Here is a 49,123-nt window from a genome sequence, read left to right on the forward strand (position 1 = left end):
GCCCCGCACCCTCCCGCGCTCCCCGCCCCGGTCGGCGGGGGGGGCCCCCCGGCAAACCCTGCCGCGCGCGGCCCGCCGAACGCTAGGACGCCGCCTTACAAGGGGCCGGCGCGGCGGTCAGCCCTGCTCGGCCTCGCCGGTGACCTGCTCGGCGGCCTCCTCGGGCGACTGCTCCAGGTCCTGGTCGGCCTGGGCCTGCGCGGAGGCCTTGTCCAGCCGGACCCAGCTCGTGACGCTCTCGACCGCGAACAGCACGAGCAGGTACGCCGTGAGGACGGCCGCCACGGGGGTCAGCCAGCCGGCGGCGGCGGCCACGCCCAGGATCAGCAGGCGGACCTCCCAGCCCAGTCCGGCCTGGTACAGCCAGGCGGGGGGCCAGATGCCCTGCCGGGTGCGGTAGACGGTGTCGTACGTGTGGTAGCCGACCACGTAGAGGAGCACGAACAGCAGCCACTTGGGCGTGTCCTCGGCGAGCCCGAGCAGGATGATCGTCGCGAACTCGGCCGCCCGCAGCAGCGGGGGAGTGAGCCAGTCGAAGCGGCCCAGGTGGTCGCGGCCCGCGGTGGGCAGGACCAGCACGAGCAGCACGGCGACGGGCACGAGCAGGATCGGGCCGTCGGTGAGGACACCGGCGACGGCCAGCGCCACGATGGCGAGCAGCGCCACCGCGGTCGCGGGCACGGGCGGCAGCAGCCGGCCCAGGGCGCCCTTCAGCGCGGTGGCGAGCGGGCCGTCGTCGCGGTAGGCGAGCAGGCGCGCGGTCTGGACGCGGCGGCGCTCCTCGTCCGGGTCCGGGAGCGGCGTGGTGGCCTGCGGCTGAGTGATCATGCGAGCGACCTCAGGAGACGTCCGGTGAGGGTGTAGGTGGCCGCGACGCCGCCCCAGACGATCAGCGTGAGGAACGTCACCCGGGGGTCGAAGAACGCGGCGGTGATCGCGATCGCGGCGAAGCGCTCGCCGATGGGGAACACGATCATCTTGCGGGCCCAGTGGACCGGGCGGAACTTGCCGGCCTTGGTCCAGAGCTTCAGCAGCCCGCGCACGCCGGTGCTCCGGCTCGCCCTGCGCTGCTCCAGCGCCTCGCGCAGCGGACGGTCGTCGGCGACCGTCAGATCCAGCGTGGGCAGCGGCACGGGCGCCTTGCGCCGGTTGGCCGCGCCGAACGAGAAGTCGAGCAGGTGCTTGACCGACTGGAGGGCCAGCGCGACCAGCGCCAGCGTCCACACGCCCTCGCCGTCGCCGAACTGCCCGGACACCGTCGCGCCGACCGCGAGGCCGACGAAGACGGCGTACTCCTTGAACCGGTCGAACGTCGCGTCCAGCCAGGCGCCGAGCACGCCGAACTTGCGCGCGTAGCGGGCGACCTGGCCGTCCACGCAGTCGAAGACGAACGCGAAGTAGATGAGCACCCCGCCGGCCACCGCCCCCCAGCGGGTGCCGGTGGCGAACGCGCCGGCCGACAGCAGGCCGAGGGCGATCGAGATCAGCGTCACCTGGTTGGGGGTGAGCCCCCGGCGGGCCGCCCAGCGGGCGATGAAGCGCGAGTAGGTGCTGACGAAGAACGTGGTGAAGAAGCCGTCCGCGCCCTTCACGGCGTTGTCCAGCCGGGCCCGGTCCTCGTCGTACCCCGCCATCTCCGTCAGCGCCTCGTCGGCCTCGGCCTGGCTGCGGATTCGGCGGAAGAACAGGTCGCGCCGGCCGCGCCGGCCCACCGACACGCCGCGCCGGACGAGGCCGAGCACGAGGAGCTCGGTCACGTCGTCCTCGGGGCCGAACAGGTGGGCCATGTCCGCGAGCTCGCGGGCGACCTCGGCGAGGGCCTGGAGGTGACGCTGGTGGAGGTGGAGCGGTCCGAGCAGCACGGCGTTCGGCCGGGTCACCGCGTGGTAGGCGGTGCCGACCGAGACGATCCGGCTGCGGCCGATGCGGGTGCGCAGGGGCAGTCCCTCGACGACCTCCTGGCCGATCTCGGGCTCCGCCTCCTCGATGGGCACGAGTTCGGTCCCGGCCGCGTTCTCGTCCTGCTCGTCGCCCTCCTCGCGCTGTCTCCGGGCGACCAGCGCGATCGCGCCCCGCTTGGCCTTGGTGATCTGGTAGATCAGCTCGTCGTGGACCAGCGAGTCGGCCGGCAGGATCAGCAGGTTGTCCTCGCCGCCCTCGACCGCGTCGGCCAGGGCGCGCAGGTCACCGGCGACGTCAGGGCTCTCCACCACACGGCCGTACGGCCTGCGGTAGGCGGCGGCGTCCCCCGGCCGGGCGATCGTCGTCGGCTCGGGGTCCATGACGGCGGCCTGTGCGAGCAGCCTGTCGTACGCGGAGGGGGCCCCGGGCAGCGATTTGAGCGTGATGTCCGCAGGCAGGGCGGGCTGACCGCCGGGCGGCGGGGGACTGATCGGGCCGGGCGGGGCGCCCAGCAGGACCACGCGGGTCATGGCAACCTTTCACGCATCGGGGGGAGATCAGGCCCTCAGGCTTGACCGGCGCGGGGAGATCCGCCGGATGCCAAAGCTTAGTGACCTTTCGTATGAGCCGATGCACCCCAGGTTTACCGTACGTGCCCTCGATGTACAGCTTGGGAAGGGTTCGTCGCTGGGCATCGTCGCCGGATCATTACCGAATTTTCACCATTCGTGCGCCTCGGTGGGGCGAATGCCCACTCAGGCGGGGCGGGCGGCCGCGAGCGCCCCTACGATGGCGGGGTGAGTCTCTACCGGGACGAGGGCGTCGTGCTGCGCACCCAGAAGCTGGGTGAGGCCGACCGCATCATCACCATCCTCACCCGGCGCACCGGCAAGGTCCGCGGCGTGGCCAAGGGCGTGCGCAGGACCATGTCGCGCTTCGGGGCGCGGCTGGAGCCGTTCTCCCACGTCGACCTGCAACTTCACAGCGGCAGGTCGCTCGACGTGATCACGCAGGTCGAGACCCTGCACCCGTACGGCGAGGCGATCGTGGCCGACTACGCCAGGTACACCGCGGGGACCGCGATGCTGGAGACGGCCGATCGGCTGACGGTGGGGGAGAAGGAGCCGGCACTGCGCCAGTTCCTGCTGCTGGTCGGCGGCCTGCGCACGCTGGCCGAGGGCGGCCACGAGGCCCGGCTGGTGCTCGACGCGTTCTTCCTGCGCTCGCTGGCCGTGGCGGGTTACGCCCCCGCGCTGTCGGAGTGCGCGCGGTGCGGAGCGGAGGCCGTGCGCGCCTTCGCGATCGTCGCCGGCGGTGTGGTGTGCGGCGCCTGCCGCCCGGCCGGCGCCGCGGTGCCCGCCGCGGAGACGATCGCGCTCATGATCGCCCTGCTGCGCGGCGACTGGGCGGCCGCCGACGCCTCCGAGTCCCGGCACCGCGCCGAGTGCAGCGGCCTGGTCGCCGCGTACCTGCAGTGGCACCTGGAGCACGGCATCCGCTCGCTGCGGCACGTCGAACGCGAGTGGCCGGGCCAGGCGGAACCTGCACGCGATCCAGCGGAACCTGCACGCGATCCTCACGTCTTCCGCGTCTGAGGACGGGTCCGGACGCAATACCCTCGGAACATGGTCCGTCCTCCTACTCCGCACCCGTCCGGGGCCACCGCGCCCGCCATCCCGCGCGCCCTGCTGCCGCGACATGTGGCGATCGTCATGGACGGCAACGGCCGCTGGGCCAAGGCGCGCGGGCTGCCCAGGACCGAGGGACACAAGATGGGCGAGGCGTCGCTGTTCGACGTCATCGAGGGCGCCATCGAGCTCGGCATCCCTTATCTGTCGGCGTACGCGTTCTCCACGGAGAACTGGAAGCGCTCGCCCGACGAGGTGCGCTTCCTCATGGGGTTCAACCGCGACGTGATCCGCAGGCGGCGCGACCAGCTCCACGCGATGGGCGTGCGGGTGCGCTGGGCCGGGCGTCCCGGGCGGCTGTGGAAGAGCGTCATCAAGGAGCTCGAGGACGCCGAGCGGATGACGGTCGGCAACAGCACGCTGACCCTGCAGTTCTGTGTGAACTACGGCGGCCGCGCGGAGATCGTGGACGCGGCGGTGAAGCTCGCCCGCGACATCGCCGCCGGCCGGGTCAAGGCCGACAAGGTCTCGGAGAAGACCTTCGCCCGCTACCTGGACGAGCCGGAGATCCCCGACGTGGACCTGTTCCTGCGCTCCTCCGGCGAGCAGCGCACCTCCAACTTCCTGCTCTGGCAGTCCGCGTACGCCGAGATGGTCTTCCTCAACCAGCTGTGGCCCGACTTCGACCGCCGGGACCTGTGGCATGCGTGCGAGATCTACGCCAAGCGCGACCGCAGGTACGGCGGCGCGTTGCCCAACGCCGTCCCCGGCGAGGCGGTCTGACTCAGGAGGCGTCGCGGCGGCGGGCCCGGTACGCCGCGACGTGCATGCGGTTTCCGCAGGTGCGGCTGTCGCAGTAGACCCGGGAGCGGTTCCGCGACTCGTCCACGAAGACGTGCGAGCAGTCGGGCGCGGCGCACGTGCGCAGGCGGTCCCGCTCGTTCTCCACCAGCACGTGGGCGAGCGCGACGCCGCAGTCGGCGGCCAGGTGCTCGGCGACCGACGCGTCCGGCGCGAAGTAGTGGACGTGGAGGGAGTGGCCGTCGTGCTCGGTCAGGCTCGGCGTGATGCTGGTGCGCCGCAGCAGCGTGTTGAGCAGGCCGACCGCCGTCGGCTGGTCCGGCGCGGTGAACACGGCGTGGAACTCCTCGCGCAGGTCCCGGACCTCGGCGAGGTCGCGCCGGGTCAGCGCCCCGACTCCGCTGACCTCCCGCCTGCGGACGAACTCCTCCAGGTCGCCGACCTCGGCCAGCCCGTCGCGTTCGCCGGCGCCGGTGTTGATGAGGTCCACCACCGTCGCCAGCGAATACACCATGTCATGGCTGAACGGCACGCCATCTCCCTCATGTCGCGGCGCAGGCAGCGTACCTCTCGACGGGCCCGCGCGGGGCGGGGTCAGCCCTTTCGGGCCGCCTCTCCCGACGGCTCCCCGCAGGACTCCGCGCACGAGGAGCAGGTGCCGAAGATCTCGACGGTGTGCGTGACGTCGATGAAGCCGTGCTCGGCCCCGACGACCTCGGCCCAGCGCTCCACGTCCGGCCCGGCGACCTCGATCGTACGACCGCACACCCGGCACACGAGGTGGTGGTGATGGGTGTCGGTCTGGCAGGCCCGGTAGACCGACTCGCCCTCGTCGGTGCGCAGCACGTCGACCCGGCCGGCGTCGGAGAGGGACTGGAGCGCCCGGTACACGGTCGTCAGGCCGATCTTCGAGCCGACCGCGCGCATCTCGGCGAACACGTCCTGCGCGCTGCGGAACCCCCGGCTCTGCCGGAGGATCTCGTGGACGGCGTCGCGGCTCTTCGTCATCAGGACTCCTGTGTACGGCTTCGCCCTACGACCTATCAGGTTAGGCCGGTTCGCGTCAGATCAGTCCGAAACGGGTGGCAACGAGGAGAACCAGGAACGTCCCGACCGCCACCCGCAGCAACCGGCCCACCGGACGCAGCGACGGCCACGACAGGTAGGCAAGCCAGGCGATGAACGCGAGCACCGGCAGCACGGCCACGCCGCCCCGCCAGTCGGGCACCACCAGTCCGGCGATCAGCAGGGCCACCAGCACCAGCGGGGCCAGCCAGCGGGGCTGCTGGAACAGGAAGACCAGCGGCGCGGCGCTCCTGCGCTCGACCGCCGCGCGCCGCCCGGTCGCGCCGGGCGTGAAGAACTGCTCGCCCGGCGGCAGCGGCCGCCGCGCCCGCGGGGACGCCGCGTTCGCCCGGGCGGGGGACTTCCTCGCCAGAGGATGCGCCGGCACCTGACGGTGCGGCGGTTCGGTTTCGCTTCCCACGCGTTCGAGCCTAGTGCCGATCCCCTGGGACAGCGCCCCCCGTCGCGTCGTTCGCGGTGCCCCTGCGCCCGCGCCGCCCCCTCCCGGCGGGGCGTACGGGAGGGGTGGCATGCTGGGCGGCATGCTCGCCGTGATCCGTTACTCGGTGCCGGGCGCCCGCGCCGACGAGTTCGCCGCCCAGGCGCGCGCCATCCTCGACCTGCTGGCCGCGCAGCCGGGATACCTGCGCGGGCAGATCGGCAGGTCGGTGGACGAGCCGGCCCTGTGGGCCGTGGTCACCGAGTGGGATGGCGCGGGGTACTACCGCCGCGCCCTGTCGGCGGCGCGAATGGTCATGTATCCGCTGATGACCCTTATGATCAACGAGCCCAGCGCCTTCGAAGGCGTCTACGCGCTCCCGGGCGAGGGGGCGAACGCGGGCACCCCGGGCAAGGCTTGAGCGCGGGGGCGCCGGATTCCCCTAAGCTTGAGCCCAGATCCGGGCAGGTGGCCGGACATCCCGCCGCCGCCGGCAGGCGGCCCGCCGGTCCGCCCGCCTCAGCGATCAGCGCACCGCTGACCCCGATCTCAACGCCGACACCCAGCCGGATGGAGTTCCACTGATGGCACGTCGCACCGACGTCTTGGAAACGATCGTCAGCCTCGCCAAACGCCGCGGGCTCGTCTTCCCGTCGAGCGAGATCTACGGAGGCCTGCGGGCGTCCTGGGACTACGGCCCCCTCGGTGTCGAGCTCAAGAACAACGTGAAGCGCGAATGGTGGAAGGCCATGGTGCAGGGCCGCGACGACGTCGTCGGCCTCGACTCCTGTGTCATCCTCGCCCGCGAGGTCTGGCAGGCCAGCGGCCACGTCGACACCTTCACCGACCCGCTCACCGAGTGCCAGTCGTGTCACAAGCGCTACCGCGCCGACCACCTCATCGAGGCGTACGAGGCCAAGCACGGCAGCGAGCCGGCGGGCGGCCTGGCCGACATCACCTGCCCCAACTGCGGCAACAAGGGCGGCTTCACCCAGCCGAAGCAGTTCAGCGGCCTGCTGAAGACCTTCCTGGGCCCGGTGGAGGACGAGTCCGGCCTGGCGTACCTGCGGCCGGAGACCGCCCAGGGCATCTTCATCAACTACCTGAACGTCCAGCAGTCGGCCCGCAGGAAGATCCCGTTCGGCATCGGCCAGGTCGGCAAGTCGTTCCGCAACGAGATCACCCCGGGCAACTTCATCTTCCGCACCCGCGAGTTCGAGCAGATGGAGATGGAGTTCTTCGTCAAGCCGGGCACCGACGAGGAGTGGCACCAGTACTGGATCGACGAGCGCCTGCGCTGGTACGTCGACCTCGGCATCAACAAGGACAACCTCCGGCTCTACGAGCACCCGAAGGAGAAGCTGTCCCACTACTCGAAGCGGACCGTGGACATCGAGTATCGCTTCAACTTCGCCGGCGGCGAGTGGGGTGAGCTGGAGGGCATCGCCAACCGCACCGACTTCGACCTCACCGCGCACGGCAAGGCGTCCGGCACCGACCTGTCGTTCTTCGAGCAGGAGTCGGGCGAGCGCTACGTGCCGTACGTCATCGAGCCGGCGGCCGGTGTGGACCGCGCGACGCTGACCTTCCTCATCGACGCCTACACCGTCGACCAGGCGCCCAACGCCAAGGGCGTCATGGAGGAGCGGACCGTGATGCGCCTCGACCACCGCCTGGCCCCGGTCAAGGTCGCGGTGCTGCCGCTGTCGCGCAACGCCGACCTGTCGCCGAAGGCCCGCGACCTCGCGGCGCGGCTGCGCCGCCGGTGGAACGTGGACTTCGACGACGCGGGCGCCATCGGCCGCCGCTACCGCCGTCAGGACGAGATCGGCACGCCGTTCGCGATCACGGTCGACTTCGACACCCTGGAGGACCAGGCCGTGACGATCCGCGAGCGGGACTCCATGGCGCAGCAGCGGGTCGCGCTCGACCAGGTCGAGTCGTACCTGCGCCAGCACCTCAACGACTAGATCACCACGACAAGGCGCCTGTCCGGAAATTTCCGGACAGGCGCTTTTGCGTCGGCGTTCAGGGTCTGACTACGTCGACGACCTGCGTGCGCCGCTCAAACGGAGTGCGTCTCGATTCCGGAGATGCCGGGTGGGCTGCTGGCCGTCGCGGCGGCGGACACGTTCACTCGCGGATCGTGGCTCCGAAGATGCGGGCGAGCTGATGATCGATCAAGCTCACGGCTTCTTCGGGGGTCCGCTGTCCGAGCAGAACGGTGGTCTGGATCCCGTCGGCACCTGTCACCAGGAACGCGGCCTCGGCCGCGGCGTCGAGGTCGCGGGGCACCTGGCCGAGTTCCTGGCCTTGCGAGATCAGACCGGCGACGAGGTCCTCAAGTGCACGCGGCGCGTCCCGGGCAGCCTTGGCCATGACGGGGTCGGTGAGGAAAGGGATGAAGTAGGCGGCGTACACCAGATGCCGATTGCGTCGTTCCTCGTCCAGCGGGAGCAGTTCGAGCAGCACTCCCCGCACGAGTGCGTGTACGGCGGGTGCTTCGCCGAGTCCTGCGAGGCGTTCGCGGGCTCGTCGCTCGGCGTCGTCGTTGAGGATCTCCAGCGCACCGAGCAGCAACTGGTCGCGGGTGCCGAAGTAGTACTGCAGCAGCCGGGCGGAGACCTTGGCCTCGGCCGCGACCTGCCTCAAGGTGACGCCTTCCAGGCCACCACGGGTGGCCAGGCGCCACACGGCCTCGGCGATCTGGCGGCGGCGCTGGTCGTGGTCCGCCTGTCGTGGCATACCCGTCCGTCCTCCGTGCTCGTTGTGGTGCGATCGTACCAAGACACTGTTATGGTGCGATCGAACCACAAAACTGCCGGCAGGCACGCGAGTGCGCCTGCCGTCACCGCCCTGCGGAGCGATGGGAGACAGAGCGCAGATGAGGCACGTAACCGTGTTGGTCATCGGCATCCTGCTGCTGGTCCTGGGAGCACAAGGTGCCATCCGGCTGCTGGCCGACCACGACAACGCCGGGCTGCTCGCATGGTTGCCCGGCGGATTCGCGGTGCGGGTGGCGTGCTACACGGTGGCCGCGGTCCTCGGAGCATCGCTGGCCGGCTGGGGCAGCAGAAAGGCCAAGTAGGGCCAAGTAAAGCCACCTACGCGGGCGCTCGGGGCCGCGAACACCTCAACACCGTGACGTTCTCGCCGGTCACCACCACGCGGATCCGGCTCGACTTCACCTCGCGCAGCGTCTACTCCACGGGCTGCTGGAGGTCGAGGCCCTGTAGGGCCGCGCGCGGACGACCCGGCCGGGGGCGCGCTCAGTCGCAGCGCGTCCCATTGGCCGGGACCTTCCCCTCCAGCAGGAACGCGTCGACCTTGTCGTCGATGCACCTGCTCTGGCCGTACGCGCCGTGTCCCTCGCCGTTCAGCGTCAGCAGCACGCCGGTGCGCAGCTGTTCGGCCAGCCGCGGCGCCCACTGGTACGGCGTGGCCGGGTCGTTCGTCACGCCGACCACCAGGATTGGATCGGACCCGGTGGCGTCGACGTGCCTGGCGGCGTCGTCCCCGCGCACCGGCCAGACGCTGCACGACCCCGCGCTGATCGCGGTCGAGGCGAAGATCGGGGTCCGCTTCTCCAGCCGCCGGGCCAGCTCCTCGGCCTGGGCGACCGAGGGCCGGTCGGTGCTGTCGACGCACAGCACCGACGGCAGCGAGAACTGCAGGGTCGAGTAGGTGCCGTCCGGCTGCCGCCCGGCGTACTGGTCGGCCAGCGCGAGCAGGCCGTCGAGCTTGCCCTTCCGGGCCTCGTCCAGGGCCTCGGTCAGCAGCGGCCAGGTGAGCTTGCTGTAGAGCGCCTGGGTGATGCCCGCCCGGGCCACGTCCTCGGTGACCGTGCGCGAGCCCACCTTCCCCGGCGTGCGGGACAGGGTGTCGAGGAGTTGCAGCACGGTGGCGTTGGCGGCGGCGGGGTCGGCGCCCAGCGGGCAGCTTGTCCGCGTCTTGGCGCAGTCGGCCAGATAGTCCTCGTACGCCTTCTGGAAGCCGAGGGCCTGCGTCTTGGCCATCTCGAGCATGCCGATCGAGGGGTCGACGGCGGAGTCGAGCACCATCCGCCCCACCTTCTTCGGGAACTGCGTGGCGTACACCGCGCCGAGGTGGGTGCCGTAGGAGAAGCCGAAGTAGTTGAGGCGCGGGTCGCCGAGGGCCGCCCGCAGCGTCTCCATGTCGCGTGCCGCGTTGACGGTGCCGACGTAGGGCAGGATCCAGCCCGCGTTCCGCTCGCACCCCTGCGCGAATCCGGTGACGAGCTTGGTCTCGGCCGCGGCGTTCTCGCTGGGCTCCCTGCTCATGTACTGGTCCATCTGCGGGCCGCTCAGGCAGCGGATGCCGCTGCTGCGTTCCACGCCGCGCGGATCGAAGCTGACGAGGTCGTAGCGGGTGTTCAACGTGGAGAACGCGTGCGCCGCGTTCATGAGCGTCGTGACGCCCGAGCCGCCGGGACCCCCGAAGTTGAAGACCAGGGAGCCGATCCGCCGGCTCTTGTCGGTGGCCCGCAGCCGGATCATGGCGAGATCGATCTCCTTGCCCTCGGGCTTGGCGTAGTCGAGCGGCACCTGGAGCGTGGCGCACTCGAAGCCGGAGGAGGAGGCGGTCTCCTCGCACGCCTTCCAGGACGGTGACGGCGTGGCCGAGGCGTACTCCCCGGGGGCGACCCGCGCACCGCCGCAGCCGGCGGTCGCCGCCATCGCGCCGAGCCCGGCAATCGTCGCCGCCACGACCGGCCAGATCCTCCGCGCCGACACCCCTCGCGACACTGAAACCCCTCTGTTCGACTGCGTTCGGAGGGTGCCTCGTTTATATCGCAGACCGTCGCGCCCGTATCGCCGACGCACCGGAACTCCGCCTTACCGGACAATGGTCTAAACCAATTCCCTCCGGCGGTGCGGGGTCTGCGCGACGCACATGACGTCGAATTGGTTTATACCAGTGTGCGCTCTCCGGAAAAACGACAGATCTTTGATTGGATTAGACCTCTGAGAGCCAATCTACCTGCTTAGACGTCATATGCGGTGAAGGGTGATGTTTGGTGCTGCTTTTCCTAGGTACAGTCCGGTTGCGGGCCGCGTCCGCGGTTTCTTTGAAGTCGGCGAAGGAGCGTCACATGCCCAAGTACGTTTACGACTTCACCGAGGGCAACAAGGACCTCAAAGACCTCCTCGGTGGTAAGGGCGCCAATCTGGCAGAAATGACCAACATCGGCCTGCCCGTGCCTCCCGGCTTCACGATCACCACCGAGGCGTGCCGCCACTACCTCCGGCACGGCGGCACGCCGGACGGTCTGGCGGGGGAGATCGGCGAGCACCTCGCCGCCCTGGAGGCGCGCATGGGCAAGCGCCTCGGCCAGGCCGACGACCCGCTGCTGGTCAGCGTGAGGTCCGGGGCCAGGTTCTCGATGCCCGGCATGATGGACACCGTCCTCAACATCGGCCTCAACGACGACTCGGTCCTCGGGCTGGCAAAGCAGTCGGGCAACGACCGCTTCGCGTGGGACTCCTACCGCCGGCTCATCCAGATGTTCGGCAAGACCGTCCTGGGCATCGACGACGAGCTGTTCGAGGACGCGATGGACGACCTCAAGGGCGAGCGGGAGGACACCGACCTCGACACCGCCGACCTCCAGCGGCTGGTCGAGACCTTCAAGGGCATCGTCCGCGAGCGGACGGGCCGCGACTTCCCCGCCGACCCCCGTACGCAGATGGACCTCGCCGTCAGGGCGGTCTTCGACTCCTGGAACGCCCCCCGCGCGATCCTCTACCGCCGCCAGGAGCGCATCCCCGCCGACCTCGGCACGGCCGTCAACGTCGTCGCCATGGTTTTCGGCAACATGGGCCCGGACTCCGGCACCGGGGTCGCCTTCACCCGGGACCCCGGCTCGGGACGCCAGGGCGTCTACGGCGACTACCTGCGCAACGCCCAGGGTGAGGACGTCGTCGCCGGCATCCGCAACACCGTCCCTCTGCAGGAGCTGGAGACCATCAACCCCCCGGCCTACCGCGAGCTTCTCGGCATCATGGCGACGCTGGAGCGGCACTACCGCGACCTGTGCGACATCGAGTTCACGATCGAGCGCGGCAAGCTGTGGATGCTGCAGACCCGCGTCGGCAAGCGCACTGCCGAGGCCGCCTTCTGCATCGCCACCCAGCTCGTGGACGAGGGCCTCATCGACATGGACGAGGCGGTCATCCGGGTCACGGGCGATCAGCTCGCCCAGCTCATGTTCCCCCGCTTCGCCGCGACGGCGGGCAACCGCAGGCTGACCACCGGAATGAACGCCTCACCCGGCGCCGCCGCGGGCAAGGCCGTCTTCAGCTCCGAGCGGGCCGTCGAGCTGGCCGGGCGAGGCGAGGCGGTCATCCTCGTGCGGCGGGAGACCAACCCCGACGACCTCGCCGGGATGATCGCGGCCCAGGGCGTGCTCACCTCCAGGGGCGGCAAGACCTCCCACGCCGCCGTGGTGGCCCGCGGCATGGGCAAGACCTGCGTGTGCGGGGCCGAGGAGCTGGACGTCGACACGCATGCCCGCCGCTTCACCGCGCCCGGCGGGATCGTCGTGAACGAGGGCGAGGTGATCTCCATCGACGGCGGCACCGGCGCCGTCTACCTCGGCGAGGTCCCCGTCACCGCCTCACCGGTCGCCGAGTACTTCGAGGGCGAGCCGGCCGGGGACGAGCTGGTCCGGGCCGTCGACCGCATCATGACGCACGCCGACTCCGTCCGACGGCTCGCCGTACGGGCCAACGCCGACACCGCCGAGGACGCCGCCCGTGCCCGCCGCTACGGCGCCCAGGGCATCGGGCTGTGCCGTACGGAGCACATGTTCCTGGGGGAGCGGCGGCGGCTCGTGGAGGACCTGATCCTGGCCGCGACGCCCAAGGAGCGGCAGGTCGCTCTGGACGCGCTGGAACCGCTGCAGACCGGCGACTTCACCGGCATCTTCACGGCCATGCGCGGGCTGCCGGTGACGATCCGGCTGATCGACCCGCCGCTGCACGAGTTCCTGCCCGACCTCACCGACCTGGCCGTGAAGGTGGCCGTCGCCGAAGAACGGGCGGGGGAGGGGGCGGACGACCGGGACCGCAGGCTCCTGGCGGCGGTCAAGCGGCTGCACGAGCAGAACCCGATGCTGGGCCTGCGCGGCGTACGGCTCGGCCTGACGATCCCCGGCCTGTTCGCGATGCAGGTGCGGGCCATCGCCGCGGCGGCCCGGCGGGTCGAGGGCGCCCGGGCGGAGATCATGATCCCGCTGGTCGGCGCGGTGCAGGAGCTGGAGATCGTGCGGGAGGAGGCGGAGCGCATCCTCGCCGAGGCGGGCGTGGAGGCGGCGATCGGCACGATGATCGAGGTGCCGAGGGCGGCGCTGACGGCCGGGCAGATCGCCGAGTCCGCCGAGTTCTTCTCGTTCGGCACCAACGACCTCACTCAGATGACCTGGGGATTCTCCCGCGACGACGTGGAGAGCGGCTTCTTCGGCAGATACCTCGACCTGGGCGTCTTCGGGGTCTCGCCGTTCGAGTCGATCGACCGTGAGGGCGTCGGCCGCCTGATGCGGATCGCGGCCGAGGAGGGCAGACGGACCCGGCCGGGTCTCAAGATCGGCATCTGCGGCGAGCACGGCGGCGACCCCGACTCGGTCCACTTCTGCCACGGGATCGGCCTCGACTACGTCTCCTGCTCGCCGTTCCGCATCCCGGTGGCGCGGCTCGAAGCGGGCCGGGCCGCGCTGACCTGCGCGGAGTCCGACACAAGATGAGTTGAAATTCCACAGAACATCCGGATTCGTTGTGGAATGACCAGGTCGGAGTGGGGGTGGTTCACCGGGTCGCGCGACACGGCCCGGTGACCGTTGAAGCGGCCCGCCTGAGTGATCACTCTACGTACCTACCGCAAGGAAGGACGTGGAGTGAGAAGACGTCGCCGCCCGCCGGCGCTCGCGATCGCCGCGGCGCTGCTGTGCACCCTCCCCACGCTGCTCGGAGCCGCCCCCGTGTCGTCGGCCGTCCCGCCGGCGGCCCTGCTGACGGGCCCGCTGACGGCCGCCGGGGACGCCCCGGCGGGGCGGGCGGACCAGGAGCCGTCGCCGTCGAGGCAGTACCAGGTGGACGGCCCGGCCACCGTCGCGCAGCGCAGCGCGGTGGCCCGCACGGGGGCGGCGATCGACGAGGTGCACGGCCGGAGCATGGTCGTCACCGCGACGCTCCAGGAGGCCGACGCCATCCGACGGCTCGGGTTCAGGGTCACCGACCTGACGCCCCCGGCCGAGGCCGCCGGCCCGCAGACCTTCGACTTCCCCGCGGGGGACTCCGGCTACCACAACTACGCCGAGCTCAGCGCGCTGGTGGACCAGGTCGTCGCCGCCCATCCCACGATCGCCCGCCGGTTCAGTTACGGCCGCTCCTACGAGGGCCGCGACCTCATGGGCGTCAAGATCAGCGACAACGTGGCCGCCGACGAGAACGAGCCGGAGGTGCTGTTCACCGCCCACCAGCACGCGCGCGAGCACCTGACCGTCGAGATGGCGATCTACCTGCTGCGCCTGTTCACCGACGGCTACGGCGGCGACGCCCAGATCACCGACCTGGTGAACACGCGGGAGATCTGGATCCTGCCCGACCTCAACCCCGACGGCGGCGAGTACGACGTCGCCACCGGTTCCTACCGGTCCTGGCGCAAGAACCGTCAGCCCAACTCCGGCACCTCCAGCGTCGGCACCGACCTCAACCGCAACTGGGGCTACAGGTGGGGCTGCTGCGGCGGCTCCTCGGGCACCCCGTCGAGCGAGACCTACCGCGGAGCGGTCGCCGAGTCGGCCCCGGAGGTGAGGGCGGCGGCCGACTTCGTCCGCGGCCGGGTGGTCGGCGGCGTCCAGCAGATCAAGGCCGCCATCGACTGGCACACCTACAGCGAACTCGTCCTGTGGCCGTACGGGTACACAACGGCCGACACCGGCCCGGGGATGACGCAGGACGACCGGGACGCGCACGCCGCCCTCGGCCGCAGCATGGCGGCCACCAACGGGTACACGGCCGAGCAGGCGAGCGACCTCTACATCACCGACGGCTCGATCGACGACTGGATGTGGGGCACCTACAAGATCTTCACGTACACGTTCGAGATGTATCCCGAGGGGAGCAACCCCGGCTTCTACCCGCCGGACGAGACGATCGACCGGGAGACCTCCCGCAATCGGGCGGCCGCGCTCCTGCTCGTGCAGAACGCCGACTGCGTCTACAGGGTCATCGGCAAGGAGTCCGCGTACTGCGGCACGGGCACGCCGCCCGCCGTCGTCTACTCCGACACCTTCGAGACCGCGACCGGCTGGACGGCGAACGCGGCGGGCACCGACACGGCCACCTCGGGCGCGTGGGAGCGCGCCGACCCCGCCGCGACGTCCTCCAGCGGGGCCAAGCAGCTCGGCACCACGGTCAGCGGGAGCTACGACCTGGTGACCGGCGCCGCCGCCGGGACGAGCGCGGGGGACGGCGACGTCGACGGGGGAGTGACCACGATCACGTCGCCGCCGATCACGCTGCCGGCCTCGGGGACGCTCACGCTGTCGCTGTCCTGGTATCTCGCCCACGGGTCGAACTCGTCCGCGGCCGACTACTTCCGGGTGAAGGTGATCGGCGGCACGACGAGCACGGTCTTCGAGCAGCTCGGCGCGGCCACCGACAGGGACGGCGCGTGGAGCGTCGCCACCGCGTCGCTGACCGGGTTCGCCGGCCAGACCGTGCGCATCCAGTTCGAGGCGGGCGACCTGGCGACCGCCAGCCTCGTGGAGGCCGGCGTCGACGACGTCCGGATCACCAGGAGCTAGTGCCCCCTCCCGGCACTAGACCCATTCCCAGCGGATGCCGCGTACGCCGGGCCGGGCGGCGGTGTCCACCAGGTGGGCGGTGCCGAACGCGTCGACGCGCAGCTCGCCGGCGTCGCGGGGCGGCGCCGACGCGTCCGGCGACCAGGTGTGGAAACACCGCACCGGCAGCCGCCCGCCCGTGAACCGCACCTGCACCAGATGCTGCTCGACCGGGTCCCGCAGGCGCCGGTCGTACCGGTCGGCAGGGGCGACGGCGGTGACGTACTCCACGACGTGGGTCTCTCCGGGGGCGAGCGGGTGCGGGAAGATCAGCTCGGTCAGGAGTCCCGTGCCGTCGTCGCCGCCGCGGCCGGGCCGGCACCACTCGGTGCGCAGCAGCCGGGTGCCCGGCGGATGGGCGACCACGTACCGGTCCACGCCCGGCGCGGCCGCCCGCAGCACGACGCGGGCGCTCACCCGGTGCCGCCGGCCGGTGCTCACCACCACCTGCTCGTGGTGGCTGAGCACGGTGAGCGTCTCCGGCCGCCGCCCCCGCGGGCGGGGCGGCCCGAGCAGGCCGATCAGGGCGTATTCGGGCAGGGACAAGATGACCTCGAGCTCCCGGACCGCCGCCAGGGAGGCGGCGCGCTCGGGCCGGGACCGGCCGCGCTGCCAGTAGCTGAGGCTGGACAGACTGACTTCGAAGCCCCGCTCCCGCAGCCGCGAGTGCAGGCGGTCGAGGCTCAGGCCCCGTGTGCGGATGGCGGCCCGCAGGGCACGCTCGAAGGGCCCGGACCGGAGGACCTCCGCGAGCTCGTCGTCCACCACCAGGGCTCCTCCCCGGAAGCGCCAGGGCGGGAAAAGCCGAGTATCACTCCCGACGGCTTACCGGGCAAGAGGGCAATCTCCCATCGGACTACCGGATCTGTCGTGAAACCCGACCTTCGCGGGTACGCTCCATTCCCCGCCGCCACGGGGCTTGCCACAGGGAAGGAGGACGCATGGCCCGCTATGACGAGCACGACCAGGCGCGGTGGGTGCCGGAGCCGCCGGGCAATCCTGAGCGGAGCGCGTTCGAGCGGGACCGGGCACGTGTGCTCCACAGCGCCTCGCTGCGCAGGCTCGCCGCCAAGACGCAGGTGGTGGCCCCCGCCGACTGCACCGGCCTGCACAGCCCCCGTACGCGGCTGACCCACTCGCTGGAGTGCGCGCAGATCGGCCGGGAGATGGGCAAGGTCCTCGGCTGCGACCCCGACCTGGTGGAGACCGCCTGTCTCGCCCACGACCTCGGCCACCCCCCGTTCGGCCACAACGGGGAGGCCGCCCTCGACGAGCTGGCGGCGCCGTGCGGCGGGTTCCAGGGCAACGCGCAGAACCTGCGCCTGCTGACCCGGCTGGAGGCCAAGGTCATCACCGAGGACGGCCGCAGCGCCGGCCTCAACCTCACCCGGGCGGCGCTCGACTCGGTGTGCAAGTATCCCTGGGCCGGGTCCTCCTGCCGGATTCCCGGCGTCCCGCTCGCGGGGGAGGGCCAGCCGTACTGCGTCTACCCCGACGACCTGGCGGTCTTCCGGTGGGTGCGGGAGGGCGCGCCCGACTACGCGGTCGGTTTCGAGGCGCAGGTCATGGACTGGGCCGACGACGTGGCGTACTCGGTGCACGACCTGGAAGACGGGCTGACGTGCGGCCACGTCACGATGGCGGCGCTACGCGACCCGGAGGAGCGGCTGGAGGTGTGCCGCCTGACGAGGGAGTGGTACGCGCCCGACGCCGGCCTGGAGGAGCTGTCGGAGACCTTCGCGCGGCTGATCACCGAGCCGCTGTGGCCCGCCGCCTTCGACGCCGGGCTCGCCGACCTCGCCGCGCTCAAGCGGCTCACCAGCGCGCTCATCGGCCGGTTGTGCCGCTCCGCGCAGGACGCCACGCGCGAGGCGTACGGCCGCCGACCGGCGCCCGCCGGCCGCAGCGCCCCGGGACGGTACGACGCGGACCTGGTGGTGCCGAGGACCACCCGGCTGGAGTGCGCGCTGCTCAAGGGCGTGACGGCGCACTACGTGATGTCGCGGGAGGACCACCACGCCGTGCAGGCCCGGCAGCGGGAGATCATCGCCGAGCTGGGCGACCTCATCCTCCGGGGCGCCCCGGCGACCCTGGAGCCCGCCCTGCGGCCGCAGTTCGAGCAGGCCGCCGACGACGCGGGACGGCTGCGCGCGGTGGTCGACCAGATCGCCTCGCTCACCGACGCCTCCGCCATGGGCTGGCACCGGCGCCTGTCCGCGGCCACGCACCGCCGCCTCAGGGCCGGCTGACCGCGCCCGCGCCGTCTCAAAGCGGAATGACCACCGTGTCGTTGTCGTTGTCGTTCTTCTTCTTGGGCGGCTTGGTCTCGTCCGGGGTGGGCGTCGTGGGCTGCGGCTTGGAGGAGTTGGACGAGCTGGACGAGCACAGCTGCGTACAGGGCGGGGTGGCGCCCAGCCGCTTGCGCAGCGTCAGCATCGCCTTGCGCGGGGAGACGGTGCGGTTGCCGTCGTCCCAGGCGTCCAGGTACGGCCAGGGCGGCACGACGCCGCGGCGGACCCACCAGTACTGCGACTCGACCGGCCAGGAGATGGCGAAGCAGAGGTTGCTCGCGGTGTCGCGGGCGTTGCCCGTGTTGCCCACCCGGCCGAGCAGCTGCCCCGCCTTGACCTTGGTGCCCGGTGTGACGCCCTCCTCGACGGAGTCGAGGTGGCCGCCGAGGTACAGCACGCCGTCCTCGCCCTTGATCGTGACGAACCGGCCCTCCCGGTCGGGTCCGCGGTCGGTGGAGGGCGCCCAGGCGTTGTTGACGTTGACCTCCTGCACGACGCCGTCCACCGGCGACACGAACGCGCAGCCCTTCTTCGCCCAGATCGTGGTCTTGGGGAGCACGAGCAGCTTGCGGGAGTAGGACACCTTGCAGCCCTTGATGGGGAAGGCGTACGTGTAGGGGGACATCTTCGGCGGCGGGACCCGCACCGGCTCGTCCCCGGCCGGGGGCACGACGTGGCCGGGCTGGGAGTCGTCGGTGGCGGCCGTGATGCCGTTTCCGGGCGGCGGCGCGGGCGGCAGCGTGCTCACTCCCGCGACCCCGGCGGGCGCGCCGCAGGACGCCGCGACGAACGCGGCGCCGGCGAGGGCGGCCAGTCTCCCCGATCGCATGATCTCCACCTGGTCGACGTTATCGAACCTTTCCTTTGTAACGGACCAAGCGGAACATCACGACCTGTTCCGGAAAGTCGTGACATGTCCTCGACGTCGGCGGCGAGGCGTCCGGGCTGTCGGGGGCAGGCTCTAGACTCGCCAGCGTGGCAGGGCGAAGCGGTCGGATCAGTGACGAGGACATCGCGCTCGTGCGGGAGCGCTCGCCGATCGCCGACGTCGTCGGGGAGCACATCCAGCTCCGCAACGCGGGCGGGGGCAACCTTAAGGGGCTGTGCCCCTTCCACGACGAGAAGTCGCCCTCCTTCAACGTCACCCCGGCCCGGGGCTACTACTACTGCTTCGGCTGCGCCGAGGGCGGCGACGTCATCACGTTCGTCCGCAAGATCGAGAACCTGACGTTCACCGAGGCGGTCGAGCGGCTCGCCCAGCGCGCCGGCATCCAGCTCCGCTACGAGCAGGGCGGCTACGTGCCGGGGCGCGAGCAGGGCGAGCGGCTGCGGCTGATCGAGGCGCACCGCGCCGCCGCCGAGTTCTACGCCGAGCGGCTGTCCGGCCCCGAGGCGGCGCCCGGGCGGCGCTTCCTGTCGGAGCGCGGCTTCGAGCGGGCCGACGCCGAGCACTTCGGGGTCGGCTACGCGCCCAACGAGTGGGAGGCGCTGTCGCGGCACCTGATGGCCCGCGGGTTCACCTCCCAGGAGCTCATCAAGGGCGGTCTGGCCCGCGAGGGCAGGCGCGGCCCCGTCGACCGGTTCCGCGGGCGGCTCGTCTGGCCGATCCGCGACATCACCGGAGACGTCATCGGGTTCGGCGCGCGCAAGCTGCTCGACTCCGACGACGGCCCCAAATACCTGAACACCCCCGAGAGCCCGATCTACCACAAGAGCTCGGTGCTGTACGGCGTGGACCTCGCCAAGCGGGAGATCGCCAAGCGGTCCCAGGCCGTGATCGTGGAGGGCTACACCGACGTCATGGCCTGCCATCTGGCCGGGGTGCCGACCGCGGTGGCCACCTGCGGCACCTCCTTCGGCGAGGACCACATCAAGGTGCTGCGCCGGCTGCTGCTCGACCAGGCCGAGTTCCGGGGTGAGGTGATCTTCACCTTCGACGGCGACTCGGCGGGTCAGAAGGCCGCCCTGCGCGCGTTCGCCGACGAGCAGAAGTTCGTCACGCAGACCTTCGTCGCCGTGCAGCCCGACGGCCTCGACCCCTGCGACCTGCGGGTAAAGCAGGGCGACGCCGCTGTGCGCGACCTGATCGCCGGCCGCGAGCCGCTGTTCGCCTTCGCGATCCGCAGCACCCTGTCCCGCTACGACCTGAACACCAACGAGGGCCGCCTGGCCGCGCTCGACGCGGCCGCGCCCGTCGTGGCCTCGATCAAGGACCCGGGGCTGCGCAAGACCTACGTGGTGGACCTCGACCGCTGGCTCGGCTTCATGGACGAGGGCTTCGTCATCCAGCGCGTCCAGCAGGTCGTGGGGCGGACGCAGGACGGCGCGCACGCTCCCGGGCGCAGGCAGGCGGGCCGTACGGCGGCGCAGGAACGGCCCGCGCCCGTGCGGCAGGAGCCCCTGGACCCCGCCGTCCGCCTGGAGGCGGAGGCGCTCAAGCTCGCCGTGCAGCGGCCCGCGCTGCTCGGGCCGGAGTTCGACGCGCTCGGCGCGGCGACCTTCACCCTGCCCGAGCATGTGGCCCTGTACGAGCTGGTCATGGCGGCGGGGGGGACCGTCGCCGGAGGACCGGGCGGGCGCGAGTGGGTCGACCGGCTGCTGGAGCAGGCCGACGCCGGGGCGCCGGACGCCGCCGGCCTCGACCTGAGGTCGCTCGTCACCCGGTTCGCGGTCGAGGCCGTGCGCGCCGACGTCAACGTCGAGGATCGGTACGGCGCGGCCGTCCTGGCGAAGATCCAGGAGGTCGCGGTGGGCCGGGCCGTCGCCCAGGTGAAGTCGCGGCTGCAACGGCTCAACCCGGTCGAGGAGCAGCAGGAGTACAACCGGCTGTTCGGCGAACTCGTCGCGCTGGAACAGCAGCGACGGGTGTTGCGAGAACGCGCGAGTGGGGCCTGAATAAACGTCCCTTTCCAGTTCTCACAGCCGTCAAACACAAATTTTGATCTCGATTCGGTATTGACTTCCGCCTTACCTTGGGTGACAAAAATAGGCCTGCCATTTAGTGGTGCCTTTCCTGCACACTGTGTTGCGTGGGTGCATCGGTGCTGCCAAGCAGGCCGCCATCGGTAGACCAGGTGGCGGACCTCGTCGCGAAGGGAAGGGAACGCGGGAGCGTCACGGTTGACGACGTGGCCGCCGCGCTCGACCGATCCGAGTTGCCCGCCGACGCGCTGGAACGCGTCGTGCGGATGCTCGCCGAGAACGGAGTTGAGGTCCTCGAGCCGCAGAGCGACGAGGAACCCGGCAAGCCGGACGAGGAGGATATCGGCAAACGCGCTCCGACCAGCGACCTGGTCCGGATCTACCTCCGGGAGATCGGCAGGGTTCCGCTGCTCACCGCCGAAGAGGAGGTGGAGCTGGCCAAGGCCATCGAAGCGGGCCTGTTCGCGGAGGACAAGCTCTGCGAGAGTCACGCCGCCAGGTTCGCCCAGCCGGAGCTGGAGGACCTGGTCTGGGAGGGCGTCCGCGCCAAGCAGCGGCTCATCGAGGCCAACCTCAGGCTCGTGGTCTCCATCGCCAAGCGCTATGTGGGCCGCGGAATGCTGTTCCTGGATCTCATTCAGGAGGGCAATCTCGGTCTCATCCGCGCGGTCGAGAAATTCGACTACACCAAGGGATACAAGTTCTCGACCTACGCCACGTGGTGGATTCGCCAGGCGATCACCCGGGCGATCGCCGACCAGGCGAGAACGATCCGGATTCCCGTGCACATGGTCGAGACGATCAATAAATTGGTCCGGGTGCAGCGGCAGCTCCACCAGGATCTCGGCCGGGAGCCTGCGCCCGAGGAGATCGCCGCCGAGATGGACCTGCCCATCGACCGTGTGGTGGAGATCCAGCGCATCGCGCAGGAGCCGGTCTCGCTCCAGGCGCCGATCGGCGAGGAGGACTCCGACCTCGGCGACTTCATCGAGGACGCCGACGCGGTGGTGCCGATGGAGGCCGCGGCCTTCATCATGCTGCAGGACCAGCTCGACGACATCCTGGCCACGCTGTCGGAGCGCGAGCAGCGGATCATCCAGCTCCGGTTCGGCCTCTCCGACGGTCACCCCCGCACGCTGGAGGAGGTCGGCAGGGAGTTCGGCGTGACGCGTGAGCGCATCCGCCAGATCGAGTCCAAGACGCTGGCCAAGCTGCGCCACCCCACCCGGGCCCAGATGCTCCGGGACTACCTGGACTGACGCTTCTCGGACGCGGACGAGCGCCTTCCGGCTCACGGGAGGCGCTCGTCGCGTTCCGGGCCGCCGGCGTGAAGCGAGGACTTTGGAGCGATCCATATGCGAGCCGCGCCGAGGGCTGCGACCATCGCCGGGCGATCGGAAAGGTGGATGACATGAGTGAGCCCGCGGTCCGGCCGAACGAGACGACGGTGCCGTTGCTGCCGTGCGCGTCGCCGGAGGAGACCCTGGCGTTCTACGAGGCGCTGGGATTCGAGGCGACCTACAAACAGACCAAGCCCTATGTCTATCTGGCGCTGCGATGGAGCGGATTCCAGCTGCACTTCGGCCCGGCGCCCAAGGACCTGGATCCGGCCCGGGAGCATTCCGGAGGCTGCCTGGTCATGGTCGACGCCGTGGCGCCGTACCACGCGGAGTTCGTCGCGGCGATGCGCCGCGTCTACGGGAAGGTGCTGAGCTCCGGCCTGCCGCGGATCACCCGCTACCGGCCCGGCGCGTCCCGGTTCACCCTGATGGATCCGTCCGGGAACTCGATCATCTTCATCCAGCGCGACGAGCCGGCCGAGCTGGAGTACGGCGGTTCGAAGAAGCTGACGGGCCTGGCCAAGGCGCTCGACAACGCCCGGATACTGCGCGAGTTCAAGAACGACGACCTGCAGGCCTTCCGCGCGCTCAAGTCCGCGGTGCGCAGGCACGGCGCGGACGCCTCGCCGGTCGAGCGGGCCATCGCCCTGTGCCACCTCGTCGACCTGGCCACGGTCCTCGGTGAGCCCGCCGATCCCTGGCTCGCCGATCTGCGTGGCCTGGAGCTCACCGCCGGCGACAGGCGGCGTGTCGAGTCGGAACTCGGGCATCTCGCCGGAGTTCAGGAGTGGCTCCCCTGAGCGCGGAGCGGCTCCTCGCCCGGGTCCCACGGCTCCCGGGCTCGGAGCCGCACGGCAGGAGGGACGGGACCGCCGGATAGCCTCGGGGGTGTTAACGGTCGTCGTACGCTGGCGGTGCCTCTTGACTCCTCCCAAGCCCTCGCTGTCCCGCCTGTTCGGCTCCCGGCTTCCCCGTGAGGTCCGTACGGCTCTCGCGCTGGAGAGCGGCGAGCACCCGATCAGCCACGCGCGTACGCCGGAGGGTGGCCACGTCGTCGCCACCACGCGGGCGCTGCACCTGCCGGACGGGCCGCGCCTGCCGTGGCACCTCATGGACAAGGCCGTGTGGGACGAGGAGGGCGTGACGGTCACGATGACGGACGGAACCGTCCACCGGACCCTGCTGCCCGAACCGGGCAGGCTGCCGGAGACGATCCGCGAGCGGGTGACCTCGACGATCGTCGCGAGCCGTCATGTGACCATCGACGGCCGCGGGGGAGTGCGCCTCGTCGCCCGCCGGATCCCCGGCTACGACACCCCGCGCTGGGAGTTCATCTTCGACCCCGGCCTCGACGCGAAGGACCCGGGCCTGCGCGCGCACGCCGAGCAGGCGCTCGAAGAGGTACGGCGCAGCCTCGGCGTGTGAAGCCGGCGAGCCCGGGCAGGGGACTCGGCGGGGACGTCCGGCTCTGCTCCGGTGGCCTGGACAGGACACCGGAGCAGAGCGGAGCCGGCGGCGACCGGAAGAGGATCCCCACTCCGCGCTGTCCTCGACCGCCCCCGTCCGGGCCGGACGGCCGCGCACGGAACCTGCCGCGTCGCCGAGCAGGGGGTGCGTCACGTGCGATTGAGGCCCCCGACGCGCAGGGCGCCGTGGCCCAGCCGGCGTTCCTGGCACAGGAACAGATAGACGACCCCCGCCGCGACGGCGGTGGCCGCCATCATCAGCGCGAATCCGGCCAGCAGCGCCGCCGTGGGCAGGCGCGGCCCGACAAGGCCGCCGCCGTACGCTCCGGCCATCCCGGCCAGGCCGAAGGCAGCCCGGTCCGCCACCGAATGCGGCCGGCGCGGGGTGGGCGACGGCGCTGACCACGCTGGTCACGCCGACGACGAACAGGGACATGGCGATCGCGGACTTGGCCGGGACGCCCGCGACCCGCGCCGCGGTTGTACGGCAGGCGGGACAGCAGCATGCCCATGGCGCGAGTGTCGGTCAGCCCGGCGAAGACCAGCCCGCGCCGACGAAGGCGCCGGCGAAGCGCGCCCCCGGCAGCCACAGGTCGGCCACGACCGAGGCGAGCACGATGCCGCCCGCGACCATGCGGACCTGACGTTCCAGGCTCCACCGCTGTCTGCCGCGCACCACGGGGGCGCCGGAGGCGATCCAGGCGTTCATCCCGCCGGTGAGCACGACCGTGTCGGACAGTCCCGCCTCGCAGAGCTTCTTGTGCGCCTGGGTGGCCCGGCCGCCGGACTGGCAGATGAGCAGCATCCGCCCGCCGGCGTCGGCGACGATCCGCCGCAGGTGGGCGTCGACCTGGTCGAGCGGCAGGTTGATCGCGCCGCCGATGTGCGCGGTCTCGAACTCGGCGGGGGTCCGCACGTCCACGACCAGCACGTCGGGGTTTGCGGTGATCAGCGCACGGGCGGTCGCGGTGTCGATGTTCGGGGAATGCCGCCTTGGGCGCGTACGCCGGCGCGGGGATCGCCACCCGGGAACATACCCCTGGGGGTATCCATCGAATATGCGAAGGCCGGCCTTCCTCCGGGGGAGTCCATGGCGAAGGCCTGCCTGTGCGTGTGGCGGGGCTTTGTCGGTTGGGGCAGAAGGACCTAGGCGAGGGCCAAGAACAGCTTCTCCAGCTCGGCCACGCTCATCGGAGCCTCCTCGCCCCGCTCATGTGCGGCGTGACAGTGCCGCAGGCCGCTGGCGACGAGCTTGAATCCGGCCCGGTCGATCGCCTTGGAGACCGCGGCCAGCTGGGTCAGCACCTTGGTGCAGTCCTCGCCCGCCTCGATCATCGCGATCACTCCGGCGAGCTGGCCGTGCGCCCGGCGCAAACGTGTCACCGCGTCGCCGGCCATCGCCTCGTTCATCTGCGTGCCCTATTTATGCCCCCGGGGGTACCTGGGGCCAAATGGGCTTCACCCGTGGCCCCCGGCATCGTGCCGGGGGCCCGCCGCCTGCCCTCCGGGTCGTGGGCTGCTCCGGCGGCGGTCGAGGGTGTAGATCGGCCGGGGGCGGCTCAGGGGATCTGGTCGGCGCCGGCCGGCCAGCCGGTGGCCGTGCCGACCCGGTCGGTCCTGTCGGACTCCCAGGACTCCGTCTTCCTGAGGAACGGCACCTTGTCGCCCGCGAGGTCCTTGGCCTTGCCCGCCACCTTCGAGGCCTGGGCGCCGACCAGCCCCGCAGCCTCCTGCACCGTGGGGCTGTCCGCGAGCCGCTGCGCGAAGCGCTTGATCTGCTCGTAGCGCTCACGCCCGGCCCGCGTGCCGAGGACGTAGCCGACGGCCAGCCCGGTGGCGAACATCGCCTTGTATCGCATCTTCCACCTCCGCGCTCGTGTTCCCCGCCCCCCTACCCCGAGGGCCTGTCTCTATCCAACAGCAGCCGTCCCGGCCCCGCCCGGGGGCTCCCGGGGCCGTTCGGGCGCTCTTTGCCGTAGGCCGATCAAGACCCGGCGACTCGCGGACGGAATCGATGTGACAGACACCCCCCGGAGTGCGCTAATCTAGTTCCGCGCCGCAAGGAAAGCCGAAAGGCCGGAACGAGCGGAGCAGGAAGTAACAGCAGTACAGCACGATCCCGTGTAGCTCAATCGGCAGAGCAGCCGGCTGTTAACCGGCAGGTTATAGGTTCGAGTCCTATCGCGGGAGCTCATCACTCCGGAGGCCGGTGATCTCAGATCACCGGCCTCGGTCGTTTTCCAGGTCCGCACGCTGCGGCCACGGTTTGACCACAGTGCGGCCGGTGCCCCCGGAACGCCGGGGGCAGGACTCATCGGAACGTCACCCGCTCGCTCGGAGATCTCGCGGCGGCGTTCCCCGGGATCGCCCGGGGCCCGCGCCCGCCGTACGCACCGGCGGAGACCTCGCGGGTAGGCGGTTACGGCAGGAGCTCGGGCTCGTGCGCCTCGACCAGGTCCTTCGGCGCGGTCAGCAGCCACGCCTCGGTGACGAGTTCGAAGAGCTCGTCTGCCTCGATCTTGTCGAGCCGCACCACGACCCAGCCGAAGCGTCCCGCGGTGAACTGCACCTCGAAGACCTCGGGACGCTCGGACACCAGCGCGATCTGCTCCTCGATCGGCTGTTTGAGCCCGACGGTCCGGGTCTTCTCCCACAGATATCCGAAGCCCTTGCCGTCCACCTTCAGCGAGACCCACTCGCCGCCGTAGCCCTGCTCGACTTCGGGCAGCCTGGCCAGCAAGGCCAGGAACTCATCCACGCTCACGCCCATGGCTCACCTTCTACCAGTCGCCTCCGACATTCGCGCCAGCAGTCCTCCTGAAAGCCCGCGGGGAGTCGTGGCCGGCTCGGCTCATCGGCCGCGTGAGGCGCCGCCTCACGCGGCCGCGGTTGTGGGCCGGCCGGGAGCGGCCGTTCCCGTCGCCGCCGAGGAGGCGGGCGCGCGCCGTGGGTCGATGTCCATCCGCCGGACTGACCGTAGGGAGAAGGTGCCGGAGGTCCATGAGGGCGAGCGGTGGACCGAGCGCTCTGCAATCGCGCTCCAGGCGATGAGTGGCCGTATCTGGTCGAACCGCTGGTGCCGGCCGCGAGCACCGGTGGCCGGCACCATGCTGCTCCTCGCGGTAGCTGCCGCCCTGCTCGACGCCGGGCAGGAGTGTCATCACCCGTGCGTGATGAAATGGTCCGCCGCATCATGGACGGGTGATGACGAAGAGCTTTTGGCCGTGCTTCGTTCGGTCGCCTGGTTGGTTCTCAATCGTTCCTGAATGCTCTGCCGCGACCGGATGAGCTTGTGGTCGGCTCAGATTCTTTGATATCCGACCGATATCGGCCACGAGCTGCTGCTGCATTGGGCATTTGATTTGACGGAATTGGCGACCCAAGGACCGTAAACCGTGGTGTAGCTACCGCTGCTATTCTGGCAGAAGAGGACGACCCGTGTCTGAGTCACTCCTGTACCGCTGCACAGCGCCCAGCCAGTGCCGCCGACAGTGCCGATCTGCGCGCTAGTGCTGCAGGTCGGTGCCGCCTGGGCGGGAGCGGCCGGTGACATCAGAGTCGTCCCGGCGGCGATCGCGGCCACCGCGGCCGCCGAAACGCCGAACTTCTTGATACGACCCATTGATTATCCCCTTCGGTGCCGATGGTGACTTCTCGATGGTAGTCACAGCTTTGGTGGATATCCATAGGGGATTGTCTGCGATTTGCGTGAGCGGTTTACGGGCCGGCCGCAGGATCCGGATTGAAAGTCCGGAATGGGAAACAGCCTGTCGGTGCGTGTTTGAAAAGATGAATTGGAAGGCGGCGCGAGGGCTGTCGCCTGCCGGCGGGTGGTGGTGTGGGAGGACTGCCGGGAGCGTCCGCGCCGTCTCGGCCCCGGCTTGTGGCTGCCCGATGAAGGGCGTCGACGATGCGGAGCACGGCCAAAGGGGCAACCCAAGCGACAGGGACCATCGCTGCCGAAAACCGCTTGAGCCCTTCTTCCGCGTGCCCGTAGGGTGCCTGCGATCCCGACGCAGTGAGGACAGAGGACAAAACCGCGTGACCCCGCCTGCTCTTTGACCTGACACCTTCTTCCGCTCATCTTCAAGCCGGCCCTGTCGTCGGCTCTGCCGGGCTGCCCGTAGGCGCCCGGTCATGCGGCGTCTGAGGCCGCGCGCAATCGGCCTCGTGTCAGGTCTAGAGAGATCATGTCTTCACAACCTCATACCGTGCTGCCCTGGGTCGTCCGCCGGACCAGGCTGCCTCTGCTGTCGTCGCGGTGCCCGGACTGCCGGTCGGAGTCGGCCACCACCGGCGAGGGCAGGTTCCGGGTCAACGCCAACGGCAAGCTGCTGGACGTGTGGCTGCTGGTCTGCTGCGTGTCCTGCGGCCGGACGAGCAAGCTCAGCGTGTACGAGCGGGCGCCGGTCAGGTCCTTCGATCCGGCCGAGCTCGACGGCTACCACGCCAACGATCCGGAACTGGTGGCGTCCACGCTGCTGGATCCGCTGTTCGCCCGGCGCAACCGCTTCGGTCTGGACTGGACGGGGGCCTGGAGACTGGACACTCCGCCGGCATGGCTCGACGAGCCGTGGCCGGTCCGGGTGGAGGTCGTCTTCGACGATCCCGTGCCGGTGCGCCCGGAGCGGCTCATCGCGCAAGGGCTCGGTTTCAGCAGGAACGAGGTGCTGCGGCGAGTCAAGTGCGACATTCCGCTGCGCCGTACGACGAGGGCCGGGTTCACCTTCACCGTCATGGCCGGGGACTGACGGGGAGGTGGCGGCAGTGCGATCCCCGCAGGAATCCGTGTGAGACACGCCTCGCCCCAGGGGTGGCTCCAGATCTCCGGCGCCCCGAGCGGGCCCCCTCAATGGAGTGGGCCGGGCTCGGGCGCTGGAGATCCGGAACCGTCGGTGTATGGATTTGGCGGACAAATCCGGGGACTTCGCGGAAAATGTGGAGCGCTGCGGCCGTACCGGTCGCGGCTGCCGCGGACCACGGACGGCGCAGTGGGGTGAGGGCCACTGCGGGAGGGTGTCACCGCCGGCCCGGAACCGGCGCGGGGCGCCCGTGAGCGCGAAGTGTGTGGCGGTCGTGCTGACTTGGCGTAAATCGAGGAAGAGCCCCGCGCCCGTACGGGAACGCGGGGAGGAGGTCGACAGACGGGAGGCGGAGGACTTCATCCGGCTCCACCACGCGGAGAACCCGGTGGCGGGCACTGTGACGGGCACTGTGGCGGGCACGGTGGAGCAGCGGCTCCGGGAGGTCTTCGCGGAGATCGAGCAGACGGGGACCTACACGCACACCACGAGCGAGCTGACCTTCGGCGCGCGGGTGGCGTGGCGCAACAGCAACAGATGCATCGGGCGCCTCTACTGGCGGTCGCTGCAGGTCCGTGACCGGCGGCACGTGGACACCGCGGACGGCGTGGCCGAGGAGTGCGTCGAGCACCTCAGGGCGGCCACGGGGAAGGGCAGGATCCGTCCCACCATCACGGTGTGCGCCCCCGACCGGCCGGGGGAGCGGGCGCCGCGGATTCTCAACGACCAGCTCATCCGTTACGCCGGATACGTCCGCGAGGACGGCTCGGTGCTCGGCGATCCGGCCAACGCGGGGATCACCATGCGGGCCCTGCGCATGGGCTGGCGCGGGGACGGCACGAGGTTCGACGTCCTGCCGCTGGTGGTGGAGGCCAAGGGCGCCCTGGTCCTGCGGGAGGTGCCGCGGGACGCGGTCCTGGAGGTGCCGCTCCGGCATCCCGCCTTCCCGTGGTTCGCCGATCTGGGGCTCAGGTGGCACGCCGTGCCGGCGATCGCGAACATGTCGCTGGAGATCGGCGGCGTCTCCTACCCGTGCGCGCCGTTCAACGGCTGGTACATGGGCACCGAGATCGGCGCGCGCAACCTGGCCGACCGGGACCGCTACGACCAGCTCCCGGTGGTCGCCGAGCAGCTGGGCCTCGACACCTCCCACGACCGGACGCTCTGGCGCGACCAGGCCCTGGTGGAGCTCAACGTCGCCGTGCTGCACTCCTTCACGGAGGACGGTGTCACGATCACCGACCACCACACCGAGGCGCGGCGGTTCATGACCCATCTGGAGCGGGAGGAGCGCAGCGGGCGCGTCTGCCCCGCCGACTGGTCCTGGATCGTGCCGCCCCTGTCCGGCGCCGCGACGCCGGTCTTCCACCGCTACTACGACGACGTACGGCTCACGCCGGCATACGTCCACCGCCCTCCGCTGGTGTAGAACCGTGTAGAACTATGTTCGGGCGAAGGAGGGGTGTGGCGATGGTGGTGCTGTCCGAGGACGACGGCGGTGTGCGGATCCTGACGTTCAACCGGCCCGAACGGCTGAACGCCTGGACCGCCGAGATGGGACGGCGCTACTTCGATCTGCTGGAGGAGGCCGACCGCGACCCGTCCGTACGGGCGGTCGTGGTGACCGGCGCGGGGAAGGGCTTCTGCGCCGGGGCCGACTTCGCCGACCTGACGGCCCTGCAGGCGGGGACCTACGCCGACGAGCAGGACCCCCGGCCGAACACGTTTCCCACCACCCTGCGGACGCCGGTCGTCGCCGCGGTCAACGGCGCGTGCGCCGGTCTGGGGATGGTCCACGCGCTCGTGTGCGACGTGGTCGTCACCGCCGAGGACGCCAAGTGGACGACCGCGTTCTCCCGGCGCGGGCTCGTCGCCGAGTACGGCCTGGGCTGGATCCTGCCCCGGCTGGCCGGCCAGGCGCGGGCGATGGACCTGCTGCTGTCCGGCCGGGTCTTCACCGGCGGGGAGGCGTGCGCCATGGGCCTGGCCGTGCGGGCGGTGCCGGGGGAGCGGCTGCTCGCCGAGGCCGTGGCGTACGCCAAGGAGCTGGCCACCCAGTGCTCGCCCGCGTCGATGGCCGTGATCAAGCGGCAGATCTGGGGCGGCTGGCAGTCGGGGCTCGGCGAGGCCAGGGACGAGGCCGTACGGCTGATGATGGAGTCGTTCCGGCGGCCGGACTTCGCCGAGGGAGTGGCGAGCTTCCTCGAACGCCGGCCGCCGGACTTCCCGCCTCTTGGGTGATACCTCAGCGGACTTCTAGTGGAGGCGGTGCGCGCCCGCGGCGGGGGTGGCCGGCAGGAATGTGGGCGCAGCCCAGCCGCGCTCGGCGTAGGCCTGCTCCACGGTGGTGCGGACCCGGTCCACCCGGTCGTCGGCGACGAGCGCGATGGCCGAGCCGCCGAAGCCGCCGCCGGTCATCCGCGCTCCCCGCGCGCCGCCCTTGACCGCGGCCTCGACGGCCACGTCCAGTTCCGGGCAGGAGACCTGGTACTGGTCCCGCAGAGACAGGTGCGAGGCGTTCAGCAGGGCGCCGATCTCCGGTACGGCTTTCGCCCGCAGCAGCCCGATGACGGCCTCGACCCGGTGGTTCTCGGTGACGACGTGCTGGGTGCGCGCCCGCTCGTCGCCGCTGAGCCTCGACAGGGCCGCGGCGAGGTCGGTGACGTCCCGCAGCGACGGGACGCCGAGGCGCTTGGCCGCGTTCTCGCAGTCCTGGCGCCGCCTGGCGTACTGCCCGTCGGCCAGCTCGTGGTGGACGCCGGTGTTGATGATGAGGATCTGCAACCCGTACGCCGACAGGTCGAACGGCACGGCGCGACCGGCCAGCGAGCGGCAGTCGAGGAACAGCGCGTGCCCCTCTCGGCTCAGTGCCGAGGCCGCCTGGTCCATGATCCCGCAGGGCATGCCGACGAACTCGTTCTCGGCCTTCTGGCACAGCCTGGCCAGCTCCATCGGCTCCAGGCCCAGGCCGTACAGGTCGTTCAGGGCGAGCCCGACCGAGACCTCCAGCGCGGCGCTGGAGGACAGCCCGGCGCCCTTGGGCACGTCGCCGTCGATCACGATGTCGGCGCCGCGCACCGGGAGCCCGGCGCCGCGCATCACCGCGACGACGCCGGTGGGGTAGCGGGCCCAGCCCTCGGCCCGGTCGAGGTCCTCCAGCACCTGCTCCTCGCCGGGCGCCTGGAGGGAGGCGATCCGCACCGTGCGGTCGTCGCGCGGGCTGACGGCGGCCGTCACGCCCCACGGCACCGCGAACGGCAGGACGAAGCCGTCGTTGTAGTCGGTGTGCTCGCCGATCAGGTTGACCCTGCCGGGCGCGTGCCAGACTCCGGCGGGTTCGCCGCCGTACGCCTGCCGGAAAGCATCAACAACGCGCATAGTCGCACACTCCTCAACATCGCAGCCTCCCCGTAGGGTAGCGGCCCCGCGCCGCGGACGTGCCGGGGCCCGGCCCGGGTAGCCCGGGCCGGGCCCTGGTCCGACCACGCCGATCTCACATGGCGGGTACGGTGGCGCGCTCGTCAGGGACGCAGTGCGTCATCTTCAGGCCCGAGACGTCGCGCGGGCCGTTCTTGCCGAGGTTGGCCAGGCGCTCCTTGTCCTCCTCCGTCAGGTCCTGGCTCGCCAGCGGCTCCAGGTGCTTGACGTCGTCGGGCGTGATGCCGAGCCCCTCGCCGACGCGCAGCCCGAGGTCGTCCTCGACCAGCAGCAGGTGCCAGACCATGCGCTCCTGGATGGGCCGGTCGCACTGCGACAGCATGGTGGTCATGTTCTCCACCAGGTCGTCGCGCTCCCACTGCTCCATGAGCAGGTAGCGCTGGCCGGCCTGCTTGTAGTCGTTGGTCCGCGGAATCCGCTTGCGGGTGAGCCTGCCGACGATCTCCGGGCCCTGCTCGTCGTGCGTCGGGAACTGCCCCTCCCGCAGCCCGCCGTTGATCGACGGCTCGTAGTTGACGTGCGGGTTCTCGCCTCCCCGGTCCTGGTGGTAGGTCATGAGGCCGTCGCGCTGGTTGGTGCGCACGTTGGCGTTCTTGGCCTGGTTGACCGGCAGCTGCAGGTAGTTCGGCCCGACGCGGTAGCGCTGGGTGTCGCTGTAGGAGAACGTCCTGCCCACCAGCATCTTGTCGTCGGAGAAGTCCAGCCCGTCGACGAGGACGCCGGTGCCGAAGGAGATCTGCTCGTTCTCCGCGAAGTTGTTGCGTACGGTCCGGTCGAGGACCATCCGCCCGACCGGCTTGGCCGGGAAGAGCTCCTCGGGCCAGACCTTCGTGTCGTCCAGCGGATCGAAGTCCAGCTCGGGGTGGTCGTCGTCGCTCATCATCTGGACGAGCAGCTCCCACTCCGGGTAGTCGCCGCGCTGGATGGCCTCGTACAGGTCCTTGGTCGCGTGCCCGAGCTCGTGGGCCTGGATGCGGGCGGCGTCCTCGGCCGTCATGCTCCTGACCCCCTGCTTGGGCATCCAGTGGTACTTCACCAGCACGGTGTCGCCCTGCGCGTTCACCCACTTGTAGGTGTTGACCCCGAAGCCCTGCATGTGCCGGTAGTCCGCCGGGATGCCGCGCGGGCTGAACAGGTTGACGAGCATGTGCATGCTCTCGGGCGACTGCGACATGAAGTCGAAGATCCGGTTCGGCTCCTGCCGGAACGTCACCGGGTCCGGCTTGAGGGCGTGGATCACGTCCGGGAACTTGATGGCATCGCGGATGAAGAACACCGCGAGGTTGTTGCCGACGAGGTCCCAGTTGCCGTCCTCGGTGTAGAACTTCACGGCGAAGCCGCGCGGGTCGCGGGCGCACTCGGACGAGTCGCGCCCTCCGATCACGGTCGAGAACCGGATTGCCAGATCGGTGCGCTTGCCGGCCTCCTGGAAGAGCTTCGCCCTGGTGAACCGGGCGATCGGCTCGTCCCCCCATTTGCCGTACGCCTCGAAGAAGCCGTAGGCGGTCGTGCCGCGAGCGTGGACCACCCGCTCGGGAATGCGCTCCCGGTCGAAGTGACTGATCTTCTCCAGGAACTGGTAGTTCTCGAGAGTGGCCGGGCCGCGCGCGCCGACCGTTCGCTGGTTCTGGTTGTCGTAGACCGGGTGCCCTTGACGGTTGGTCAGCACCGGACGCTCGTCTCCGGGCTCCGGTCCCCTGCTCGACACGTCCGTCATGGGACGGCTCCTCTCGTTATTTGATCGCGTTTGAACTGTTAGTCCACTTAAAGACCCCCTATCCGGTTTCTGCCGGGGTATGCGTCCCGGCGCCCTCAGCTGAGGAGATCCTGGAACGTCCGGAGCACGCGGGGGAGGGACCGCAGGGCGCCGTGCACGTCGTGAACTCGTTGGTCAGCAGCTCGGCCGGGCTCGCCGGGAGCGCGGCGGCGATCTGCTCCTCGGTGTGCCGCCCGTCGAAGAGCCCCTCGACGGTCCGGTCGTACGGCGGGCAGTTCGGCCCGCTCCACGGCGTACGGCCCGCTGATCGCGGCGGAGGCGGTCGCGGGAACGGAGAGCACCAGCGCGGCGCAGGGCACGGTGGCCGGCAGACGTTTGGGGAGGCAATTCGTCATGGCCGTGAACGTAGGTTCCGGCGGTGGTCGTGGCCCATCCCGCGCGCCGCCGGAACCGTGGCGAGGAGTCCCCTACCTCACCCTGTGGGGGCCGCCTTCCGCGGTTCGCCGCGGTAGGTGCCGAACGACCAGAGGTTGCCCTCCGGATCGCGGACGACGAAGTCGCGGGAGCCGTAGTCGGTGTCGTACGGCTCCTGGACGACGCGCGCCCCCGCGGCGGTCGCCCGGGCGAACAGCGCGTCCGGGTCGTCGGTCACGGCATAGGCGCCGAAGGAGCCCGGGGTGAGGGTCCACTTGTCGTCCGGGGTGTCGCGGACGCTGCCCAGCATGATCCCGCCGCCTGCCGGCCAGGAGAGCTGGGCGTGGTCGACGCGGTCGCCCTCGCCGTACACGGCGGTCTCCTCGAAGCCGAACGCCTCGACGAGGAAGGCGATCAGGGCGCGTGCGTCCCCGGCCCGCAGCGTGGGCCATACCTGAGGTGCTGGTGTGGTGTCGTTCATGCCACCGAGTCTGGCGAGCCGTCCTCGGTCCCGGCTTGGACGTTTCGGAACAGCTCGCCTCCGTGGCCGCCCTCCTCGGCCAGCCACCGGCTGGGTGGGCACCCGGCGAAGGCGCCGAACTCGCGGGCGAGATGCGCCTGGTCGTAGAACCCGCACTCGGCCGCCGCGTCGGCCAGCGTGAGCCGCCGCCCGGACACCGCCGCGTGCTGCAGCAGGCGGCGGGCCCGGTCGAACCGCACGACCCGCGCCGCCTCCTTGGGGGACAGGCCGATCTCCTCCCGGAACCGGCCGTTGAGGTGCCTGGTGCTCCAGCCCACCTCGCGGGCGAGGCCGGACACGGTGACCTGCCCGCCGGCGGCCAGCGTCCGCCGCCACGCCCGCGCCACCTCCGCCGGCTGCGCCCGCGTGGGGCGAGCGCGCCGGGACAGGACCGCGTCGAGGACCGCGAAGCGCTCGTCCCAGCCGGGCGCCTCCAGCAGGCGCTCGCGGAGCTCGGCCGCCAGCCGGCCGAGCACCTCGGCGCCGTCCAGGTCGAGCCCGGACAGCTCCCCGGCGGGCAGCCCGAGCAGGGCCCGCGCGCCGAGCGGCGTCAGCGCGAGCTGCACGCCCGACTGCCGGCCGTCGTGCGTGATCAGCGCGGGGGCGGTGTGCAGCCCGCCGACCAGGGTGTCGTACGACCCGGGCGGGGTGCGCGGGTCGGGGTGCGCCGCGACGACGAGGGGATCGTCGAGTGTGACGATCATCGTCAGGTACGGCGAGGGCAGGCCGCGATGCGTGGCCGGCGGGACTCCGGCCTCCCGGTAGGCGCTGTACCACGCGACCAGTGGACGCAGCGCCGGAGCGGGCGGCCGATGGAAGAACGTGTTCTCTTCGTGCTCACCGGCTTCCGCCGCCCGCCGATCCCGAGCCGCCATCACCTGCTCCTCCTTCCCGCGTTCCAGTCTCCATCACGGAGAGCCGCCGCGGCCCGGATGCCCTCAGCCGCCGGTCATACGGCTCCCCTCGGCTCCCTCGGCTCCCTCGGCGCCTTCGGCGTCGAGGTCGCGGGACAGCAGGTCCGCGAGGGTGGTCAGGGCCTCCTCCGCCCCCGGCCCGTCGGCCTCCAGGGTGACCTCGGCGCCGTGCCCGGCCCCGAGGGTCAGCACGCCCAGCATGCTGTTGGCGGGGACGGCCTTGCCGTCGCCCACGCGGATGCGGACGGGCACGGCCTGCCGCGCCGCCGCCTCGACGAAGATCTTGGCGGGGCGGGCGTGCAGGCCGGAGCGCGAGGCGACCGGCACTGTCCTTTCCGGCATCGCTTACCTCTCAGACGTCAGGGCTCGATGGTGACCTTGATGGCGGCGCCGCGGGCGACGACGTCGATGGCGTCCATTACCTCGTCCAGGCCGAGGCGGTGGGTGATCAGGTCGGCGACCGGCACCGCCCCCTCGGCGATGAGCCGCAGGGCGCGGGCGTTGTGGGCCGGGCTCGACCCGTTGGCGCCGACGATGGTCAGCTCCCGGTAGTGCACGAGGTTGGAGTCGCAGGCGATGATCGGGTCGTCCTTCGGCAGCCCGCCGAAGAAGCTGATCCGGCCCTGCCGCGCGGCCATCTGCAGCGCCTGCTGCTGGGCCGCACCGGAGGCCGCCGCCGTGATCACCACGTCGGCGCCCCGGCCTCCGGTCAGCTTGAGCACCTCGTCCACGAGGTCGGTCTCGCCCGAGCAGATCGCCGCGTCCGGCCGTACGAGGTCGGCGGCCATGGTGAGGCGCTCGGCGTTCAGGTCGGCGAGGAACACCCGGGCCGCGCCGCGCGAACGGGCGAGCCGCACGTGCAGGCAGCCGATCGGGCCCGAGCCGACGACGACCACGTCGTCGCCGGCGCCGACGCGGGCCAGCTCCTGTCCGTTGAGCACGCAGGCGAGCGGCTCGGCGAGGGACGCCTCGGCGAACCCGACCCCGTCGGGGATCCGGTTGAGGCCGTCCACGGCGAGCACCTTGGCCGGCACGACCATGTACTGCGCGAAGCCGCCGTCGTAGTGGTAGCCCATCGACTCCTGGTTGGGGCAGACCGTGAGGTGGCCCCGCCGGCACTCCTCGCACTCGCCGCAGGGGATCGCGGCGATCACCTGCACCCGGTCGCCCGGGCTCCAGCCGGTGACGCCCTCGCCGACCTCCACGATCTCCCCGGCGATCTCGTGGCCCATCACCCGGGGCGGCCTGATGTGGTGGTGCCCGAACCGGTAGATCTTCACGTCCGTGCCGCACGTCGAGCAGTTGCGTACGCGGATCTTGACCTCGCCGGGGCGGGCGACGGGCTCGGGCACCTCCTCCAGGCGGATGTCCCCGGGAGTGTGGAAACGGGCGACTTTCACTCGGAGTCTTCCTCTCCGTCCGGTTGCAGCAGGTGGATGACCTCATCGACCTCGGTGGCCGCCCGCAGGGCCGCGGCGCGGTCCGGGTCGAGCAGGATCTGGGCGAGCCGTGACAGCAATCGCATGTGGCCGTCGCCGCGCGCCGCGATGCCGACGCACACCGTCACCCGGTCACCGTGCCAGTCGACGCCCTCGGGGAAGCGCAGCACGCAGATGGCGTCGTGACGGACCGCCTCCTTCGACGTCAGCGTGCCGTGCGGGATGGCGACGCCCTCTCCGACGTACGTGGAGATCGACCGTTCGCGTTCGAGCATGGCCTCGGCGTAGGTGCCGTCCACCGCGCCGACCTCCTGGAGGACCGCGCCGCACTGCCGGATGGCGTCCGCGATGTCCGAGGCGGTCGCGGCCGTCCGTACGGCGCGGGGGTCGAGGGGGAGCGGGGCCGTGCCGGCCCGGTCAGCCATCGATCGTGCCCCCGTTCTTGATGGCGGCGACGACTCGGGTCACGGCCGGGTCGCCGATGAAGACCTGGAACGGCACGAGCACGACGCCGGGGGCGCTGGCCCTGGCGCGGTCGGCCAGCCCGGTGTGGCAGACGATCACGTCGGCGTCGGCGGGGATCGAGTTGACCGGGGTGTGCTCCACGCTGACCGCGGTGCCCTTGAGCTGCTTGCGCAGCGTGCTCGCCAGCATGACGCTGCTGCCCATGCCCGCGTCGCAGGCCACGATGAGCTTGCGGACGTCCTTGCCCTCGATGGTGGACACGGTTCTACGCCTCCTTGGTGGCGGGCACGCTCTCGGCCGCCGTCTCGCCGGTTGTGTCGCGCTTCTCGTCATCGGTGTCGTTCGTGCCTGTGATGTCGTTCGTGCCGGTGTCCTGCGCCGGTTCGTCCGGCTGGTCGCCGTTGGCGCGGCCGAAGCCCAGCAGCGCCGCGGCCACGGCGAAGGACACGGCCGTGGCGATCACGATTCCGGCGATCACCCCGAACCAGCCGCCCTTCGGGGTCACCGCCATGTAGGCGAAGATGCTGCCCGGCGACGGCGTCGCGACCAGGCCCGCCCCGGTGACCAGGAAGGTGAGCACGCCGGAGGCGCCGCCGGCGATGACCGCGAGGATCAGGCGCGGCTTCATCAGCACGTACGGGAAGTAGATCTCGTGGATGCCGCCGAAGAAATGAATGATCATGGCGGCGGGGGTGCTGGGGCGCAGGGATCTCGGGCCGAACAGCAGGTAGGCGATCAGCAGGCCGAGGCCCGGGCCGGGGTTGGACTCCAGCATGAACAGGATCGACTTGCCGTGCTTGACCGACTCGGCGACGCCCAGCGGCCCGAGCACCCCGTGGTTGATCGCGTTGTTGAGGAACAGCACCTTGGCGGGCTCGATGATGACCGACGCGATCGGCAGGAGCGAGTGGGAGACGAGCCAGGCGACGCCGTCGCCCGCGACCTCGGTGACCTTCTCCACGACCGGGCCGATGGCGAGGACGCCGGCGATCGCCGTCGCGGCGCCGACGATGCCGGCGGTGAAGTTGTCGACCAGCATCTCGAAGCCGGCCCTGGTCCGCTCGGCGGTGAACCGGTCGACGTACCTGAGGATCAGCGCGGCCAGCGGGCCGATGATCATCGCGCCGAGGAACATCGGGACGTCGGCCCCGACGACCACGCCCATCGTGGCGACGGCGCCGACCACCGCGCCGCGCTGGGCGTGGACCATCCGGCCGCCGGTGTAGCCGATGAGCACCGGGAGCAGGACATTGATGATCGGGCCGACCAGTTCGGCGAGCGTCTTGTTCGGCACCCACCCGGTCGGGATGAACAGGGCCGTGATGAGGCCCCAGGCGATGAAGGCGCCGATGTTGGGCATGATCATCCCGGCGAGATGGCCGCCGAAGCGCTGGATCGTGGCCCGCACACCGGTGCCGTGCACGGTGGGGGTGTAGGGCGTGGCCATTGACGTGCTCCTTCCGGGGCGACCGGCCTGGCTGGCCGGCTGGGGGGTTCTCGGGTCGCTGCCATCCCCCGGGCATGAGCGAGCGAAGCGAGTGAATCAGGGGTGCGAAGCGGGCGAAGCGAGGTGGATCGGGGGGTGTGGAGCGGGCGGGCGGCTGAGCCGGCGGGGCGGGGAGTCCGACGAGGGTGTGGGGTCGTGCTCACGCTTCCCCGGGCGCGGGGCGAGGGGGCGGCGTGAGCGGCCGGGCCGGGTCGGGGGGACCGATCCGGACGTGTGTGCGGTCGATGTCGGCGGGGCAGGGCATCCGGCTGCCGGGCAGCCGTACGGCCGCGCCGGCCCAGGCCAGGCCCTCGGCGAGGGCGGTCCCGCCGCGGGCTCCGGCGGCGAGGAAGCCCGCCAGCAGGGCGTCGCCCGCGCCCACGCTGCTGCGCGGCTCCTCGACCGCGCATTCGCCGTACCAGACCTGCCCGTCGTCCTCGGCCAGCAGCGCGCCGTCGGCGCCGAGGCTGGTCAGGACCGACCGCGCGCCCATGGCGCGCAGCTTGCCGACCGCGTCGAGCGCGTCGCCGACACAGGCGATCGACGTGCCGGTGGCCTCGGCGAGCTCGTCGCGGTTGGGCTTGATCAGGGCGGGGCCGGCGTTCACGGCGGACACGAGGGCGGGGCCGCTCGTGTCGACGGCGAGGTTGATGCCGGCGTCGGCGAAGCGGCGGCACAGGCCGGCGTAGACGTCCACCGGGACGCCGGGCGGAAGGCTGCCCGAGGCGACCACCCAGTCGGCCGACCGGGCGGCGTCGAGCACGGCGCCCGCCAGTGTGTCCAGCTCGGCGGGGGTCAGCGCGGTGCCCGGCTCGTTCACCTTGGTGACCGTGCCGTCCGGCTCGGCGATCGCGACGTTCGACCTGGTCGGACCCGCGACCGGCACGGGGATCATGTCGATGCCCTCCACCGAGAGCAGGTCGAGGAGCCGGCGCCCCTCGCTGCCGCCGTACGGGATGACGGCGCACGACCTGACGTCGTTGGCCAGCAGGGCGCGTGAGACGTTGACGCCCTTGCCGCCGGGGTCGAGGTGCGTGGCGGCCGCGCGGATGACGGCGCCGCGGGTGAGCGCGCCGACCTCGATGGTGCGGTCGAGGCTGGGGTTGAGGGTCAGCGTGAGGATCATGCGCGGACCACCTCCGGTCCCGCGGCGGCCAGCGCGGCCGCCTGGTCGGCGTCTAGCCCGGTGTCGGTGATTACGACGTCGATCTCGCCGAGCGTCGCGAAGCGCGCCAGATAGGTGCCGGAGAACTTCGTGTGGTCGGCCAGCAGGACGGCGCGATCGGCGCAGGCGATCATCGCCCGCTTGATCGCCGCCTCGGCCGGGTCGGGGGTCGTCAGGCCCTTGGCGACCGAGCAGCCGTTGGTGGCCATGAAGGCCACGTCCACGTTGAGCTGCGACAGCTGCTGGATGGCCCAGTCCTCCACGGTCGCCAGCGTCCGGCCGCGCACCCGGCCGCCCAGCATGAGCACGGTCAGGTTGGGGCGGGTCGCCAGCGTCGTGGCCAGCGGAGGTGAGTTCACGACGACGGTGAGCTCGCGGTCCGGCGGCAGCGCCTGCACGAGCCGGCTGGTCGTGGAGCCCGCGTCGATGACCACGGCGCCGTCCTGCGGGAGCTCGGCCAGGGCGGCCTTGGCGATGCGCTCCTTCTCGGCCGTCATCACCTCGTCCCTGGCGGCCAGGGCGGGTTCGAATCCCAGGCGCTCGACCGGGATGGCACCGCCGTGCACGCGCCGCAGGACGCCCGCGCGCTCCAGGGCGGTGAGGTCGCGGCGGATGGTCTCGGTGGTGACCCCGAACCGCTCGGCGAGCCGCACCACGTCGACCCGTCCGGCGTCACGGGCCATCCGCAGGATCTCCTGCTGCCGCTCCTCGGCGTACATCGTGTTGGTTCACCGCCGTTTCGATGTTGTTTCGTATGTGTTTATACCCGTCTCTGTTGCAGGGTCAAGAGCGGCGGACATCACGAAACGAAAGCCGGGCCGTTCTTCTGCTTCTCCCGCATCACGCCCGAGGGAAAAGAGGGCGTGGCGGTCCGGACGTCGTGCTCGGCCTCGCCGACGTTACGTCGGCGAGGCCGAGCCGGACCCCTGCCAGGCGGGCGGGATCGCCGATGACGTCGATGGACGTGACGCGGTCGCCGGTGACGGCGAGTTCGAGGACGAACAGCAGACGTCCGCGCGGGGCGACCACCGCCCCCACGGCGCCGTTGACGAGCGCGAGCCGGGCGAAGCGGGCCCTGCGGATGTTGGCGCGCGTCTCCTCCGCGACGGCCCGCGCGCCCCGCACCTGCGCCGGAGCCATGGCCTGCCCGCGCAGCGCGAAGGGATCGGCCCGGCGTACGACGTCGGGGGCGAGCACCGCCAGCAGGCCGCCCAGGTCGCCGGCCCGGGAGGCGGCCAGGAAGGCGGCCACCACCGCACGCTGCCTGGCCAGGTCGGGGGAGGGGACGCCGGCCGCGCCGTGCACCCGGCGACGGGCACGGCTCGCCAGCTTCTTGGCGGCCGCGGGCGAACGTTCCACGATCACGGCGATCTCGTCGAACGGCACGGCGAACAGGTCGTGCAGCACGAAGGCGGCGCGCTCGGCGGGACCGAGCGTGTCGAGGAGCACGAGCAGGGCGAGACCCACGGAGTCGGCGAGCACCGCCTCGTCCGCCGGGTCGGAGGTCTCCTCGTGCTGAGCCAGCATGTCGAGTTCGGTCAGGTCCGTGAAGTCCTCACGCCGCCGGTTGCGCGAGCGCAGCATGTCGAGACAGACCCGGCCGGTGATGGTCGTCAGCCAGGCGGTCAGGTTCTGGACGGAGCCGGAGTCGGCGCGGCAGGCGCGCAGCCATGTCTCCTGCACCGCGTCGTCCGCCTCGTCCGCGCTGCCCAGCATGCGGAACGCGACCCCTCGCAGATGCCCGCGGGATCGGGCGAACTGCTCGGCCAATCGAGCCTGGTCGTTCATCGGTCACCTTTCACCGTCGCGTTCGTTATTGAGACGTATCGCGCGGTGTGAAGGTGACGTGCCGCGGCGGCGAGCGGTGCCCGGACACCGCCTCGGGGCCCGCTCATCGCGTACGGGGGGCCGTTTCGCCGCGCGCCGCCGGTAGGCGGGCCAGCTCGGACACGGCGGTCCGCGCCGCGGCCAGGGAGTCCGCCGCCAAGGGCGTGAAGTGGGCCAGGGCGGGCACGTCCGCGGCCCGGGTCATCTCGGCGTGGACGAAGTGCAGGTTCTCCGGGGCCACGCCGAGATCGGTGAAGTACGCCCGCAGGTAGGGCGTCTGGAAGTCGAAGTCCTCGCGGGGCGTGCCCGGCGCGTAGCAGCCGCCGCGCGCGGTGACCACCACCACCGTCGTCCGCCGGAGCAGGCGGTCTCCGGTGCCGTCGTCGAGGAACGCCCCGGGGAAGGTCACCCGGTCGATCCACGCCTTGAGGGACGCGGGCACGGAGAAGTTGTACATAGGGACGCCGATCAGCACCGTTCCCGCGGCGCGCACCTCCGTGATCAACGGCAGGGTCAGCGCCCACTCGCGCTCCTCGGCGGGCCCCTCGGCCAACTCCGCCACCTTCGGCAGCGGCACCGAGCCGTGCCTCTCCACCCGTACGCCGAGGGAGACGAAGGCAGGGGACACCAGCGGGACCGGTTCGGCGGCGAGGTCGCGGTACCGGTATCCGGCGGGCCCGTGGAGACCCCGCCAGATATCCGCGTAGCGCGCAGTCAGCCGCCTGGTGACCGAGTCGCCGTGGTCACCGGCGCTTGAGTCCAGGTGCAGCAGTGACGTCCCCTGTCGATGCGAGTGCATCGTGAGCTCCTCTCCGGATGCTTCTGTCACCGGATATGACGTCGCGCGGGTGCCGGAGGTGACCGAGGCGCACCGCGCGGGGCCGTCGCGCCGGCGCCCGGGAGTAGGGTGCTGAGCCCGTGACATCGCATTCGAAGGCGCGCGGGCGTCCGACGGCACCCGAATGGACCGAGGTGCGCGATCGCCTGAACGGGGCCCGGCACGAGCTGGCGCGCGTCGCCGACGAGCTCTATCCCGGGGTGGCGAGGGCCGGATCGACCCGCCTGCTCGTCCGGGACGACTGGATCCCGGTCACGCCCCTCGACCTGCGCGAGGTGCGGCTCGGCTGGGTGGAGGACGCTCCCGCCCCTGCCGTCACGGGCCGCGAGCCGGAGGCGGCGGCCCTGCTGCCGGAAGGCGCCGGCGCCTACCCCGACGCGCTGGGGAGCCTCGCCCGCCCCCGGCTCTTCGAGGACCGCACCTGCTACCGGCTGCTGGAGGTCGCCTGGCCGGAGCTCGCCTTCACCCGGGCGCGCTACTTCGACGGCGTGAGCGTGGGCGAGGCGGCCGCGCACGAGCTCGCCGCGCACAAGTTGGCCGCCCATGAGCTCGCCGCGCGTGAGTTCGCCGGGGACGGCGGCGAGCGGCCGCTGCCGTTCCGCACGCTCGTGGGCGACCCCACCGACCTGCGCCGAAGGCCCGCGCTCTGCGCGGTCTCGACGCTGACGCTGCGTCACGACCGCCGTACGGGGGAGACGTCGTTCGTCCTGCACTGGCGCGATCCGGCCCGGGTGGCGCACGGCGGCGGGCTCTTCCAGGTCATGCCGGTCGGCGTGTTCCAGCCCGCGCACGAGTCCGCGGGCGCGGAGAGGTCCGACCTCGACCTGTGGAAGTGCGTGGTCCGCGAGTACGCCGAGGAGTTCCTCGGGCGGGGGGAGGAGTACGGCGACGGCTTCGACTACGAGAGCTGGCCGCTCTACCGGTCGCTGACCGACGCCCGCGAGGACGGGCGGGTGCGCTCCCTCGTGCTGGGCGTGGGAGTCGACCCGCTGACCTTCGCGACCGACTTCCTCACGGTGACCGTGCTGGAGGCGGAGACGTTCGACGCCGTCTTCGGCGAGGTCGCCGCCGCCAACAGCGAGGGCAGGGTCGTCGGCCGCGTGCCGTTCGAGGCGGAGACCGTGCGGCGCCATGTCCGCGACGAGCCGATGCAGGCGGCGGGCGCGGCGGTGCTGGAGCTGGCCTGGCGGCACCGCGCGGCTCTGCTGTAGCCGTTCCGCACGTCGCCTCGGCCGCCCCCGGCCCGGCCGCTTCTCGCCGTTCCCGCCGTCCGGGCCGTTCTCGCCGCCCGGGCCGTCTCCGCAGTCCGGGCCGTCCCCGCCGGTAGAGGCGACCGGCGGGGACGGGTCCGGATGTATCGCGAGGAGAGCGGTCAGCTCGCGGGGGTGAGCGCGCCGGCGCCGCCCACGATCGGCAGCGTCACCGTGCTCTTCGTCGTGTCGAGGTGCAGCCGCGCGCCGGGGGTGGGCCGGATGGTGTACTCGTAGTCGCTCGACAGCAGCACGATCCCGATCCGGTGCCCGGCCGGGAAGACGTAGTCGTGCGGCTGCAGGTCGAAGTCGAGGCGGTAGGGCGTGCCCGGCTTGACCGGCTCGGTCCGCGAGAGCGACTTGCGGTTCTGCGGGTCCGTCCAGCCCCGTGTGATGATCTTCGCCTTGCCGTTCTGGTCGTAGTCGACGAGCAGCGCCGTGACGTTCGCGGCCGGCTGGCCGAAGGACATCCGCAGCGACACCCGGGGGGTGCCGCTGAGCCTGGCCGGCGCGGTCAGCGACTCCGACATGTACGCCAGGCGGTTGGGCGAGGTGGCGGCGTCGGCGAGGGTCTGCGCCCGCTTGGTGGCGTCGTCCACGATCGTCTCGGTCACCGGCTTGCCCACCCGGGTCCTGTCGAGGGTGAGCGCTCCGGCCGCGCCGCCGGCGCCGGGGGCCAAATTGAGCTCGGTGTCCGCGGCGGCGGGGTCGGGCCACTCGGCGTACTGCGCCAGGGTCCGGTCCTCGCGCTGCACCAGGGCGCGGGGGTCGCTCTCCACGCCGTTCTGGTAGTCCCACAGATAGCGGGTGAACCAGCGGTTGAGCACGTCGACACTGGGGGAGCCGCCGTGCCCGCCCTGGTGCAGATAGATCTTGTGCGGCACCCCGCGCGTCCTGAGCGCCTCGTACCACTGCGCCGCGTGCTTGGTCTTGACGTTCCAGTCGTTGAGGCCGTGCGCGACCAGGACCGCCGCGTGGACCTTCCCGACGTCGTTCATGTAGTTGCGCTCGTCCCAGAAGGCGTTGTAGTCGCCGGTGACGCGGTCCTGGGCATTCGCGAGCTCCTCGATGACGCTCCGGCAGACCTGCTTGTCCGCGCGCGTGTAGACGTACTCCGCGAGCACGTCGGTGTCCTCGCCCTGGTAGCCGCCGGGGGCCACGACGGCGCCGTTCGCGCGGTAGTAGTCGTACCAGCTGGAGATCGCCGAGATCGGCACGATGGCCTCCAGGCCCTCGACCCCGGTGCTCGCGACCGCGTTGGGCAGGGTGCCGTTGTACGAGGTGCCGATCATGCCGACCTTGCCGGTCGTCCACGTCGCCCTGACCTCCCGGCCGGAGGCGTCGTACGCCTTCGCACGGCCGTTCAGCCAGTCGACGACCGACCTGGCGCCGATGGTCTCGTTGCGCCCGCCGGTGGTCGGGCAGCCGTCGGACTTGCCGCTGCCCAGCGACTCGGCGTGGACGACCGCGAAGCCGCGGGGCAGCCAGTTGGACTCGTGGCTGGTGCTGATGACCGGCTGCGGGCCGCTCTGCGCGCTCGCGGCGGACGCGTCCGCGCCGCCGGCATCGTCCGCGGCCGCCGCGGCCCGGCGTTCGTCGGCCGCCGGGTCGAGCAGCCTGCCGCCGCGGTTCTGCCAGCCCTTGCCCGGGCGCAGCGCCTCGTGGAGCTCGTGGTCCACGTTGTGGTTGGTGATGGGGTTGCCGCCGGCGTAGTAGGGGCTGACCTCGTAGACCACGGGTGACTTGAGGCCGGCCGTCTCGGTCTCCCGCAGGCGGGTGACCTCGGCGTGCACCCGGTCGCCCCGTCCGTCGCCGTCGCTGTCGACCGGGGTCTCGACCCACACCTCCTCGCGGATCCAGTCGCTGCGGTTCGCCGAGAACACCGGCTGGGCCATGCCGTCCTGGAACACCGGTCCGGCGGGGACGGCCGCGCCCGCGGAGGCCGTGTTCACGGCGACCCCCGTGACGGTCGTGGCGACGGCGAGGCCCAGCGCCGCCGCGCCCCGTCGTGCGGCTTGCGTACGGCGTGACGTGGCCGGCGGGACGAGAGCAGGCGTCACCCGGCGCGATGAGGACATCAGCGGATACTCCAAACGATCGGGGGGAACTCGGGCCGGGGGAATCGGCCCGCAGGCGGCGATGCTAGGGGCAGGTCGTGTGGAATGTCTTCGGACGTCCGTTCTGTCTTGATCGCGACGGTTTTCGACAGATGTCGAAGTCCGGCTAGCCGGGTGCGCGCGTCAGTAGCCGTAGCGGCTCTTCAGATGCCGCCAGACGTCGCGCAGCATCCACGCGTCGAATTCGGTGATCGAGGTGGCCGAGCCCGCCTTCATGAGGAAGCAGCACTGACCGGACGGGGTCCAGTCGTAGAAGTCGTTCAGGCCGAAACTGTGACCGATCTCGTGCAGGAGGATGTGGATGTCGTCGCTGCCGAGGTTGCCGACCAGGTATTCGCTGCCGACGCGCTGCCCCCAGTCGCCTCCCATGCCGCCCTGCATGCCCTCGGTGAGCCACAGCGACATGTCGTAGTGGTGGGAGGCGCCGCCGGGGCAGTCGGGGTAGGCGCCCGACTGGTTGTACAGGCGCGCGCACGGCTCGGCGCACTGCGGCGCGTCCTCGCGCATGTCGCCGACGTACACGTCCACCGAGTCGTCGCTCCACTGCAGCAGGGCGCGGTCGCGTACGGCCCAGCCGACCACCTTCACGGGCACCTCGGCGTACGGCCAGCCGTTGTGACCGGCCATGACGTCCATCCACTTCTTGAACGAGCGGGCCAGCGCGGCGTGGATCCGGTCGCGCAGCTCCGCCGACACCGGGGCGGTGGAGTCCCAGCGGACGCAGTAGTTGACGCTGCCCCCGTTGGAGATGATCTGGTCCCAGCCGTAGTTGCGGAAGCCGTACGGGTCGCCCGTGGACTCGACGTGCCGCCAGACCTCGTCGAGCGGTGCGGCCAGGGCCGCGGGCGGGCTCCAGCCGCTCTGCCGGCCCGCGCTGTCGGCGAGTGCTCTGATCTCCAGCAGGCCGACCGAGGCCTCACCGCTGCGCAGGACGACGCGCAGGCGGGTGGTGGTGACGGCGGGGAACGTGACGGTGTTGTAGGTGTCGGCCGCGATGGCATAGGTGGCGGGGATGTCCACGTAGGCGTCTCCGTCCCAGCGCTGGAGCCGCCACGAGGCCGGCAGCCGTACGCCGCCCCCGTCGTCGAAGAAGTAGACCTGCACCGAGGAGATCGTCTGGGCGGACGGCCAGGTCAGCAGGGCCCACTGCTCCCCGGCGTGGGGCCAGGTGCCCCAGCGGCGGTTCCGCGTGTCGCCGGACCGATCCGGGTCGATGCCGTCGTTGATCGCGGCCACGCTCTCCCAGGGAGAGGTGTAGGAGGCGGAGGCGGTGGCCGAGGGGGCCACGTTCGCGACGGTGGCGTCGGCACCCACGGGCGTCAGCAGGAAGCCCGCGACCAGCGCGAAAACGGCGAACAGTCGCCTCATTCTGTCTCCTTCGCGGCGCAGTGAGCGCTCACGGGCCGCAGTCCGGGGGGTGTCGTGCTGTGAAGCGAGTTTTTTCGGTCACAAAAGGGGTGTCAAGCCCCCATTTAGGACGATGTGCCGGATGAGACGCCAGTGTGAGACGAGCTGCGGCTTCTGAGGCGATGCAGGTGGAATGACCGGATCATCCTAGGATGACCCGGTGGTTGTGAGGATGAAGTCGCAGGGCCGCACCCGGTCCACCTCGTGGACGCACCGTCTGGCGGTCGCCGCCCTGGTGCTGGCCGCGCTCAACCTCCGGCCCGCGGTCACGAGTCTCGGGCCCGTGCTCGAAGAGGCCCGCGCCGCCCTCGGGATGAGCCCCACCCTCGCCGGACTGCTCACGTCCGTGCCGGCCGTGTGCTTCGCGCTGGTCGGCTCGGCCGCCCCCCGCCTGGCGCGCCGGCACGGACCGGACGGCGTCGTCCTCGCCGGGATGGCGGCGGTCACGGCCGGGCTCGCGCTGCGCCCGTTCGTCGCGAACACGCCTGCCTTCCTCACGCTGAGCGGTCTCGCGCTGGCCGGGATCGCGGTCGCCAACGTGCTGCTGCCGGTCGTGGTGAAACAGCGCTTCCCGGACAGGGTCGGCATGATGACCGGCCTGTATTCCATGGCTCTCAACCTCGGCGCTTCGACCGCCGCGGCCGTCACCGTCCCGCTCGCCGGCGCGTTCGGCGGTGACTGGCGTGCCGGCCTCGGCGCCTGGGCCGTCCTCGCCGCCGTCGCCGTCCCGCCGTGGCTCGCACTCGCCCGTGACAGCCGGAGGCCGGCCGCGCGGGAGCCCGCGCAGCAGGTCGGGCAGCCCGGGCAGCAGGTCGGGCAGCCGGTGGGTGGGGGCGCCGCCGCGGAGGGCGTGGCGCACGTACGGGTCGCCCGCAATCCGACAGCCTGGGCGCTCGCCCTGTATTTCGGTCTGCAGGCCACCTCCGCCTACGTCATCATGGGCTGGCTGCCCCAGATCTTCCGCGACTCCGGGCTGTCCGCGGAGACCGCCGGCCTGCTGTTCGCCCTCACCTCGGTGCTCGGCGTGCCGCTGTCCTTCGTGCTGGCCGCCGTCGCCGGACGGCTGCGGGACCAGCGCGGCGTCGCCGTCCTGCTCGGTCTGTTCGGCCTGGCCGGGTACGCAGGACTGTGGGCCGCCCCCGCCGCCGCGCCCTGGCTGTGGGCGGTGCTGCTCGGCGTCGCCAACTGCTCCTTCCCGCTGGCTCTCACGATGATCGCGATGCGCGGCCGGGACGGCGCGACGGTGATCCGGCTGTCCGCCTTCGCGCAAAGCGTCGGCTACCTGCTGTCGATTCCCGGTCCCATCCTGGTCGGGGCGCTCTACCAGCACACCGGCGGCTGGCGGGCGCCGCTGGCCTTCGTGGTGTGTCTCATGCTGCCGCAGATCGTCGCCGGGTTCTTCGCGGGCCGCGACCGGCAGATCTGATCTCCTCACGCTCGGGTCGCCGGCCCCGCCGGGGGTGCTCCTCCCATGCCGGGGCCCGTCGGGGGGCCCCCCCCTGTGGCGCGCCGGGGGGGGGGGGGTCCCGGTGGAGCGGTGCGGTTTTTCCGCGGGGGGCCGCGCGGGGGGCGGCGGGGGGGGCCCCGCCGGCCGGCCGAGGGACA

45 protein-coding genes, 1 tRNA gene and 2 pseudogenes are annotated in these 49,123 nt (G+C 71.5%); 19 read left to right on the top strand and 29 right to left on the bottom strand.

The features are described 5' to 3' along the window. Positions 1-117 precede the first annotated feature (117 nt). Complete coding sequence (locus AB0J39_RS13475) at positions 118-828, bottom strand: DUF5941 domain-containing protein (protein ID WP_363463995.1); 711 nt, start codon at positions 826-828, stop codon at positions 118-120. Further along, on the bottom strand, positions 825-2,432 hold the full coding sequence (locus AB0J39_RS13480; RefSeq protein ID WP_363463997.1) for a CDP-alcohol phosphatidyltransferase family protein: 1,608 nt from the start codon (positions 2,430-2,432) through the stop codon (positions 825-827). The genes AB0J39_RS13475 and AB0J39_RS13480 overlap by 4 nt, the downstream gene beginning before the upstream one ends. A 267-nt stretch (positions 2,433-2,699) precedes the next feature. On the opposite strand from AB0J39_RS13480, the gene recO reads away from it, so the two are divergent. Next, positions 2,700-3,497: a DNA repair protein RecO gene (gene recO / locus AB0J39_RS13485; protein ID WP_363463999.1), complete on the top strand. Its 798-nt coding sequence runs from the start codon at positions 2,700-2,702 to the stop codon at positions 3,495-3,497. A gap of 30 nt (positions 3,498-3,527) precedes the next feature. Next, on the top strand, positions 3,528-4,313 hold the full coding sequence (locus AB0J39_RS13490) for an isoprenyl transferase (RefSeq protein ID WP_363464000.1): 786 nt from the start codon (positions 3,528-3,530) through the stop codon (positions 4,311-4,313). 1 nt (position 4,314) lies between these two features. Here AB0J39_RS13490 and AB0J39_RS13495 read toward each other — a convergent pair whose 3' ends face one another. The 3 genes from AB0J39_RS13495 to AB0J39_RS13505 all read right to left on the bottom strand — a co-directional run bounded on the left by AB0J39_RS13495 (position 4,315) and on the right by AB0J39_RS13505 (position 5,817). Next, a complete protein-coding gene (locus AB0J39_RS13495; RefSeq protein ID WP_363464002.1) occupies positions 4,315-4,863 on the bottom strand; it encodes a CGNR zinc finger domain-containing protein in 549 nt (182 codons plus the stop codon). Between the two features lie 62 nt (positions 4,864-4,925). Continuing rightward, on the bottom strand, positions 4,926-5,339 hold the full coding sequence (locus AB0J39_RS13500) for a transcriptional repressor (protein WP_363464004.1): 414 nt from the start codon (positions 5,337-5,339) through the stop codon (positions 4,926-4,928). Between the two features lie 55 nt (positions 5,340-5,394). Then, entirely contained in the window at positions 5,395-5,817 is a 423-nt protein-coding gene (locus AB0J39_RS13505) for a DUF6703 family protein (RefSeq protein WP_363464005.1), read from the bottom strand. Positions 5,818-5,926: 109 nt separating this feature from the next. Here AB0J39_RS13505 and AB0J39_RS13510 point away from each other — a divergent pair, with 109 nt between their 5' ends. Both AB0J39_RS13510 and AB0J39_RS13515 read left to right on the top strand, forming a co-directional pair. Next, a complete protein-coding gene (locus AB0J39_RS13510) occupies positions 5,927-6,256 on the top strand; it encodes an antibiotic biosynthesis monooxygenase family protein (RefSeq protein WP_363464007.1) in 330 nt (109 codons plus the stop codon). A gap of 163 nt (positions 6,257-6,419) precedes the next feature. Next, positions 6,420-7,805: a glycine--tRNA ligase gene (locus AB0J39_RS13515; RefSeq protein WP_363464009.1), complete on the top strand. Its 1,386-nt coding sequence runs from the start codon at positions 6,420-6,422 to the stop codon at positions 7,803-7,805. Between the two features lie 163 nt (positions 7,806-7,968). Here AB0J39_RS13515 and AB0J39_RS13520 read toward each other — a convergent pair whose 3' ends face one another. Then, positions 7,969-8,580, bottom strand: coding sequence for a TetR/AcrR family transcriptional regulator (locus tag AB0J39_RS13520; protein WP_363464010.1), 612 nt, complete (start codon positions 8,578-8,580; stop codon positions 7,969-7,971). 139 nt (positions 8,581-8,719) lie between these two features. Here AB0J39_RS13520 and AB0J39_RS13525 point away from each other — a divergent pair, with 139 nt between their 5' ends. After that, positions 8,720-8,923, top strand: a complete 204-nt coding sequence (locus tag AB0J39_RS13525; protein WP_363464012.1) for a hypothetical protein — start codon at positions 8,720-8,722, stop codon at positions 8,921-8,923. Between the two features lie 181 nt (positions 8,924-9,104). Here AB0J39_RS13525 and AB0J39_RS13530 read toward each other — a convergent pair whose 3' ends face one another. After that, the gene (locus AB0J39_RS13530; RefSeq protein ID WP_363464014.1) at positions 9,105-10,562 is read right to left on the bottom strand and encodes an alpha/beta hydrolase; all 1,458 of its coding nucleotides are present in this window, start codon (positions 10,560-10,562) and stop codon (positions 9,105-9,107) included. A gap of 386 nt (positions 10,563-10,948) precedes the next feature. Between AB0J39_RS13530 and ppdK the strand changes: the two genes are divergently transcribed. Then, the gene (gene ppdK, locus AB0J39_RS13535) at positions 10,949-13,597 is read left to right on the top strand and encodes a pyruvate, phosphate dikinase (RefSeq protein WP_363464015.1); all 2,649 of its coding nucleotides are present in this window, start codon (positions 10,949-10,951) and stop codon (positions 13,595-13,597) included. Positions 13,598-13,747: 150 nt separating this feature from the next. Next, positions 13,748-15,661: a M14 family zinc carboxypeptidase gene (locus AB0J39_RS13540; protein ID WP_363464016.1), complete on the top strand. Its 1,914-nt coding sequence runs from the start codon at positions 13,748-13,750 to the stop codon at positions 15,659-15,661. Positions 15,662-15,676: 15 nt separating this feature from the next. On the opposite strand, the gene AB0J39_RS13545 is transcribed toward AB0J39_RS13540, so the two are convergent. Then, on the bottom strand, positions 15,677-16,468 hold the full coding sequence (locus AB0J39_RS13545) for a hypothetical protein (protein ID WP_363464017.1): 792 nt from the start codon (positions 16,466-16,468) through the stop codon (positions 15,677-15,679). Between the two features lie 173 nt (positions 16,469-16,641). On the opposite strand from AB0J39_RS13545, the gene AB0J39_RS13550 reads away from it, so the two are divergent. Continuing rightward, complete coding sequence (locus AB0J39_RS13550) at positions 16,642-17,949, top strand: deoxyguanosinetriphosphate triphosphohydrolase (RefSeq protein ID WP_363464019.1); 1,308 nt, start codon at positions 16,642-16,644, stop codon at positions 17,947-17,949. Between the two features lie 16 nt (positions 17,950-17,965). On the opposite strand, the gene AB0J39_RS13555 is transcribed toward AB0J39_RS13550, so the two are convergent. After that, the gene (locus AB0J39_RS13555) at positions 17,966-18,820 is read right to left on the bottom strand and encodes a M23 family metallopeptidase (RefSeq protein ID WP_363464020.1); all 855 of its coding nucleotides are present in this window, start codon (positions 18,818-18,820) and stop codon (positions 17,966-17,968) included. A 146-nt stretch (positions 18,821-18,966) separates the two neighbouring features. Here AB0J39_RS13555 and dnaG point away from each other — a divergent pair, with 146 nt between their 5' ends. The 4 genes from dnaG (at position 18,967) to AB0J39_RS13575 (ending at position 23,678) form a co-directional block, all read left to right on the top strand. Next, a complete protein-coding gene (gene dnaG, locus AB0J39_RS13560; RefSeq protein ID WP_363464021.1) occupies positions 18,967-20,886 on the top strand; it encodes a DNA primase in 1,920 nt (639 codons plus the stop codon). A gap of 146 nt (positions 20,887-21,032) precedes the next feature. Further along, complete coding sequence (rpoD, locus tag AB0J39_RS13565; protein WP_363464063.1) at positions 21,033-22,172, top strand: RNA polymerase sigma factor RpoD; 1,140 nt, start codon at positions 21,033-21,035, stop codon at positions 22,170-22,172. Between the two features lie 152 nt (positions 22,173-22,324). Then, positions 22,325-23,053, top strand: coding sequence for a glyoxalase (locus tag AB0J39_RS13570; RefSeq protein WP_363464022.1), 729 nt, complete (start codon positions 22,325-22,327; stop codon positions 23,051-23,053). Positions 23,054-23,174: 121 nt separating this feature from the next. After that, positions 23,175-23,678 carry a hypothetical protein gene (locus AB0J39_RS13575; protein WP_363464023.1) on the top strand — a complete coding sequence of 168 codons (504 nt, stop codon included), beginning with the start codon at positions 23,175-23,177 and terminating at the stop codon, positions 23,676-23,678. Between the two features lie 275 nt (positions 23,679-23,953). On the opposite strand, the pseudogene AB0J39_RS13580 reads toward AB0J39_RS13575, so the two are convergent. From AB0J39_RS13580 to AB0J39_RS13595, 4 genes and pseudogenes are all read right to left on the bottom strand, one after another. Next, positions 23,954-24,188 (bottom strand): annotated as a pseudogene (locus AB0J39_RS13580) (TSUP family transporter); the annotation flags it as partial. 7 nt (positions 24,189-24,195) lie between these two features. Continuing rightward, positions 24,196-24,671, bottom strand: a pseudogene (locus AB0J39_RS13585) (rhodanese-like domain-containing protein); the annotation flags it as partial. A gap of 194 nt (positions 24,672-24,865) precedes the next feature. Further along, complete coding sequence (locus tag AB0J39_RS13590) at positions 24,866-25,129, bottom strand: metal-sensitive transcriptional regulator (protein ID WP_363464025.1); 264 nt, start codon at positions 25,127-25,129, stop codon at positions 24,866-24,868. Positions 25,130-25,278: 149 nt separating this feature from the next. Next, positions 25,279-25,578 (bottom strand): YtxH domain-containing protein, encoded by a 300-nt coding sequence (locus AB0J39_RS13595; protein ID WP_363464027.1) that lies wholly within the window; start codon positions 25,576-25,578, stop codon positions 25,279-25,281. A gap of 258 nt (positions 25,579-25,836) precedes the next feature. Here AB0J39_RS13595 and AB0J39_RS13600 point away from each other — a divergent pair. After that, positions 25,837-25,909 (top strand) — tRNA-Asn (locus tag AB0J39_RS13600). A 229-nt stretch (positions 25,910-26,138) separates the two neighbouring features. Here AB0J39_RS13600 and AB0J39_RS13605 read toward each other — a convergent pair. Then, complete coding sequence (locus AB0J39_RS13605; protein WP_363464029.1) at positions 26,139-26,489, bottom strand: MmcQ/YjbR family DNA-binding protein; 351 nt, start codon at positions 26,487-26,489, stop codon at positions 26,139-26,141. A gap of 217 nt (positions 26,490-26,706) precedes the next feature. Between AB0J39_RS13605 and AB0J39_RS13610 the strand changes: the two genes are divergently transcribed. From AB0J39_RS13610 to AB0J39_RS13625, 4 genes are all read left to right on the top strand, one after another. Beyond that, positions 26,707-26,985 (top strand): hypothetical protein, encoded by a 279-nt coding sequence (locus AB0J39_RS13610; RefSeq protein ID WP_363464031.1) that lies wholly within the window; start codon positions 26,707-26,709, stop codon positions 26,983-26,985. Positions 26,986-27,930: 945 nt separating this feature from the next. Then, complete coding sequence (locus AB0J39_RS13615; protein ID WP_363464032.1) at positions 27,931-28,470, top strand: DUF1062 domain-containing protein; 540 nt, start codon at positions 27,931-27,933, stop codon at positions 28,468-28,470. 301 nt (positions 28,471-28,771) lie between these two features. Next, positions 28,772-29,950, top strand: a complete 1,179-nt coding sequence (locus tag AB0J39_RS13620; protein WP_363464034.1) for a nitric oxide synthase oxygenase — start codon at positions 28,772-28,774, stop codon at positions 29,948-29,950. A gap of 41 nt (positions 29,951-29,991) precedes the next feature. Next, positions 29,992-30,762, top strand: coding sequence for an enoyl-CoA hydratase-related protein (locus AB0J39_RS13625; RefSeq protein WP_363464064.1), 771 nt, complete (start codon positions 29,992-29,994; stop codon positions 30,760-30,762). Positions 30,763-30,777: 15 nt separating this feature from the next. Here AB0J39_RS13625 and galK read toward each other — a convergent pair whose 3' ends face one another. From galK to AB0J39_RS13690, 13 genes are all read right to left on the bottom strand, one after another. After that, on the bottom strand, positions 30,778-31,899 hold the full coding sequence (gene galK, locus AB0J39_RS13630) for a galactokinase (protein WP_363464035.1): 1,122 nt from the start codon (positions 31,897-31,899) through the stop codon (positions 30,778-30,780). A 115-nt stretch (positions 31,900-32,014) separates the two neighbouring features. After that, positions 32,015-33,676, bottom strand: a complete 1,662-nt coding sequence (locus AB0J39_RS13635) for a catalase (RefSeq protein WP_363464037.1) — start codon at positions 33,674-33,676, stop codon at positions 32,015-32,017. Between the two features lie 472 nt (positions 33,677-34,148). Then, a complete protein-coding gene (locus tag AB0J39_RS13640) occupies positions 34,149-34,571 on the bottom strand; it encodes a VOC family protein (protein WP_363464039.1) in 423 nt (140 codons plus the stop codon). Beyond that, positions 34,568-35,485 carry a helix-turn-helix domain-containing protein gene (locus tag AB0J39_RS13645; protein ID WP_363464041.1) on the bottom strand — a complete coding sequence of 306 codons (918 nt, stop codon included), beginning with the start codon at positions 35,483-35,485 and terminating at the stop codon, positions 34,568-34,570. The genes AB0J39_RS13640 and AB0J39_RS13645 overlap by 4 nt, the downstream gene beginning before the upstream one ends. Before the next feature lie 63 nt (positions 35,486-35,548). After that, positions 35,549-35,866 (bottom strand): HPr family phosphocarrier protein, encoded by a 318-nt coding sequence (locus tag AB0J39_RS13650; protein WP_363464043.1) that lies wholly within the window; start codon positions 35,864-35,866, stop codon positions 35,549-35,551. A gap of 17 nt (positions 35,867-35,883) precedes the next feature. After that, positions 35,884-36,924 (bottom strand): zinc-dependent dehydrogenase, encoded by a 1,041-nt coding sequence (locus AB0J39_RS13655; RefSeq protein WP_363464045.1) that lies wholly within the window; start codon positions 36,922-36,924, stop codon positions 35,884-35,886. Next, on the bottom strand, positions 36,921-37,388 hold the full coding sequence (locus tag AB0J39_RS13660; protein WP_363464046.1) for a PTS sugar transporter subunit IIA: 468 nt from the start codon (positions 37,386-37,388) through the stop codon (positions 36,921-36,923). Before AB0J39_RS13660 ends, AB0J39_RS13655 begins: the two co-directional genes overlap by 4 nt. Then, positions 37,381-37,689, bottom strand: coding sequence for a PTS lactose transporter subunit IIB (locus tag AB0J39_RS13665; RefSeq protein ID WP_346226476.1), 309 nt, complete (start codon positions 37,687-37,689; stop codon positions 37,381-37,383). The genes AB0J39_RS13660 and AB0J39_RS13665 overlap by 8 nt, the downstream gene beginning before the upstream one ends. Positions 37,690-37,693: 4 nt before the next feature. Next, positions 37,694-38,875: a PTS mannitol transporter subunit IICB gene (locus AB0J39_RS13670; protein ID WP_363464048.1), complete on the bottom strand. Its 1,182-nt coding sequence runs from the start codon at positions 38,873-38,875 to the stop codon at positions 37,694-37,696. Between the two features lie 199 nt (positions 38,876-39,074). Further along, entirely contained in the window at positions 39,075-40,040 is a 966-nt protein-coding gene (locus AB0J39_RS13675) for a 1-phosphofructokinase family hexose kinase (protein ID WP_363464049.1), read from the bottom strand. Beyond that, entirely contained in the window at positions 40,037-40,798 is a 762-nt protein-coding gene (locus tag AB0J39_RS13680) for a DeoR/GlpR family DNA-binding transcription regulator (protein ID WP_363464051.1), read from the bottom strand. The genes AB0J39_RS13675 and AB0J39_RS13680 overlap by 4 nt, the downstream gene beginning before the upstream one ends. A gap of 121 nt (positions 40,799-40,919) precedes the next feature. After that, positions 40,920-41,867 (bottom strand): sigma-70 family RNA polymerase sigma factor, encoded by a 948-nt coding sequence (locus AB0J39_RS13685; RefSeq protein ID WP_363464052.1) that lies wholly within the window; start codon positions 41,865-41,867, stop codon positions 40,920-40,922. 103 nt (positions 41,868-41,970) lie between these two features. Beyond that, positions 41,971-42,705, bottom strand: a complete 735-nt coding sequence (locus AB0J39_RS13690; RefSeq protein ID WP_363464054.1) for an NAD(P)H-dependent oxidoreductase — start codon at positions 42,703-42,705, stop codon at positions 41,971-41,973. 173 nt (positions 42,706-42,878) lie between these two features. On the opposite strand from AB0J39_RS13690, the gene AB0J39_RS13695 reads away from it, so the two are divergent. Continuing rightward, positions 42,879-43,955, top strand: a complete 1,077-nt coding sequence (locus AB0J39_RS13695; RefSeq protein WP_363464056.1) for a hypothetical protein — start codon at positions 42,879-42,881, stop codon at positions 43,953-43,955. Between the two features lie 161 nt (positions 43,956-44,116). Here the strand turns inward: AB0J39_RS13695 and AB0J39_RS13700 are convergent, their stop codons facing one another. Then, positions 44,117-46,072: a Xaa-Pro dipeptidyl-peptidase gene (locus AB0J39_RS13700; RefSeq protein ID WP_363464058.1), complete on the bottom strand. Its 1,956-nt coding sequence runs from the start codon at positions 46,070-46,072 to the stop codon at positions 44,117-44,119. A 162-nt stretch (positions 46,073-46,234) separates the two neighbouring features. Beyond that, positions 46,235-47,479: a hypothetical protein gene (locus AB0J39_RS13705; protein ID WP_363464060.1), complete on the bottom strand. Its 1,245-nt coding sequence runs from the start codon at positions 47,477-47,479 to the stop codon at positions 46,235-46,237. A gap of 199 nt (positions 47,480-47,678) precedes the next feature. Between AB0J39_RS13705 and AB0J39_RS13710 the strand changes: the two genes are divergently transcribed. After that, positions 47,679-48,944, top strand: coding sequence for an MFS transporter (locus AB0J39_RS13710; RefSeq protein WP_363464061.1), 1,266 nt, complete (start codon positions 47,679-47,681; stop codon positions 48,942-48,944). Positions 48,945-49,123: the final 179 nt, after the last annotated feature.

The organism is Microbispora sp. NPDC049633, assembly GCF_040675265.1.
GTDB classification, from domain to species: domain Bacteria; phylum Actinomycetota; class Actinomycetes; order Streptosporangiales; family Streptosporangiaceae; genus Microbispora; species Microbispora maris.

Bases quoted from the DNA above. Each gene is read 5' to 3' on its own strand.
- AB0J39_RS13475 (WP_363463995.1), bottom strand. From the start codon at position 828: ATGATCACTCAGCCGCAGGCCACCACGCCGCTCCCGGACCCGGACGAG.
- AB0J39_RS13480 (WP_363463997.1), bottom strand. From the start codon at position 2,432: ATGACCCGCGTGGTCCTGCTGGGCGCCCCGCCCGGCCCGATCAGTCCC.
- AB0J39_RS13490 (WP_363464000.1), top strand. From the start codon at position 3,528: ATGGTCCGTCCTCCTACTCCGCACCCGTCCGGGGCCACCGCGCCCGCC.
- AB0J39_RS13500 (WP_363464004.1), bottom strand. From the start codon at position 5,339: ATGACGAAGAGCCGCGACGCCGTCCACGAGATCCTCCGGCAGAGCCGG.
- AB0J39_RS13510 (WP_363464007.1), top strand. From the start codon at position 5,927: ATGCTGGGCGGCATGCTCGCCGTGATCCGTTACTCGGTGCCGGGCGCC.
- AB0J39_RS13515 (WP_363464009.1), top strand. From the start codon at position 6,420: ATGGCACGTCGCACCGACGTCTTGGAAACGATCGTCAGCCTCGCCAAA.
- AB0J39_RS13520 (WP_363464010.1), bottom strand. From the start codon at position 8,580: ATGCCACGACAGGCGGACCACGACCAGCGCCGCCGCCAGATCGCCGAG.
- AB0J39_RS13525 (WP_363464012.1), top strand. From the start codon at position 8,720: ATGAGGCACGTAACCGTGTTGGTCATCGGCATCCTGCTGCTGGTCCTG.
- ppdK (WP_363464015.1), top strand. From the start codon at position 10,949: ATGCCCAAGTACGTTTACGACTTCACCGAGGGCAACAAGGACCTCAAA.
- AB0J39_RS13550 (WP_363464019.1), top strand. From the start codon at position 16,642: ATGGCCCGCTATGACGAGCACGACCAGGCGCGGTGGGTGCCGGAGCCG.
- AB0J39_RS13555 (WP_363464020.1), bottom strand. From the start codon at position 18,820: ATGCGATCGGGGAGACTGGCCGCCCTCGCCGGCGCCGCGTTCGTCGCG.
- AB0J39_RS13570 (WP_363464022.1), top strand. From the start codon at position 22,325: ATGAGTGAGCCCGCGGTCCGGCCGAACGAGACGACGGTGCCGTTGCTG.
- AB0J39_RS13590 (WP_363464025.1), bottom strand. From the start codon at position 25,129: ATGAACGAGGCGATGGCCGGCGACGCGGTGACACGTTTGCGCCGGGCG.
- AB0J39_RS13595 (WP_363464027.1), bottom strand. From the start codon at position 25,578: ATGCGATACAAGGCGATGTTCGCCACCGGGCTGGCCGTCGGCTACGTC.
- AB0J39_RS13605 (WP_363464029.1), bottom strand. From the start codon at position 26,489: ATGGGCGTGAGCGTGGATGAGTTCCTGGCCTTGCTGGCCAGGCTGCCC.
- AB0J39_RS13625 (WP_363464064.1), top strand. From the start codon at position 29,992: ATGGTGGTGCTGTCCGAGGACGACGGCGGTGTGCGGATCCTGACGTTC.
- galK (WP_363464035.1), bottom strand. From the start codon at position 31,899: ATGCGCGTTGTTGATGCTTTCCGGCAGGCGTACGGCGGCGAACCCGCC.
- AB0J39_RS13635 (WP_363464037.1), bottom strand. From the start codon at position 33,676: ATGACGGACGTGTCGAGCAGGGGACCGGAGCCCGGAGACGAGCGTCCG.
- AB0J39_RS13640 (WP_363464039.1), bottom strand. From the start codon at position 34,571: ATGAACGACACCACACCAGCACCTCAGGTATGGCCCACGCTGCGGGCC.
- AB0J39_RS13645 (WP_363464041.1), bottom strand. From the start codon at position 35,485: ATGGCGGCTCGGGATCGGCGGGCGGCGGAAGCCGGTGAGCACGAAGAG.
- AB0J39_RS13650 (WP_363464043.1), bottom strand. From the start codon at position 35,866: ATGCCGGAAAGGACAGTGCCGGTCGCCTCGCGCTCCGGCCTGCACGCC.
- AB0J39_RS13660 (WP_363464046.1), bottom strand. From the start codon at position 37,388: ATGGCTGACCGGGCCGGCACGGCCCCGCTCCCCCTCGACCCCCGCGCC.
- AB0J39_RS13670 (WP_363464048.1), bottom strand. From the start codon at position 38,875: ATGGCCACGCCCTACACCCCCACCGTGCACGGCACCGGTGTGCGGGCC.
- AB0J39_RS13675 (WP_363464049.1), bottom strand. From the start codon at position 40,040: ATGATCCTCACGCTGACCCTCAACCCCAGCCTCGACCGCACCATCGAG.
- AB0J39_RS13680 (WP_363464051.1), bottom strand. From the start codon at position 40,798: ATGTACGCCGAGGAGCGGCAGCAGGAGATCCTGCGGATGGCCCGTGAC.
- AB0J39_RS13685 (WP_363464052.1), bottom strand. From the start codon at position 41,867: ATGAACGACCAGGCTCGATTGGCCGAGCAGTTCGCCCGATCCCGCGGG.
- AB0J39_RS13690 (WP_363464054.1), bottom strand. From the start codon at position 42,705: ATGCACTCGCATCGACAGGGGACGTCACTGCTGCACCTGGACTCAAGC.
- AB0J39_RS13700 (WP_363464058.1), bottom strand. From the start codon at position 46,072: ATGTCCTCATCGCGCCGGGTGACGCCTGCTCTCGTCCCGCCGGCCACG.
- AB0J39_RS13705 (WP_363464060.1), bottom strand. From the start codon at position 47,479: ATGAGGCGACTGTTCGCCGTTTTCGCGCTGGTCGCGGGCTTCCTGCTG.